The organism is Paenibacillus sp. CAU 1782 (genome assembly GCF_054551715.1).
Genome location: NZ_JBTOLL010000003.1, coordinates 57,672 through 115,342, shown reverse-complemented (window position 1 = coordinate 115,342; position 57,671 = coordinate 57,672). Strand labels below are relative to the sequence as shown.

The 57,671-nt window shown below is 50.9% G+C and carries 51 protein-coding genes and 1 other annotated feature (2 of these 52 cut by a window edge); of the genes, 15 read left to right on the top strand and 36 right to left on the bottom strand.

Annotation, left to right across the window (positions count from 1 at the left end; all coding sequences use genetic code 11):
- Positions 1-478, top strand: the 3' portion of a protein-coding gene (locus tag ACX93W_RS11250; RefSeq protein ID WP_459392466.1) for a hypothetical protein. 197 nt of this gene lie to the left of the window's left edge; only the last 478 of its 675 coding nucleotides appear in the window; its start codon lies off the left edge, out of view; the stop codon is at positions 476-478.
- A 20-nt stretch (positions 479-498) separates the two neighbouring features.
- Here the strand turns inward: ACX93W_RS11250 and ACX93W_RS11245 are convergent, their stop codons facing one another.
- Positions 499-1,614 (bottom strand): GGDEF domain-containing protein, encoded by a 1,116-nt coding sequence (locus tag ACX93W_RS11245; protein ID WP_459392465.1) that lies wholly within the window; start codon positions 1,612-1,614, stop codon positions 499-501.
- 205 nt (positions 1,615-1,819) lie between these two features.
- On the opposite strand from ACX93W_RS11245, the gene mobB reads away from it, so the two are divergent.
- Positions 1,820-2,404 carry a molybdopterin-guanine dinucleotide biosynthesis protein B gene (gene mobB / locus ACX93W_RS11240; protein WP_459392464.1) on the top strand — a complete coding sequence of 195 codons (585 nt, stop codon included), beginning with the start codon at positions 1,820-1,822 and terminating at the stop codon, positions 2,402-2,404.
- On the opposite strand, the gene ACX93W_RS11235 is transcribed toward mobB, so the two are convergent.
- From ACX93W_RS11235 to ACX93W_RS11210, 6 genes are all read right to left on the bottom strand, one after another.
- Positions 2,370-3,020, bottom strand: coding sequence for a response regulator transcription factor (locus tag ACX93W_RS11235; protein WP_459392463.1), 651 nt, complete (start codon positions 3,018-3,020; stop codon positions 2,370-2,372). The genes mobB and ACX93W_RS11235 overlap by 35 nt on opposite strands.
- Positions 3,021-3,052: 32 nt before the next feature.
- Entirely contained in the window at positions 3,053-4,066 is a 1,014-nt protein-coding gene (locus tag ACX93W_RS11230) for a sensor histidine kinase (RefSeq protein ID WP_459392462.1), read from the bottom strand.
- A gap of 135 nt (positions 4,067-4,201) precedes the next feature.
- Entirely contained in the window at positions 4,202-4,933 is a 732-nt protein-coding gene (locus ACX93W_RS11225) for a PspA/IM30 family protein (protein WP_459392461.1), read from the bottom strand.
- 1 nt (position 4,934) lies between these two features.
- Entirely contained in the window at positions 4,935-5,462 is a 528-nt protein-coding gene (locus ACX93W_RS11220) for a PspC domain-containing protein (RefSeq protein WP_459392460.1), read from the bottom strand.
- The gene (locus tag ACX93W_RS11215; protein ID WP_459392459.1) at positions 5,450-6,136 is read right to left on the bottom strand and encodes a PspA/IM30 family protein; all 687 of its coding nucleotides are present in this window, start codon (positions 6,134-6,136) and stop codon (positions 5,450-5,452) included. Before ACX93W_RS11215 ends, ACX93W_RS11220 begins: the two co-directional genes overlap by 13 nt.
- 18 nt (positions 6,137-6,154) lie before the next feature.
- On the bottom strand, positions 6,155-6,454 hold the full coding sequence (locus ACX93W_RS11210; RefSeq protein ID WP_459392458.1) for a LiaF transmembrane domain-containing protein: 300 nt from the start codon (positions 6,452-6,454) through the stop codon (positions 6,155-6,157).
- A gap of 259 nt (positions 6,455-6,713) precedes the next feature.
- Between ACX93W_RS11210 and ACX93W_RS11205 the strand changes: the two genes are divergently transcribed.
- Entirely contained in the window at positions 6,714-7,277 is a 564-nt protein-coding gene (locus ACX93W_RS11205; protein ID WP_459392457.1) for a C40 family peptidase, read from the top strand.
- 195 nt (positions 7,278-7,472) lie between these two features.
- Here the strand turns inward: ACX93W_RS11205 and ACX93W_RS11200 are convergent, their stop codons facing one another.
- The 6 genes from ACX93W_RS11200 to ACX93W_RS11175 all read right to left on the bottom strand — a co-directional run bounded on the left by ACX93W_RS11200 (position 7,473) and on the right by ACX93W_RS11175 (position 16,402).
- On the bottom strand, positions 7,473-9,020 hold the full coding sequence (locus ACX93W_RS11200) for an ABC transporter substrate-binding protein (RefSeq protein ID WP_459392456.1): 1,548 nt from the start codon (positions 9,018-9,020) through the stop codon (positions 7,473-7,475).
- Positions 9,021-9,208: 188 nt separating this feature from the next.
- Entirely contained in the window at positions 9,209-10,768 is a 1,560-nt protein-coding gene (locus ACX93W_RS11195; protein WP_459392455.1) for an ABC transporter substrate-binding protein, read from the bottom strand.
- 204 nt (positions 10,769-10,972) lie between these two features.
- Positions 10,973-11,911, bottom strand: coding sequence for a carbohydrate ABC transporter permease (locus tag ACX93W_RS11190; protein ID WP_459392454.1), 939 nt, complete (start codon positions 11,909-11,911; stop codon positions 10,973-10,975).
- Between the two features lie 24 nt (positions 11,912-11,935).
- The gene (locus ACX93W_RS11185; protein ID WP_459392453.1) at positions 11,936-12,910 is read right to left on the bottom strand and encodes an ABC transporter permease; all 975 of its coding nucleotides are present in this window, start codon (positions 12,908-12,910) and stop codon (positions 11,936-11,938) included.
- Positions 12,911-13,019: 109 nt separating this feature from the next.
- Positions 13,020-14,627 (bottom strand): helix-turn-helix domain-containing protein, encoded by a 1,608-nt coding sequence (locus ACX93W_RS11180; protein WP_459392452.1) that lies wholly within the window; start codon positions 14,625-14,627, stop codon positions 13,020-13,022.
- Between the two features lie 2 nt (positions 14,628-14,629).
- A complete protein-coding gene (locus ACX93W_RS11175) occupies positions 14,630-16,402 on the bottom strand; it encodes a sensor histidine kinase (RefSeq protein ID WP_459392451.1) in 1,773 nt (590 codons plus the stop codon).
- 165 nt (positions 16,403-16,567) lie between these two features.
- Between ACX93W_RS11175 and ACX93W_RS11170 the strand changes: the two genes are divergently transcribed.
- Positions 16,568-17,992 carry an alpha/beta hydrolase family protein gene (locus ACX93W_RS11170; RefSeq protein WP_459392450.1) on the top strand — a complete coding sequence of 475 codons (1,425 nt, stop codon included), beginning with the start codon at positions 16,568-16,570 and terminating at the stop codon, positions 17,990-17,992.
- Positions 17,993-17,994: 2 nt separating this feature from the next.
- The gene (locus ACX93W_RS11165) at positions 17,995-18,408 is read left to right on the top strand and encodes a MerR family transcriptional regulator (RefSeq protein WP_459392449.1); all 414 of its coding nucleotides are present in this window, start codon (positions 17,995-17,997) and stop codon (positions 18,406-18,408) included.
- A gap of 284 nt (positions 18,409-18,692) precedes the next feature.
- Here the strand turns inward: ACX93W_RS11165 and ACX93W_RS11160 are convergent, their stop codons facing one another.
- On the bottom strand, positions 18,693-19,562 hold the full coding sequence (locus tag ACX93W_RS11160; protein WP_459392448.1) for a helix-turn-helix domain-containing protein: 870 nt from the start codon (positions 19,560-19,562) through the stop codon (positions 18,693-18,695).
- Positions 19,563-19,721: 159 nt separating this feature from the next.
- On the opposite strand from ACX93W_RS11160, the gene ACX93W_RS11155 reads away from it, so the two are divergent.
- From ACX93W_RS11155 to ACX93W_RS11145, 3 genes are all read left to right on the top strand, one after another.
- Positions 19,722-20,558: an amidohydrolase family protein gene (locus ACX93W_RS11155; RefSeq protein WP_459392447.1), complete on the top strand. Its 837-nt coding sequence runs from the start codon at positions 19,722-19,724 to the stop codon at positions 20,556-20,558.
- A gap of 62 nt (positions 20,559-20,620) precedes the next feature.
- Positions 20,621-21,568, top strand: a complete 948-nt coding sequence (locus ACX93W_RS11150; RefSeq protein WP_459392446.1) for an aldo/keto reductase — start codon at positions 20,621-20,623, stop codon at positions 21,566-21,568.
- A gap of 26 nt (positions 21,569-21,594) precedes the next feature.
- Positions 21,595-22,614 carry a zinc-binding alcohol dehydrogenase family protein gene (locus ACX93W_RS11145; RefSeq protein WP_459392445.1) on the top strand — a complete coding sequence of 340 codons (1,020 nt, stop codon included), beginning with the start codon at positions 21,595-21,597 and terminating at the stop codon, positions 22,612-22,614.
- A gap of 215 nt (positions 22,615-22,829) precedes the next feature.
- On the opposite strand, the gene ACX93W_RS11140 is transcribed toward ACX93W_RS11145, so the two are convergent.
- The 7 genes from ACX93W_RS11140 to ACX93W_RS11110 form a co-directional block, all read right to left on the bottom strand.
- Positions 22,830-24,533 (bottom strand): glutamine--tRNA ligase/YqeY domain fusion protein, encoded by a 1,704-nt coding sequence (locus tag ACX93W_RS11140; protein ID WP_459392444.1) that lies wholly within the window; start codon positions 24,531-24,533, stop codon positions 22,830-22,832.
- 73 nt (positions 24,534-24,606) lie between these two features.
- Positions 24,607-24,921 (bottom strand) — a binding site (T-box leader).
- Positions 24,922-25,129: 208 nt separating this feature from the next.
- Complete coding sequence (locus ACX93W_RS11135) at positions 25,130-26,857, bottom strand: ABC transporter ATP-binding protein (RefSeq protein WP_459392661.1); 1,728 nt, start codon at positions 26,855-26,857, stop codon at positions 25,130-25,132.
- Between the two features lie 437 nt (positions 26,858-27,294).
- Entirely contained in the window at positions 27,295-27,960 is a 666-nt protein-coding gene (locus ACX93W_RS11130; RefSeq protein ID WP_459392443.1) for an SGNH/GDSL hydrolase family protein, read from the bottom strand.
- Positions 27,961-27,992: 32 nt separating this feature from the next.
- Positions 27,993-28,964, bottom strand: coding sequence for an ABC transporter permease (locus ACX93W_RS11125; RefSeq protein WP_459392442.1), 972 nt, complete (start codon positions 28,962-28,964; stop codon positions 27,993-27,995).
- Positions 28,957-29,871 carry an ABC transporter ATP-binding protein gene (locus tag ACX93W_RS11120; RefSeq protein WP_459392441.1) on the bottom strand — a complete coding sequence of 305 codons (915 nt, stop codon included), beginning with the start codon at positions 29,869-29,871 and terminating at the stop codon, positions 28,957-28,959. Before ACX93W_RS11120 ends, ACX93W_RS11125 begins: the two co-directional genes overlap by 8 nt.
- A complete protein-coding gene (locus tag ACX93W_RS11115) occupies positions 29,868-30,656 on the bottom strand; it encodes a GDSL-type esterase/lipase family protein (RefSeq protein WP_459392440.1) in 789 nt (262 codons plus the stop codon). Before ACX93W_RS11115 ends, ACX93W_RS11120 begins: the two co-directional genes overlap by 4 nt.
- A 220-nt stretch (positions 30,657-30,876) precedes the next feature.
- A complete protein-coding gene (locus ACX93W_RS11110; protein ID WP_459392439.1) occupies positions 30,877-33,318 on the bottom strand; it encodes a sensor domain-containing protein in 2,442 nt (813 codons plus the stop codon).
- 236 nt (positions 33,319-33,554) lie between these two features.
- Between ACX93W_RS11110 and ACX93W_RS11105 the strand changes: the two genes are divergently transcribed.
- From ACX93W_RS11105 to ACX93W_RS11080, 6 genes are all read left to right on the top strand, one after another.
- Positions 33,555-34,346, top strand: a complete 792-nt coding sequence (locus tag ACX93W_RS11105) for an SDR family NAD(P)-dependent oxidoreductase (RefSeq protein WP_459392438.1) — start codon at positions 33,555-33,557, stop codon at positions 34,344-34,346.
- 101 nt (positions 34,347-34,447) lie between these two features.
- The gene (locus ACX93W_RS11100; protein WP_459392437.1) at positions 34,448-35,233 is read left to right on the top strand and encodes an SDR family NAD(P)-dependent oxidoreductase; all 786 of its coding nucleotides are present in this window, start codon (positions 34,448-34,450) and stop codon (positions 35,231-35,233) included.
- A gap of 35 nt (positions 35,234-35,268) precedes the next feature.
- Entirely contained in the window at positions 35,269-36,654 is a 1,386-nt protein-coding gene (locus ACX93W_RS11095; protein ID WP_459392436.1) for a mandelate racemase/muconate lactonizing enzyme family protein, read from the top strand.
- A 227-nt stretch (positions 36,655-36,881) separates the two neighbouring features.
- A complete protein-coding gene (locus ACX93W_RS11090; RefSeq protein ID WP_459392435.1) occupies positions 36,882-37,304 on the top strand; it encodes a DMT family transporter in 423 nt (140 codons plus the stop codon).
- 271 nt (positions 37,305-37,575) lie between these two features.
- Positions 37,576-38,283: a Crp/Fnr family transcriptional regulator gene (locus ACX93W_RS11085; protein ID WP_459392434.1), complete on the top strand. Its 708-nt coding sequence runs from the start codon at positions 37,576-37,578 to the stop codon at positions 38,281-38,283.
- Positions 38,280-38,768: a DMT family transporter gene (locus tag ACX93W_RS11080; RefSeq protein WP_459392433.1), complete on the top strand. Its 489-nt coding sequence runs from the start codon at positions 38,280-38,282 to the stop codon at positions 38,766-38,768. Before ACX93W_RS11085 ends, ACX93W_RS11080 begins: the two co-directional genes overlap by 4 nt.
- A gap of 121 nt (positions 38,769-38,889) precedes the next feature.
- Here ACX93W_RS11080 and ACX93W_RS11075 read toward each other — a convergent pair whose 3' ends face one another.
- The 4 genes from ACX93W_RS11075 to ACX93W_RS11060 all read right to left on the bottom strand — a co-directional run bounded on the left by ACX93W_RS11075 (position 38,890) and on the right by ACX93W_RS11060 (position 43,074).
- Entirely contained in the window at positions 38,890-39,876 is a 987-nt protein-coding gene (locus ACX93W_RS11075) for a mannonate dehydratase (RefSeq protein ID WP_459392432.1), read from the bottom strand.
- Positions 39,877-39,902: 26 nt separating this feature from the next.
- On the bottom strand, positions 39,903-41,222 hold the full coding sequence (locus ACX93W_RS11070; protein ID WP_459392431.1) for an ABC transporter substrate-binding protein: 1,320 nt from the start codon (positions 41,220-41,222) through the stop codon (positions 39,903-39,905).
- A 134-nt stretch (positions 41,223-41,356) separates the two neighbouring features.
- Positions 41,357-42,187, bottom strand: coding sequence for a carbohydrate ABC transporter permease (locus ACX93W_RS11065; RefSeq protein WP_459392430.1), 831 nt, complete (start codon positions 42,185-42,187; stop codon positions 41,357-41,359).
- Complete coding sequence (locus ACX93W_RS11060; RefSeq protein WP_459392660.1) at positions 42,184-43,074, bottom strand: carbohydrate ABC transporter permease; 891 nt, start codon at positions 43,072-43,074, stop codon at positions 42,184-42,186. The genes ACX93W_RS11065 and ACX93W_RS11060 overlap by 4 nt, the downstream gene beginning before the upstream one ends.
- 439 nt (positions 43,075-43,513) lie before the next feature.
- Here ACX93W_RS11060 and ACX93W_RS11055 point away from each other — a divergent pair, with 439 nt between their 5' ends.
- The gene (locus ACX93W_RS11055) at positions 43,514-44,419 is read left to right on the top strand and encodes an RraA family protein (protein ID WP_459392659.1); all 906 of its coding nucleotides are present in this window, start codon (positions 43,514-43,516) and stop codon (positions 44,417-44,419) included.
- Between the two features lie 208 nt (positions 44,420-44,627).
- Here ACX93W_RS11055 and ACX93W_RS11050 read toward each other — a convergent pair whose 3' ends face one another.
- The 11 genes from ACX93W_RS11050 to iolD form a co-directional block, all read right to left on the bottom strand.
- The gene (locus ACX93W_RS11050; RefSeq protein ID WP_459392429.1) at positions 44,628-45,797 is read right to left on the bottom strand and encodes a helix-turn-helix domain-containing protein; all 1,170 of its coding nucleotides are present in this window, start codon (positions 45,795-45,797) and stop codon (positions 44,628-44,630) included.
- Between the two features lie 40 nt (positions 45,798-45,837).
- Positions 45,838-46,482: a GntR family transcriptional regulator gene (locus ACX93W_RS11045; RefSeq protein ID WP_459392428.1), complete on the bottom strand. Its 645-nt coding sequence runs from the start codon at positions 46,480-46,482 to the stop codon at positions 45,838-45,840.
- 192 nt (positions 46,483-46,674) lie between these two features.
- Positions 46,675-48,558, bottom strand: coding sequence for a stalk domain-containing protein (locus tag ACX93W_RS11040; RefSeq protein ID WP_459392427.1), 1,884 nt, complete (start codon positions 48,556-48,558; stop codon positions 46,675-46,677).
- 8 nt (positions 48,559-48,566) lie between these two features.
- Positions 48,567-49,001: a hypothetical protein gene (locus tag ACX93W_RS11035; RefSeq protein ID WP_459392426.1), complete on the bottom strand. Its 435-nt coding sequence runs from the start codon at positions 48,999-49,001 to the stop codon at positions 48,567-48,569.
- A 446-nt stretch (positions 49,002-49,447) separates the two neighbouring features.
- Positions 49,448-50,455: a LacI family DNA-binding transcriptional regulator gene (locus ACX93W_RS11030; RefSeq protein ID WP_459392425.1), complete on the bottom strand. Its 1,008-nt coding sequence runs from the start codon at positions 50,453-50,455 to the stop codon at positions 49,448-49,450.
- A 209-nt stretch (positions 50,456-50,664) separates the two neighbouring features.
- Positions 50,665-51,480: a 5-deoxy-glucuronate isomerase gene (gene iolB, locus ACX93W_RS11025; RefSeq protein ID WP_459392424.1), complete on the bottom strand. Its 816-nt coding sequence runs from the start codon at positions 51,478-51,480 to the stop codon at positions 50,665-50,667.
- A 243-nt stretch (positions 51,481-51,723) separates the two neighbouring features.
- Positions 51,724-52,761, bottom strand: coding sequence for an inositol 2-dehydrogenase (iolG, locus tag ACX93W_RS11020; RefSeq protein WP_459392423.1), 1,038 nt, complete (start codon positions 52,759-52,761; stop codon positions 51,724-51,726).
- An 81-nt stretch (positions 52,762-52,842) separates the two neighbouring features.
- Positions 52,843-54,300 carry a CoA-acylating methylmalonate-semialdehyde dehydrogenase gene (locus ACX93W_RS11015; RefSeq protein ID WP_459392422.1) on the bottom strand — a complete coding sequence of 486 codons (1,458 nt, stop codon included), beginning with the start codon at positions 54,298-54,300 and terminating at the stop codon, positions 52,843-52,845.
- Between the two features lie 18 nt (positions 54,301-54,318).
- Positions 54,319-55,317, bottom strand: coding sequence for a 5-dehydro-2-deoxygluconokinase (gene iolC / locus ACX93W_RS11010; protein WP_459392421.1), 999 nt, complete (start codon positions 55,315-55,317; stop codon positions 54,319-54,321).
- 548 nt (positions 55,318-55,865) lie between these two features.
- The gene (iolE, locus tag ACX93W_RS11005) at positions 55,866-56,771 is read right to left on the bottom strand and encodes a myo-inosose-2 dehydratase (RefSeq protein WP_459392420.1); all 906 of its coding nucleotides are present in this window, start codon (positions 56,769-56,771) and stop codon (positions 55,866-55,868) included.
- A 44-nt stretch (positions 56,772-56,815) separates the two neighbouring features.
- A protein-coding gene (iolD, locus tag ACX93W_RS11000; protein ID WP_459392419.1) for a 3D-(3,5/4)-trihydroxycyclohexane-1,2-dione acylhydrolase (decyclizing) crosses the window boundary here: on the bottom strand, positions 56,816-57,671 show its end. 1,010 nt of this gene lie beyond the right edge of the window; the window shows 856 of its 1,866 coding nt (coding positions 1,011-1,866); its start codon lies off the right edge, out of view; the stop codon is at positions 56,816-56,818.

Below are 57,671 nucleotides of genomic sequence, written 5' to 3'. Positions count from 1 at the left end.
AAGAGCCGTGAAGCAATTAACGGAAATGCAGCGCGACTTGGGTGGCAGAGAAGGCATCCAGCATCCCGGCGAGGTTGCTGGACAATTGCAGCGTTTATCGGCCAGCATCGCCGAATGGGAAAGCGCTTATGCAAGACAACGTACTTTTTTGCGGGAGGAAATATGGGAAGTCATGGAGCTTGCCCTTCGCCATCCGGCGGTAAAAAAACTGGGGCTGCACCATAGCGCGCGTTCTGGAGATTCTGCGGAACGAACCGAATTATTGTCCGATACAGAGGGGCTCAAGCGGCTGCTGCTGGGGGCGGACGGCCTTTTGAACGAGCTTAAAACCGCTTTATCCTACGCCGAGCAGCAATATCCGGTTGATCTGCTGAAGGTTCCGTTTCATGCCGCATATCCCTATGCCCTGTATTATGGAGCATCTCAATCCTATTGGCCGCTTCCGCTGCGGGGAGTCGTACTCAATAAATCTATTTAACATCAGGCGTCATACACGCCCTAGCTCAGATGATACGGCGTGGCCGTCTTGTTTTTCCCGGTTCGTTTGGCGGTATAAAGCAAGCTGTCGGCCGCTTCGAACAAGCTCTCCTTACTCTCATCCGGCGACCAGCTTTTTAAGCCGATGCTTACCGTTACAGCTTTGCCGCCAAGCTCCTTATGTTTCGTAAAAGACAGCTCTCGGCGCAGCCTCTCCATCTTGTCATACGCTTCCGTAAAGGTTTGATCAAATAGCAGAAGGGCAAATTCTTCTCCCCCGTAACGGGCCGGAATGTCGATGGGAGACATATGCGCGCGAATTAAATCGGACACTCTTGCCAACATCAGGTCGCCTGTCTGATGTCCAAAGGTGTCGTTGATCTGCTTGAAGTTATCGATATCGACAATCGCTAGATGGAAGGGCGTTTCCTGGCCGGCATATTGAATGGCATGTTCAAAAAACTCGTGGAAGGAAATATGATTAAACAGCTTTGTCAACGCATCCGTTTTGGAACGCTGCTGCATTATTGTGTTTTCAATCATCAGTGCTTGTTTGGCAAGCAGCATTTCGCGCAAATCACTGGCCAGCTCCCGCCCTCTCAAAATAATAAACAGAGAGATTATTGTAGCCATCATCAGAAATAACGGGTAGGCGATCAGGTCAAAATGGGTTGTATAGCTTCGGAAGCTGGCATTGCAATAATACAAACCAGCAAAAGCGGCTAACTGAAGGGCTGCCGTCATCAATGTAAGCTTGATACGGTAAAAAGTAGTCGAGGCCAAAATAGGAAGAAGCATAATTGCAACGATAATTCGAATATCCGTGTTTACATCGATAATAACGACCGACACCATCGTGCCGCATGAAAAAATGGCATAAAATCCCCATCGCCGGGATAATTTCATGACCAGATGCGAAGCTCCATTAATCGCAGCCATCAGAAGTGTCGGGTATGCCAATACGTGAAGGTAAAACTCCTTTGCCGATGCTTCGTACGGTAAAAACAGATAAGCTCCCAGCTGAGCCAAAAAATGAACCAGAATAACGAGCCAGTATATGCGCATGTACCAGTTCATCCACTTCGCTTGTCTCTGCTGCTCCTGCTCCGTCATTAACACGGAATGTTTCGATCTCAACAAGTTTCACCTCAGAATTATACGTATATACCGACACACATTATAGCATATCCTTGTCGAACCTTGACATACCCCCGCAAAAGTTAGGTTGCCGGTTAGGCAACAAGGTATCTTTCCTCCCTCCTTGCAGCATTCTCGCTCCCCCTATATAGTTAAGAAAAGAGCTGCGCAGGCAGCCGAACTTCTGTAGTGGAGGAACGCCGAAATGACGGATCGAGACATCATAATCCCATTGCATCAAACGGGCAGCCGGGGGCAAACACCCGCGGTTTTTCAGGTTGTCGGCTACAAAAAAACCGGCAAAACCACGATGGTCTGCCGGTTGACGGAATTATTAAAACAGGCCGGATTTACGGTTGGCACGATTAAACACGATGCCCATGAATTCGAGATGGACAAGCCAGCTACGGACACCTGGCTCCATCAATCCGCCGGGGCGGACATAACGGCTATCGTCTCTTCGACACGTACCGCCATTCTAAAACGAAACCCGGATTCCCTTGAATCGCTGCTGCAGAACATGCCAAATTGCGATTATGTGATACTTGAGGGCTTTAAACAAGCGGACTATCCCAAACTTATTATGCTGCGTCGCGAGGAGGACGCCTCATTACTCTTGTCCTCGTCAAATCCGCTAGCCTACATTATTTGGCCCGATATCCCTGTGGACGGCCCATTGGCAGAAGCTTTAAACACGTCTCGCCAATCGTCAGTACCAAGGTTTAACAGAGATGACCATCACGCCATTTTGGCATTTATTCAGCAATCCCTTGCTTGTGCGCATAAATAGCCGCCTGGGTGCGATCATCCACATGGAGCTTGTTAAAGATGTTGGTAATGTGGAACTTGACCGTTTTGACGCCAATAAACAATTCATCGGCTATTTCCTGATTGGATTTGCCCTGCGCCAAATGCTTCAGCACATCCATCTCGCGTTCCGTCAAATCGTCATGCAGCGGCGCTTGCGTCTGCTGCTTGGGCTGGCGGAAGCGATTCATCATTTTGGCGGCCACCTGGGATTCCAGCACCGACTGCCCCCGGGCCGCCGCACGGATTGCCTCTGCGATTTCATTGGCCCGCGATGTTTTCAACAAATAACTGAAGGCTCCCGCTTCGATAACGGGGTACAGTTTGCTGTCGTCTATATAGCTGGTCAGCACGATCACCTTGCAGTCGGGATGCTGCTGGAGCAGCTTGGCCGTTGTTTCCACGCCATCCATCCCGTCCATAACCAAATCCATGAGGACCACATCCGGCTTATAGGACAATGCAAGCCTGATGCCTTCGTGGCCGTTGCTTGCTTCTCCCACCACTTCGATTCCGTCCTCCGTATCCAGCACGGCCGCAAGGCCGATACGCACCATCTCATGATCATCCACAAGCAATACCTTAATTGGTTTCTCCACCGTTCTCCCCCTCTTTTCGCCTGTCTATCGGGCTAATGCGCTAAAGGCTCCACCGGCACCCACAAATGTATGGTTGTGCCTTCACCCAGCTGGGTAATGACCTGCAGTCCTCCGCCAAGCTCCGTAACCCGTTCCTCCATCGTCAGCAAGCCGTAAGAGGATTGCTTTTTCGCTTCCAGATCAAAACCGATACCGCTGTCCTGAAGCGTCATATGCACCTTATGATCGAGACGGAACAGCTTGATCGACATGCTCTCCGCCTTGGAATGCCTGAGCGTATTGGATAATGCCTCTTGCGCGATCCGGAACAAGTGGTCCTCCGAAGCTGCCGGCAAAACAATGGATTCGTCAACCTCCAACTGAATCGCCATGGGAACTTTTTGTTTTAGTTCCTCAACAAGCAAAGTCAGCGCTTGGCCCAAATTTTTCCCATCCAGATGAACCGGTCGCAAATGCAGCAGCAGCGCTCTCATTTCCGATTGAGCGACTGCGGCCATTTCCTCGATAAGCTGCACCTGGCGTTTTGCCCGCTCCCAGTCGCGCTCGATTGTGCGGCTGACAGCGGTAGCCGTCATCGAAATCGCGAACAGCTGCTGGCTGACCGCGTCATGAAGCTCGCGAGCCAGTCGCTGCCTCTCTTCGATAACAGCGGTAAACTTCACCTTCTCCGTCCATTCGGGGTCGCTTTGCAGACTTTGATCCGCCATATTTTCGCTTTCTTCGCCCGCTTCCAGCGTAACCGGATAATATCGTTTACGCTGCTGCTCCGTCAAACGTTTCAGTGACTGCTTCAGCTTGGAATTTTGCAGATACCCCTTAAGCGTAGCAGCAGCAAGCGCCATGCCTGCCAGAGCAAGGCCGGTCACGGCCCAGGTTCCCTTTAATGGTATCCAGTTTATAATATTCAGGCCTTGCAGCACAATAACGCTAATACTCACAATAAGAAAAAGCCATAAAAGAGTCTCCACCCTGTTGCGCGTGCTGGCTTCCTCTGCCGGGTTGCCTTCGTTCCGCTTTTCTTGCTTGTCCCGATCCTCCGCGCTCATGCATCCAGCTCCTTATGTATCCGGTCCGCATCAGACAAGCTGCGGACCGCTATCCTTCTCTGCAAATGAAAGAGCAGACCGGTAGCCGGTCCGCCACTTTCATTTCGTTTTTTTGTAGTGAAGGGAATGACGGTATTATTGTTCTTCCGAACCATCCTTGACTTCCGGCGCAGGGGCAGGGGACGTGCCGCCAAGCTTGCTTTTAAGCGCCTGCAATTGCTCGTCAACCTTCATACGCTTCTCCAGATCAGCCGTGCTGACGGGAGCTGCCGAACCGCTTCTGCCGTATCCGCCGTATGGCGTGCGGAGCACATCGGCTTCCGCTTCCAGCTGCATGATTTTTTCTTCCATGCGATTGAAGCCTCTTGCCGCAGTGCCGCTGTCAATCGTGTTCGTCGTGCTCAGCTGAGCCATTTGCTTTTGCGCCTTGGCTACTTGAGCACGGGATGCCAGCTCATTGCGCTTGTTGCGCAGCTGGTAGAATTCTTCCTTCATGCCGTGCAGCTGATTCATAAGCTCGCCGGCTTGATCCTTTGCACTAGCGTGAAGCTCCAGGTATTCCGTGATCTTTTGGTCAAAATAAAGCTTTTCCTCCAGCAGTTTGCGAGCCAGCTCTTCCTGGTCGGCGCGGATTGCCGCTTCCGCTTTGGATTCGCGGTCTGCCGAATTACGGACAGCATCGTCGAGGCGCTGCTTCAAGCGGCGCTCGTTGGCCATTTGCTTCGCGACCGTTACCTCAGCCTGATGAATTTCCGATTCCATATCGCGCAAATACTGATTAAGCATAACTACCGGATCTTCCAGTTTATCCAATACCTCGTTCACCGATGCCTTCGTCATGTCTTTCATTCTTTTAAAGATTCCCATATTATGATTCTCCCTTCTCGTATTTAGCCATTTTTGCTTTCAGTTCTTCAATTTCGCGTCTTAGCGCTTTTTTCTCAAGATCATCCATCATCGTATCGAAATCCGCATTTGCGGGAGGAGGCGTCTGAGGGTTAGGACGGGCAGTCCAGTTGCCGTTACCCGCAGATCCAGCAGGCGGCGGCGGTGCGCCAAAGCCTTGGCTGCGTGGGTCGAAGCCGCCGGGAGCGCCTCCTTGCCCGAATCCGCCCGGGTGGCCCGGGTTGCCGAAGCCGCCATGACCGCCGTGCCCTCCATAACCTCCGCCGTATCCTCCGGGGCCGTGTCCGCCGTAAATCGGCGGTTCCTTCGGCACAACCATGCCTGCAATCAAGTAAATGAGTATCACCGTTCCACTTGTCAGAACTGTTATGACGATCAGCAATATCCGAATGAGCGTAGCGTCTACATTCAACATTTGGCTTAAGCCGCCGCAAAGTCCTAATATTTTTTTGTCGCGTCTGGAACGATAGAGTGTTTTCAAGACGACCATCCTTCCTTCTCAAGCTTTCGCTTCAATTCCGTAAGCTCGCGTTCGATTACTGCCTTAACGGAATTTTCAGCTCCGCCGTTATATTCCTGCCCCATGCGCCGAACATCGCGCAGACTGCGCGCTTCATGCTCCAGATCCGAAATCCGGTCTTCCATCCGGCGGAACATGGAGCCGGGATTGCCTCCATTTTCGGAAAAGCTTCCCGCCGCTCTGTGATTCAAACGCTGCTGAAGACGAAGCGACTCCATTCTTGCCTGGTAATATTCACGCTTGTCATACACCATCTGGTATTCGCTGCGCATTTCCCTCAGCTGCTCTTCCAAATCCACTGTGTTCTGGCGGCTTTGTTCGTACAAGTCGCGGTATTGCGCGGAACGCTCCTCGAAGCTTGTTTTCTCGTGCAGAGCGATCCGGGCCAGGTTTTCTTCTCCCGCTTTGAGCGCCGTCATCGCTTGCTGCTCCCTGCGCTCCTTTTGCCCTTCGGCTTGCAGCCACTGGCTTCTGAGATGGTTGCTGTGTCCCGCATATTGCTGGTACAGCTTTTCTGCTTCTATAATATCTTCCCGGGTTGCCCACAGGAACTGATCGATCATGCGAACCGGGTCTTCCGCTTTTTCCAGCCGTTCATTTAATGTAGCTACTGTAATGTCTCGAATGCGACGCACGATACTCATCCCATCATCCTCCTTCTATCAATAACTTCTTCTGCTGCCGCTGCTTTTGAACAACGAGATGCCAATTACGATCAGGCCTACCGCAACGATCAGCATCAGCAGACCGCCAAGCTTGCCCAGCAACATAAATCCGCCGATCGCGGCCAAAGTGCCGCCGATCCATTTCTTGCCGTTCACCCAACCCAATATGCCAAAACCGATCAGAATAAAGGGAAGCAACAGGCCGAACACGGCTCCAAAATTAATGTTGAAGAACTTCAGCGCCGCCAACCCGCCAACCAGAACAAGCAGCGCGCCTAATGTCGTTTTTCCATTCATAGTCAATTTCCGCTCCTTTCTTCTATTAGAATTTATTCATTTTCACTCTCATGCAAGCTTTCGTGCCGCTTGCTTATGTACTTAGTATAGATCACTCAAACCGTTGGCAAAACGGACTTTCGGCGGTTTTTGAACTGGACTTAGGTCGAGCAGCGTACCAGTCTCCAGGGGCAGAGATGGCTTGGCACCCATATTTTACAGCTTAAAACGGCTCCAAAGCCTGTGTTAGGGTGTAGGTATCAACCAGGAGGTGCATACCATGAAATCCAGTCTGATCAAAAAAACGATAGCCGCAAGCGTCGTCGCGACCGCAGTGCTGACCTCAGGCGTTATCCCTCTTCCGGCGGGAATTGGCTCTCATATAGCTTCAGCAGCGTCATCTTCATCGAAAATCGAATCGGTGATTAGTCTCGGCGCCAAGTATAGAGGCACGCCTTATGAATTCGGCTCCAATCGCAGCACGACAACAACCTTCGACTGCTCTGATTTTGTGAAGCATATATTCAAAAAAGCGGCGGGCATTTCGATTCCGGGCTCGTCGGCCACACAGGCCTCATACGTTAAAAAGAATTCTACCGTAAAAACAAGCTGGTCAAGCCTAAAACGCGGCGATTTGGTTTTCTTTATGTCCTACAAAGGCTCAAGTAAATCCAGCTATGCCGCGTTGACTAAATCCAAGCAAAAGGTTACGCACGTTGCACTGTATCTCGGTGACGGCAAAATCCTGCACACGTATTCCAAAAAAAGCGGCGGCGTTCGCGTCGATTCCATCAAGGGAACCCAATGGGAATACCGCATGATTTTTGGCGGCAGCGTACTGTAGAAGGTTGCTTGCCGAAATTGCACTAATGGTCTGACGCTAAGAAATCAAACGCCCCGTCATATCCCGTTGGCACAACAGGCCGCTACGGATAGACGGGGCGTTTGCCGCTTGATGCGGTGCTCGGCAACATAATGCCGATTGCAATCAAAGGGATGATGCCAAAGCCCACGGCTAGAGCGGCGCAAATCTGACCTGTTACTGCCGCTGCTGCCGCTCGCCCCGCTCTCGCAGGAATTGGTCAAACTGCCTTTGCTTCTCTTTGATGATCACTTCGATTCCTGCCGCTTTTAACCTCTGAATATAATCCGGCAGCACGCTGTCGATATCCACCGACCCCGTATCCAGCGCGCTCAGGTATTGACGGTCGATATTGACGACGGCCGCCACCTCCGATTTGACCGGCGTGCTGTCAAACACAAAACCAAGTCCCGGCGACAACGTCGCATGTTCATTGAATTGGCGGAACCGTTCCCATTTATCCGGCGCTTCCGTATCCCAAACATCGTTCAGAAATTGATTGCCGAACATCCAGTTGGCTCCGGGATTGTAATCCGACGTTCCTTTTATTTGCTTGATCACGCCATCGCCAACCCGTTCATAATGGCGGCCTTCAATGCCGTAATTAAGCAGGTTGTTCAAGTAGGCGTCCGAATGCAGCAAATTGATCAGCTTCATGGCCAAAACGGGATTATCCGAGGTTGATGATATGCCCAGCATCGCTCCGGCCGTCTCGGATGTTGCGATCGTTTTGATATTAAGCTCCTTCTGGGCCAGCTTGCCAACCATCCCGATCTGAATGGCGATTTCTTCGGCTTTGCCCGGCTTTAGGGAGCTTGTAATCGCAAACACATTGCCCGCTCCAAGCGCATCCATGTTCATGGTCTGGTTGGTCGTCGCATCGGCATTAATATAACCGTTCAAAAAAAATCGCCTTGTAATATGCCAGGTTTCAAGATAGCGGTCGATTTCATAATTCGGGCGCACAACTGTATCTGTTCCATCCTTTAAAATAAAGCCGGGAATCGATGTATCCCCAAGCGCGTCGTAATTGCCAATATAATGAGCGTTAAAGGTTTCGCCCAGCTTCATATAAATAGGAAACATCTCGGGCTTTTTTTCCTTAACCGTTTTGAATATCTCTTCAAGATCCGCAACGCTATGCACGGCATCCATATTCAGGCCAAGTTCGTCGGCAACGTCTGCCCGATAAATAATTCCGCCTTGGGAAGCCATCTCCTTGTTGGTCGGAATCCCGTAGATTCCTCCGTCGATTCTGGAGCCCTCCAGCAGAACCGGATCCAGACTGTCCATTATGCCCGCGCCGTATTGCTGAAGCAGGTCCGATAGCTCCAGAAAAGCGCCTTTTCCGACATTAACGGCGTGTTTGCTCCATTGCGCCGTAAAAATAATGTCGACCTTTTCGCGCGAAGCGATCATCAAATTGGTGCGATCCTCCCATTGTCCCCAATCAATCGGGACCAAATCCAGACGGGCGCCTATTTTCTCCTCCAGGTATTCATTAATTTCGTCCTCCACCAGCTTTTCGTCATTTTGCGGCGGCCCCATAAAAACCAGCTTTAATGTGTAGTAGTCCTGAGGCGCTTTGGATGAAGCAGGAGAGTCCAGATGATCTCGAGAAGCGCTTTCATTGCTGTTTAATGAAAAACAGCCAGCAAGCATTAAAGGGATCAGGAGCAGCAGCAATCCGATGCAGGCCCGCTTTGCAGCAAGACTTGATTTCAAGTTCTACTCCTCCTGACCTTTGGATTTTTGGAAAATAAAGCGATATCTTATATTGTAAGCCATAGAGATTAAATTGCAATATGTTGCCTCCGTTTAATAAAAAAGCAAAAAACGCCTCCTGCAACGCTGCAACAGCGATACAGGAGGCGCCTGGCTGGTTGTTAGCCGAAGCTAACGGTCCAAATCAATTATTTTGATTTAAGAAACTCGTCGAATTGCTTTTGCTTCTCAGCGATAACTTTGGCAAGGCCAGCTTCGTCAAGCGCTTTGCGGTAGTCCTTAAGCCCTTGCTCCGGATCAACCGAACCGGTCTCAACAGCCTTCTGGAACTGCTTGATTACGTTTGCCAATGCGCCTACTTCGGATTTAACAGGCTCGCTGTCGAATACGAAGCCAAGACCTGGCGAGGAAATTGCGCCTTCGTTAAATGCTTTGAATTGCTCCCATTTGTCCGGAGCTTCCGTGTTCCATACATAGTTCAGGAACTGGCTGCCGAACATCCAGGCGGAACCTGGGGAGTAATCGCCGGATTTATCGGTTGGCGTAATGATTTCGCCATTGCGCGTGTAGTGAACATCTTCAATACCAAAGTTAAGCAGGTTGTTGATTTCTTTGTCTGTATGCAGCAGGTTGATCAGCATCATTGCGCGAGCAGGGTCTTTGGACGTCGAGGAAATGCCCAGCATGGAGCCGGCTGTTTCGGAAGTCGCAACCGTTTTTTCCGTCATGATGATTTGCTCCAGTTTGCCTGGAATACCGGCGGCATTGGCAATTTCATCAGCTTTGCCCGGTTTCATTGGCTCAACCGTGGAGAATACGATGCCTGCGTTCCATGCATCTTGCGGAGCAACCTGTGTAGTCGCCGCGTCTGCATTAATATAGCCCTTCGTGTAGAAATCGCGAGCCAGAGTCAGATAATTTTTGTAGCGGTCCAAATCTTCAACGGCTTGAACAGTCGTGCCGTCCGTATCCTTCGTAATTGCGCCTGGGATTGTGGAGTCGCCCAAGAAGTCATAGTTGCCGAAGTAGTGAGCATTGAATACCGCGCCGTTCGTGTACAGCGGCGTCAAGTCGGGACGTTTTTCTTTTACGATTGCGTATACGGCATCCAGATCTTCGGGACCCTTTACCTTGCTCATATCAATGCCGAGCTCGTCAGCTACGTCCTGGCGGTAAACCAGACCGCCTGCGGACGCAAGCTCTTTGTTTGTTGGCACGCCATAGTTTTTGCCGTTGATTTTTGCGCCTTCAAGGAAAGCGGGATCAAGGCTATCTTTAATTCCTTGGCCGTATTCGTCAAGCAAGTCGTTCAGAGCTATGAACGCGCCTTTTGCCACGTTGTTGGCATGGCCGTTCCATTGTGCCGTAAAGTAGATGTCTACTTCGTCGCGGCCGGCGATCATCAGGTTGATTTTGTCATCCCATGCGCCCCAGTCGATTGGCATCAGATCGATAGTTGCGTTGATTTTTTCAGTCAGCAGCTTGTTAAGCGCTTCCTCAACTACGGCTTCATCTGTTTGCGGAGAACCCGGATATACGAGCGTCAACTTGTGCGGCGCAAGTTCGCCGCTGCCGGAATCACCGTTATTGCTGCTTTCGCTTGGAGTGCTGGTGGCTCCTTTATTGCCTTCATTGCCCCCGTTTGTTTTACCGCTGTTTCCGCCGCTGGAGCAAGCGGACAACACAAGCGCCGTAGCCATAACCAGCGCAAGCACTCCATACCAACTGAGCTTACCTTTTTTCTTCATCCAAATAAACCTCCCCAAATTGTGATAACGCTTTCGTCTGTGCCTGTAAAAAACCCCTCATGTAATAAAGCATCTATGCTAGACCGGCTTAAACCGGTAATAGCCGAATACGGAAGGAAGCCGTCCTCCCGGCTTCCGCCTGTTGCGGTTTAACCGGGAGGACCCTTGTCATTTGCAAGCATTCTTGTTCAAGCACAGGGTGGATCAGCCTTTAACAGCGCCTACCGTAAGACCTTTGACAAAATATTTCTGGAAGAACGGATAAGCGAAGATAATTGGGCCAATGCCGACGATTACCATTGCCATGCGCACGGTTTCGCTAGGGAAGCGGAACGTTCCGCCCGCAGCTTGAATCGCTGCGGCAGCCGTGCTGTTGTTAGCCAGGAACTGAATGTTGAGCATCGTTTTGTACATGAGATATTGCACGGTGATATTGGCGTCCTTTGTAATAAACACCAGACTGAGGAACCAGTCGTTCCAATACGTCAACGTTTGGAACAAAGCGACGGTAGCCAATACCGGAAGCGACAGCGGCAATACGATTTTGATAAAAATCTTCATTTCGCCCGCGCCGTCGATTTTGGCAGATTCCAAAACCGCGTTGGGAATGGTTGTAATGAAGAACGTGCGCATAATGAGTACAAAAAACGCTGATATCATAAGTGGCAGTATAAGCGCCCAGATATTATCCTTAAGCCCCAGCATCTGCACGTAAACGAGATACCATGGAACAAGACCGCCGCCGAACAACATCGTAAAGAAGACGAAGAAGGTAAAAAACTTGGCATGCGGAAAATCTTTTCTGGATATCGGATAAGCGTACAAAGCCATAATAATAAGGCTTAGCAGCGTGCCGACTACCGTAACAAAAATCGAGATTCCATACGATCGAATAATCTGCGTTGGATCTTTGAACAGGAACTCGTAAGCTCCAAGATCGAAGCTGGAAGGCCAGAATTGATAACCTTCGCGAATAACCGCAGACTCGTCGCTGACGGAAACCATAATGATCAGAACCACGGGAATGATACAGATCAAGGAATAGATGATGAAGAAAGCCTGTATGCCAAACGCTGCCGGCTTGCTCAGCTTATTTTGCGGATTGGAGCCGCTTTGCACTGGCGCTTTCTCTATTGCTTCCATGAAGGCACCTCCATTCTATAGTCATTAGAACAATGCGTTTTCTTTGTTGATCCGCCGCACAACCCAGTTGGACAGGAATACTAATGAAAAACCAACCACGGATTGCAGCAGCCCCGCCGCCGATGACAAACCAATGTCGCCGACTGTCAGGAACGTACGGTATACATAGGTATCAATAACGTTTGTGACCGGGAACAATACGCCGGATTCACGCGGCACCTGGAAGAACAATCCGAAGTCCGCATTAAAGATACGCCCGATTTGCAAGAGGGTCAAAATCGTAACGACCGGCATAATGAGCGGAATCGTAATGCTGGTCATTTGTTTCCATTTTCCAGCGCCGTCAATCGTTGCCGCTTCGTAATACTCATCGTCAATGCCGATAATTGCCGCCATGTACATAACCGTGTAGTAGCCCACCCATTTCCAGGTATTGACCAACGGCAGCACGTACGGCCAAACTTCTTTGGTGAAGTACCATTGAACCGTTTCCATTCCAAGCATCGGCAAGAACGTTTTGTTCAGGAAGCCGTTTTGATCGCTCATGAACGCAAACGCAAGGTAGCTGATAACGACCATGGAAAGGAAATAAGGCAAAAACATAACGGTTTGATGGAGCTTGGCCATAAACCGGTTTTTCATTTCATTCAACATCATCGCAAACGCAAGCGGCACAATCAGGTTTAAGATGATAAAGCCCCCATTGTACAGCAACGTGTTGCGGGTAATGATCCAGGCATCCTTCGTTTTGAACAGGTATTCAAAATTCCGTAATCCCGACCAAGGGCTTCCCAAAATACCGTCAACATAGTTGATATTCTTGAATGCGATCAGGATTCCGAACATCGGAATGTAGTTGTTCACAATCAGAATGACGATGCCGGGCAGCATCATAACGTAGAACATCCAGTATTTGCGGAAGACGCTTTTTTCCAGTTTGCTCCGGAACGAAGTCTTCTTTAGCTCCATGTCGGCAGCTTTGGTTTCTGCAATTTCCATCGCCGTCCCTCCTTCTTCTCTCTTTTGCTTCCTTAAGTTTAAATAAAAAAAACGCCGGCATCTGTCGGCGCTGTGACCGCATTATCGGCGTTGTGACTTTCTTTATGGGCTATTGCAGATTTTGAAATTTTTTGCGGTATTCCTGGGGCGTAAGTCCCGTCATTCGTTTAAAAAGCTGCGAAAAATGCGAGAAATTGGAATAGCCGACCGCTTGCGCAATATCGCTGATCCGGTTGTTCGCACCCGCCAGCTCCTCGCGGGCTTTGGCAATGCGCAGCTCGACCAAATAATCAGTCAGCGACTTGCCGGTCTCCTTCCGGAACAGCCGGGACAAATAAGCCGGGTTGAGATAAACATATTCCGCCGCTTCTTCCCTGCTGAACTCCTCATGCATCCTCTCCCGCATATATTGCTGCACTTTCGCAACCGTTTGGGAAACCGTTCCCCCCTGATGCTGGGAGTACGAGGTGGCCAAATCGCACATGACATGACTCCACGTGCGCAGGCGGGCAATCGATTTCAACGCTTGGGCCCCTTCTTCCCATTCTCCGCCTGGAAATACTTTCTCCGCGCATAAGGAACGCTCGTGCATCCAATCAAAAATCATATTCATAAAGCCAAAATAAAAGGAGGCCAGCGCCGTATAACTCGCCTTCTGCTGCAGCATCCGGTCAAAACACTCGTCGATGCGGTAAGCAAGCTCCGTCCGCTTGCCCATCGTAAGCAGCAGGCTCCAGTCCGAAAAGGAAATGATTTGAAGGCCGCTTTCGCTCCGGCTGGCGTCAAAATCGTTGGCAAGCAGAACCGTCCCGCTTTTGCTGATGTTCCGTTTTTCCTGCTCCTGCAGCTGTTGGATACATCCCCTTGCCTCCTGCACAAGCAGCGGTTTCCCGATATAGCAGGACAAGCCGCAATGAAGCAGCGCCTTGCATTCGCTTATAAAGCGCCGGCAGCGTTCCGCCGTCTCCGCCTCGGATTCCGCGTAGGATTCATACCCGACGACATATAGAGTGCCGCCCGCTTCCTGCACGACCGTTCCTCCCCTGCCGCCTAACAACATTTCCTCCGCAGCGTTTTTTACGCCGTAGGTCATGATTTCCTCGTCCCGGGCGGACCACTCCTCGCGCCACTCCTCGATGCTGACCAGAATGACGGTGATAGAGTCGCATGCCTTAAGGGGAATATCGTAAGAAGCAAGCGCCGCATCCAGCAATCCCGGATTTGCCGACAGCCTGTAATGAAAGAGATCCTGCCAAAAGCGTTCCACCAGCACCGGACGCTGCTGCCGCCAAAGCTCGGAATAATGATCATACGTGCTGCGGATTTCCGTAAGTCTGCGCTGCTCTTCGACTTTTCCGATTGCTCCACCGATGCACTTTTTTAATTCATTATGGTCAATCGGCTTTAATAAATAATCGAAGCAGTCGAGTTGCACGGCTTGCTGGGCGTAGGTGAAATCCGCGTGGCCCGTCAGAAACAGCGTAACCGTCCCCGGCTTATGCTCGTTGGCCCAGCGCAGCAGCTCGATTCCGCTTACGCCGGGCATATCGATATCCGACAACAAAATGTCGATGGAGTGCTTGAGGAGTATTTCTTTAGCCTCGTCCGCATCATAGGCCGTAAAAATCTCGTTTATTTTCATGTCCGACCAGTCGATGCCATGCGTAATGCCCCTGATCGCGATATCCTCGTCGTCCACCACCAGCAGATTATACATGTTTAGCGTTCTCCTTCTCTTGTTTCGGGAATCGTAATCGTTACCTTCGCGCCGCTTTCGCCGTCTTCGCCCGTTTTATTCTCAAAATAAACCGACGCTGCCTGACCATATAAAAGAGTTAAGCGATCCATTACATTCATAATGCCAAGCCCCGTGGATGCGGAGCCGCTCTGGGATACATACTGCTTGCGCTGAAGCTGCTCCAGCACTTCTTCGTCGAAGCCCGTTCCGTTGTCGCTGACAACCGCTTTAAGAATATGACGCCCATCGGCCGTTTCCTCCGTGGAGGCGCTGATGGCAATCACGAACAGCTTGCGGCGGTTTTTAAACCCGTGAATAATTGCATTTTCAACAAAAGGCTGAATGGTTAGCGCCGCCACCGGGAAAGTGCGGAGTTTTTCCGAAACCTCGATTTTGCAGTCCAGCCGATCGGGGAACCTCATTTTTTGAATCGTAATGTAATTATCGATGTGCGTCAGCTCTTCGCCAAGCGTAATCGTGTCGCGGTTCACCCTCATAATGAAACGGAAATAATCCGCCAGGTGAAGCGACATTCGTTTGACGGATTCCGTGTCCTTCAACGCTGCCAAATTATAAATGATGTTTAAGCTGTTCATATAAAAATGGGGATTGATCTGAGCCTGCAATTGGCGCAGCTCCCCCTGCTTGACCCGAAGCTGCTCCTCGTAAACATCGATCTTTAACGTTTTAATCTGCTCCGCCATCATATTGAAGGTATCGCCCAGAAACTGAAACTCGATTGTTTTCCCACGCTTGAGCCGGACGTCCAGCATGCCAAGAGAGATTTTTTTCATCCCCAGAATCAGCTCGTGAAAAGGTTTAAACAACATGTTGCGGATTAACAGCATATACAAGGTTAATAGAAGAAACAGCCCGATAGGCGCAAACAAGGATACGTTGCGGAAAAAAATCAGTTCCTTCAACAGCGCCTGCTCCGGCACCATCACCTGGTAAGCGATATTGACCGCTCGGCTGGGCCGGCTCATGACCAGGTAGGATTGCCCCGTTTCCGCATCCGTCCCCTGAATATAGGGCTTGTTCGTGATCAATCTGCTTTCATCGCCAAGCTGCGGCAAATTCTCCGTCAGCAATTCCTTAAGAAGACTGTCTTCACGCAAAAGAATGCCCGTGTACCCGATATCCCCGTCGCTCCACTGCCGGGACAACATAGCGTTGATATCCTGAATGCGAATGATGGCGCCGGCGTAGAGTCCATCTCTTACTTCTACGCTGTTCATCAGGAAAAACGAACCCTCCATCCGCTGATCGTAGCGTACGTCCCACTGGCGATTTACGTCCGCAGGTTTTTCCACGCTGTTCAAGCGGTCGCGCATATGGGTCATAATAATATCCCGTGTCCGGTTATAATCGCTGTTGGTTCCCAGAATCGTATCGCCCTGGTGATAAAGAAAAACGCTGTCGATTACGTTGTAGACATCAACGTCGCGCTTCAGCTTTGTATCGATCCGGATTTTCGTAAGCGTATACATATCATTGTCCATCGGAAACGACATCAGCATGCCGACATCCACATCCATAATGGACATTTTAATCAGATAGTTCGTGATTTCCTCCAGATTGGTATCGGCTTGCCTAACAAAGATGTCCAGCGTGTTGCGATAGGTTTCCGTTACCTTCTCGCGCACGATGTCGCGGGCATAAAAATGGTTGACCAGCATAAACAGCAGCATCGGAACCATTACAGCCAAAAATCCGATAATCAATATGCTCCGTATGGAATAGTTTTTCCTCACTGTCCATCTTCCCATCGTCAGTTACTGAATGACTTAACCATACAAGAATAAGGCGCTTTTGTCTATGATATCCATGTTTGGCGGTGAGCCAATAATAGGCCTTGACCTTGAAGTTCACTTCAAGCTTTATGATGGATAAGACAAATATGAAGAGGAATGAACATCATGCGATTATTGGAATGGCTTATTATTTTATCAGGAATCGGTTGCGCCATCGGTTATTTTTGGGGAGCGCGCCTAAAACGCCCGGCGGCACTGCTTTTAACGCTGCTGCCGCTTGTGTTTTTAGCTTCCCATGCCCTGCTTGAGGGAATGCGCGTCTTTATGATCCCCGCCTATACGGGCGCCGTTCTGGCGATCCTGTTCCTTTGGAAAGCACGCAAAAGAAGGGTGCGCCTTGGCGCCTTGGCATTTTTGACGGCCATTGTTCTCCTGAACGGGGCGTCCCTGTATCTGGTTCATCTTCTGCCGGTGTTTAAGCTGCCGGAGCCAACAGGGAGCTACGCAATCGGAACCGTTCAACGCCAGCTGATCGATGAATCCCGGCTGGAGACGTTTGGCGGCGAGCCCGGAGAAAAACGGGAAGTACCTATTAATATCTGGTATCCCGTGGACAAAACATCAGTTCAGGGAAAACAGCGCGAGCATTATCCAAGCGAGCTAGCCGATGCTGTCAGCCTGGTATTTGACCTGCCCTCCTGGCTGCTGGGACATCTCTCGCTTGTATCCACCCATGTCGTTGAAGAGGCCGCCTTGTCGGATGCCGCAAGCCGTTATCCGGTTATTTTATTTTCGCCCGGCATTCGTTCCACCCGATTTCAAAGCATGACAATCATCGAAGAGCTGGTCAGCAACGGTTACATCGTCGTAGGCATGGACCATCCTTACACCTCGGCCAGAGTGAAGCTTCATAACGGGAGCGAGGCATTTTATGTTCCAGAATACCCGGAATGGACATCCACCGACATCTATGATCATAATGTGGTTGGGGTAGGCGCGCGCGCCCAAGACGCGATATTTGTGCTGGACTCATTGACAGAATGGAACAGTCAGGACCCTGATGGTCTGCTTGCAGGCAAGCTGGATTTGAATCACGTTGGCATTTTCGGCCACTCCTACGGAGGAGCCACGACAGCGGAAGCGTTGGCGCTGGACGAACGATTCAAGGCGGGCCTTAGCCTGGAGGGCGGCTTCTGGGGAACCGTATCCAGCACGTCGCTGCGGCAGCCATTTATGTATATGATGACGGAAAATACGATCAAAAGCCTTGATCCAACCAGCGGAGCCTCGGAAAAAGTGGTTTATGACGAATTCGACGCCGATATGCGTTATGTCATGAACCATAGTCTTAATGATACGTATTATCTGGAGATCGAAGGATTTTATCATCAAAGCTTTACCGATATCGCGCTGCTGTCGCCGTCTCTATTTTCCAAAGACATGGACCCCGTGCATACGGTGGATCTTTCAAGAACTTATGTGAAGGCTTTTTTTGACCAATATTTGCTAGGCGCGGAACAAGTGCTGCTGAAGGGGCCGTCCCCTGCTTACCCGGAGGTTGCTTTTCAAAAAGAGAGGTGGATGGATTAGTTATGACGGCACGAGGGCTAATGACGCGAGGTCAGCTTGCGCGACGGAGCGGAGTCAGCGCGGCAACAATCCGCTTCTACGAGGATAGCGGCGTTTTGCCTCCCCCCAAACGGGGGGAAAACGGCTACCGCCTGTATGGCGAGGATTATTTGATCAAGCTGAAATTTATTACGTACACACGTGCGCTTGGTTACCGCCTTAAAGAAATCAAGGAAATTCTGGATCAGCTTAGCCGAGCGGAGAGCGGAGTTGACTTGCGCAGACTGGTTGCAGAACGAATGAGGGCGATTGAGGAACATATCGCGCTGCTCCAAAATATGCATGCCATGCTGGGACAGCTGCTGTCCACGGACGAAGAAATGGTCCAGGCTTATATCGCTTCTTTCCGCCCCCGCGACTCCTCCTCTATTCATTAAAATGCAAGTTCAAAGGGGCTGTCCAAAAAGCCGATCCGCGTATCTGATTCAATTAAAAACGCTAATGGACATCCGTGTCCGTTAGCGCTTATTTTTTAGCTTTTTGCGTTTGTAACGGACATTGATGTCCGTTACAGTGAAAATTATCCAATAATTACCCATTTTGGGGCTCTAACGGACAAGGATGTCCGTTAGAATTTCAAAATCTTCGTTTTACGCGTCTAACGGACTTCCGTGTCCGTTAGAGCGTTTGACTTTTTGGACAGCCCCTTTGAACAACCTTTTCAGTGACCGCTGTTGCGGTATGCTTTTGGCGTTACGCCCGTAATGCTTTTAAACACCCGGTAAAAGTGGGTTGGCGTCTCAAACCCGCAGCGATCCCCGATGACATTCACATTTTCATCACTCTGCAGCAGCAGCTCCTTCGCTTTAATAATACGTTTCGCATTGACGTATCCCGTTAAGTTCATGGCTGTAAGCTGTCTGAACACCCTTGAAAAATGGGGCGGGGATACGTTGGCCTTTTGCGCCAGTCGGGCAAGACCAACCTCTTGTTCGGGATGCTCATCTATTTCGCGCAGCGCCTCCAGCATCCATTGAGGTCCGATACGGCTACCTCTCGCTTGTCCTCTCTCATGGCTGTTCTCGAGACAGCTGCGGTTAATCTCCAATAGCAGCCCGCATACAATCAGCTTTATCGCCTCGCGATACCCCGCCCTTTTCTCTCGCAGCTCTCCGGCGATTTCCTCCATTGCGTTTTCCGCGACTTGTCTCAACCCTTCGCCGGCAATCAGACGATAGCCTTTGCGTTTTTTAGCCCAATCATAGCAAAAAAGATGGGAATAACCCTCATCCAGCTGCCCTGCCGCTATCATGGACGGTGCAAAAAAGATGGCAGAAGAAATAATGGGATCATCCTGATCCGGCAATGCTCGGTGTATGGTATTCCCGGGAATGATGAAGAGATCCCCTTCTTTTTTTTCATACCAGGTCTGATCGATAAAAAATATCCCTTTCCCGCTATGCACATAGACCAGCTCATAATGGTCATGCAAATGATCCGGAAGCTCTATTTCCGGATTTTTAACGGTTTTGTACACTTGCTGAAACGAAAACAACGGGTCGCCAAAAAATGGTTTTCGGAACGGCTTCATTATTCATCTCCCATGCCATCACATCAAAATATGTTGCAAAAATGCAATTTGAAGCCATTATAATATCAAATGCGAATGATATACAATGGGTACGAAGCAGAGAATTTTGACCATAAAAATAATGATACGCCATACATCGCAAATAAGGATGTGATGAACATGCGCATCGACGCGCATCAGCATTATTGGAGCATCGACCGGGGGGATTACGGCTGGATTACGCCGGAGGTTCCCGTGTTGTACAGGGACTTTTTGCCCCGGCATTTGGAACCGCATCTGGAAAAACATCGCCTGGACGGAACTATTGTGGTCCAAGCCGCTCCAACGCTGGAGGAAACACAGTTTATTTTATCGCTGGCCGATCGGGAGTCTACTATTCTTGGCGTCGTTGGCTGGCTGGATTTGTTTGAAAGCGGCCACTGGCAAATCTATGAATCGTTGTGCTCCAATCCAAAGTTTGTTGGTTTTCGCGTCATGATTCAGGATATGCCGGATTCGGCGCGTATATTGGAAGACAAATTTGTGCAAGCCCTTTCGCAATACGCGGAAGCGGACGTGCCGGTTGATTTGTTAGTCACCTTCGCCCAGCTTCCTCATGTGGTGCAATTGCTGCAGAGAGTACCGGGCCTGCGCGGAGTTGTCGACCATATCGGCAAACCGCCGATAGCCGCGGGAGAGCTTGAGCCGTGGCTTCAAGCCATGAAAGAGATTGCCAGGTTTCCCGGCATCTATTGCAAGCTGTCCGGCATGGTTACGGAAGCCGACCATACCAACTGGCAGCCGGAGCAAATTCGTCCCTACATGGACGCCATTTTTCAATTATTCGGGCCTGACCGGATCATGTATGGCAGCGATTGGCCGGTTTGCCTGCTTGCAGCCTCCTACGACAGCGTAATAGATTTGGCGGAATCATCCCTTCCCGCCGATTGGGGCCAAGAGGAACGAAGCAAACTATTTGGCGGAAACGCAGCGGTCTTTTACAAGCTTGCGCGCTGAATGCTGCGGGGGTAGCGGCAACTTACATGAATAACTATCCGCAAAATCAGGGGGTTTCATAAATGAAATATCGGAAACTTGGCAATACAGGGCTGGATGTGTCCGCGCTCAGCTTTGGCGCTTCGTCGCTTGGCTCCGTGTTTCGTCCGACCGACGACAAGGAAAGCATCGCAACCGTGCATGCAGCGCTGGATAGCGGCATCAATCTTATCGATGTATCGCCTTATTACGGCTTGACCAAAGCTGAAACCGTGCTTGGACAAGCGATTCGTGACATTCCGCGCGACAAGTTCCTGCTCTCCACGAAGGCGGGACGTTACGGACCGGAGCTGTTTGATTTTTCGGCAAAACGCATCGTCTCCAGCCTGGAGGAAAGCTTGAACAGACTGCATACGGATTATGTCGACATGCTGTTCCTGCACGATATCGAGTTTGTGGATGCGGGTCCTATCCTTGAGGAAGCCGTTCCGGCTCTCCTTCGTCTGAAGGAACAAGGCAAGGCAAGGCATATCGGTATTAGCGGTTTGCCGCTGCAGCTTTTCAAGAAGCTCCTGCCTCAAATGGAGGCGGATGTTATTTTGTCCTACTGCCATTATTCCCTAAACGATACATCCTTGCTGGAGCTGCTGCCGCTGCTTGATGAGCGGGGCGTCGGACTGGTTAACGCTTCGCCGTTGTCTATGGGGCTGTTGTCCACCCGGGAACCGGCGGACTGGCATCCTGCAAGCAGCACCCTCAAGGAGCAGTGCCAAAAAGCAGCGCTGTTTTGCGCGGAGCAAGGGTACGATATCGCCAAGCTGGCCGTTCAGTTTTCGACTGCCAACGAAGACATTCCTACAACGCTGGTCAGCACCGCCAATCCGGCCAACATCGCCGCTAATGCAGCCTGGAGCGAAGAGCCGATCGATCGCGCGCTTTTGCAAGAGGTATTGAACATTTTGGCGCCCGTTCAGAATGAAACCTGGGTTAGCGGAAAAGCGGAATACAATGAAGGATTCTCTTCCCTTTAAAGGGATGGGCAGGAGGCGGGGTCAACATGAAAGGCATTGTTTGCAAGGAAGCCGGTTCTTTTGAGTGGCGGGAGGATATGCCTGAACCGCTGCGTCAACCGGAGGAAGCAATCGTGCGCATCCGCCGAATCGGCATCTGCGGCACGGATCTCCATGCGTATCAGGGTAATCAGCCCTTCTTCGCGTATCCGCGCGTGTTGGGTCATGAGCTGGCAGGAATCATTGAAGAAATCGGGCCGAACGAGGCTGGGTTAAAAGCCGGTGACCAGGTAGGCATCATCCCTTACCTGCATTGCGGAACCTGTCTAGCTTGCCGCAGCGGCAAAACGAATTGTTGCACTGAAATGAAGGTCATGGGCGTTCATGTGGACGGCGGCATGAGAGAAAAAATAGCTGTACCCGTCACTCATCTGATTGCGACTAACGACTTGACCTTGGATCAATCGGCCATGCTGGAGCCGCTTGCCATTGGGGCGCATGCCGTGCGCCGTTCCGGCCTGAAAGCTGGCGACACAGCGCTCGTAATCGGGGCTGGCCCGATTGGACTTGGCGTCATGGCCTTTGCCCGCTATGTCGGGGCACGAGTCATCGCAATGGATATCAATGACGAGCGCCTGCAATTTTGCCAGACGTGGGCCGGCGCGTCCGAGGTTGTGAATGCCCGCAAGGAACCGGAAGCCGCGATCGCCAAGCTCACAGAGGGCGATTATCCTGCTGTCGTATTTGACGCAACGGGCAATGCCCAGTCTATGACCCAGGCATTTAAGCTGGTTGCTCATGGCGGCACGCTGGTCTACGTCGGACTCGTGAAAAGCGATATTACATTCCACGATCCCGATTTCCACAAGCGCGAAATGACGCTTATGGGCAGTCGCAACGCTACTCGCAGCGATTTTGACCTTGTGCTTGAGGCCGTCTCAAAAGGTTTTGTTGATATTGACCGGTATATCACTCACCGATCAACGCTGGATGGCATGATCGAGCCGTTCCAACAATGGCTTAAGCCGGAAACGGGCGTTATTAAAGCATTGGTGGAGATTCCTTAGCTCAATTCACGATTGGGGATGTGGCAGCGGTCAAACAGTCTGGCGCTTAGGCAGAGGGCAGAATCCCTTTTGATATGCAAAATAGTGAATCGCAAAAAATAGCAAAACTAGCCAACAGAAAAAGTCGGCACAGCAAGGGGCCTTTCGAAAACCACTTTTAAGCGGTTCCAAAGGCCCCTTCACATACCGGAACGATGCCATACCCGTCTTTGCCGCTATTGCTCCTTCGCTTTCTTTCCCCAGCTGTCCTTTAATGGCACAATTCGGTTAAAGACCGGCTTCTCAATGGTGCTGTGCCTTGAATCCACGCAAAAGTAGCCCTGGCGAATAAATTGAAACTTTTGCTCTGGAGCTGCTCCTTTTGCAAATGGCTCGATTAACGCATCCACGATAACCGTTTTCGACGCCGGGTTTATTCTCGCTCTCCACTCATCAACGCCCGTTGTGTCTTCCGTTTCATCAAGCAAAAGCTTATCTAATAGATTCACGTCGGCTTTTATGGCATGACTGCCCGAAACCCAATGAATCGTCCCCTTCACCTTGCGGCCGCTAAAGCCCGTGCCGCTTTTTGTCAGGTGATCGTAGGTGCAGTGAAGCTCCGTCACTTCCCCTGTTGCCGGGTTCTTCACCATATTCTCGCATTTGATAAAATAAGCGCCTTTAAGCCTTACTTCGCTTCCCGGTGCGAGCCGATGAAAACCCTTGACCGGGTGCTCCATAAAATCATCCTTTTCGATAAACAGCGTTTTTGAAAAAGGCACCACCCTCTTGCCCAAGCTATCGTTTTCGCTATTGTTCTCAACGCTCAGCCATTCCTCCCCACCCTCAGGATAATTGGTAATGACGACCTTCAGCGGGTTTAAAACGGCCATTATACTTGTCGTCTTGTCTTTCAAATCCTGTCTGAGACAATGATCCAGAAGCGAAATATCCACCGTGCTTTCCGTTCGAATGTTGCCAACTGCTTCGATAAACCCAGTGATGCTTTCAGGCGTAAACCCTCTTCTTCTAAGTCCTCTAAGAGTTGGCAGCCTTGGATCATCCCAACCGTCGACATGCCCCTCCTCCACCATCAGCCTCAAAAAACGTTTGCTTGTTACAACTCCCGTAACATTCAGACGCCCGAATTCCCTTTGTCTCGGCGGTTGCGGAAAAGTAAGCTCGGACAATACCCATTCATACAACGGCCGGTGACTTTTGAATTCAATGGAACACAAGGAATACGTAATTCCTTCAATGGCATCCTGGATGGGATGGGCAAAATCGTACATCGGATAGATGCACCATTGTTTTCCGGTTCGATAATGCGGGGCATGGATAATACGATATATGACCGGATCGCGCAGAACGGGATTAGGCGAAGCCATGTCGATTTTTGCACGTAAAACCTTCCCCCCAGCGGGAAACTCTCCTTGTCTCATACGTTCAAAAAGTTCCAGGTTTTCTTCCGGCGACCGGCCTCTATAGGGGCTGTCCTTTCCCGGCGTAATTAAGGTTCCGCGATAGCGGACCACTTCCTCGGGGGACAAGTCGCATACATACGCCTTCCCCTCCTGTATTAATTTCATAGCGGCCTTATAGATTTCTGTGCTATAGTCTGAGCCGAAATAGATATGTTCGCCAGGGTCATACCCAAGCCATTTGATATCTTCGGCAATCGCATTGACGTACTCCATATCCTCCTTAAGCGGGTTCGTATCGTCAAACCGCAAATGAAAGATTCCGTTAAACTGCCGGGCGATTGCGTAATTGGTATGGATCGCATACGCGCTGCCAATATGCAAATAACCATTGGGCTCAGGCGGAAATCTCGTGCACATTTTTCGGTCAAAAGGATCGATTTGAAGTTCTTCGTTAATCAGTCTGTTGATGAAATGGCCGCTGCTGTTTTCGTTATCGTTTTCCTTGTTCGTAGACATGGGACTCCTCCTTATAATAACCTCTTATCATCGGATTTGGACAAACGAAAAAACTCACCTCCAAGACTATAGTCTTGGGGACGAGTTTTCGTGGTGCCACCCCAGCTTCATCAATATGTCGCCATATTGACCTCATCAAGTACGGCATTTATTAATGCGTATACTCCAGGACATGTGTGCAGACTCCGCATGGAAGCAGATAAGCTTTAACGGGTGTGCATACAAGCCCCAGCTCTGTAACGGGAGCGCCCGGCATGCCACCCCCAGATAATGGTTCCGGCATACGGCTCAGAGGCTTGCTTCGGACAACGGCTAATGACTCCTTTTCAGCAACCGGAGCTCTCTGTTCAAAAACCTGCCGCCTTACTCTTCTCATCATCGCTTTTTTAATATTCAGACTATATTATCAGAATATTCCCTCTTTTGTAAACCGTTATTACCGCATACCCCCTCTGTCATGTCGCAGCGGCATAGCTATTGTTACTGAGAGATGGACAAGCTGGAGCAATCCCCCATAGGAAACATGCCTTCTCCCCTTCATCAAGAAATGAAAAAAGGGAGCCAATTGGCTCCCTTACCGATAACAGTGTTGTGTATTATACGCCCGCGCCGATAGGGCTATGTCCGTAATGCAACCTGCTGTAAATGCCGTTTTGCTGAAGCAAGCTGTCGTGCGTGCCTTCCTCCGCAACGCTTTTATCCGAGATGACAAGAATGCGGTCCGCATTGCGAATCGTGGCAAGACGGTGGGCGATTACCAGCGTTGTTCTGCCTTGGGACAAATCGGCAAGCGCAAGCTGGATGGCTGCTTCGGTTTCGGTGTCCAGCGCCGATGTGGCTTCATCCAAAATCAGAATCGGCGGATTTTTCAGGAAGATGCGGGCAATGGACAAACGCTGCTTCTGTCCTCCCGACAGCTTGACGCCGCGCTCGCCGATCAAGGTGTTCAGTCCTTCCGGCATGGAGCGGATCAAATCGCCGAGTTGAGCGCGTTCCGCCGCCTCCCAAATTTGCTCCTCCGAAGCGCCGAGCTTGCCGTATTCAATATTTTCCCGTATTGTGCCGTCGAACAGGAACACGTCCTGCTGCACAATGCCGATCTGCTCGCGCAAACTGCGTAGGGTCATATGACGCACATCCATGCCGTCAATCGAAATATCCCCTTCAACCGGATCATAGAAGCGGGGCAACAAACTGCAAATCGTCGATTTGCCTCCGCCGGAAGGACCAACCAGCGCAACGGTTTGCCCTGCGGCGATGTTCAAGTTCAGACCGTTCAGAATCTTATTGTCCTCTTCATAACCGAAGCTGACATTGCGATACTGAATGTTTCCCTTCAACGGTCCGGCGTTGACCGCTTTTTTGTCCTCTTGCACATCCGGCTCCGTATCCAGCAGCTCCAGATAACGCTTGAAGCCGGCCAACCCTTTCGGAATGGTCTCGATCATGGAATTGATCGTTCTAATCGGACCAAAAAACACGTTGGACAACATGACGAAAGCGACAAAGCCGCCGTAGCTCATATCTCCCCTCAACACAAACCAGGAGCCGCACACAATGACAAACAGCGATACAAATTTCGTCATAATAAAGCTGATCGAGGAATGCCAAGCCATTACCTTGTATGTAATCAGCTTTGTTGTACGGAAACGCTCGTTGTTTTCCGCAAAACGCTGGATTTCATGATCTTCATTCGCAAAAGCCTGAACAACGCGCATGCCGCTGACATTATTTTCGACACGGGCATTGTAGTCCGCGATATCGCTGAACATTTTGGAAAAAGCCGCGTTCATTTTGCGGGAGAAATAAAGAGAAATCCAGATCATCAGCGGAACGATAATAAACGTCAGCACCGCCAGCTTCCAGTTGATGCTGAGCATAATGCCGAAGGTTCCCAGCAGCGTCATAATCGCAATAAACAGGTCTTCGGGAGCGTGATGCGCCACCTCGCCCATGTCCATTACGTCATTGGTCATTCTGGACACCAGATGGCCCGTCTTGTTATTATCAAAAAAGCGGAATGACAGCTTTTGTATGCGGTCAAAAAGTTTTTTGCGCATATCCGTCTCGATGTTGATGCCGAGCTTGTGACCATAATACGTAACAACATAATGCAGAAAAGAACTGAGTACATAGATGCCTAACAAAGCCAGACAAGCATAAAGGATCCAATTCCACTGCTTATTCGGCAAAAAATCGTCGATGACGAGATTAAGCGCCAGCGGAAACATCAGCTCCAGCAAGGCAGCCATAATGGCGCTGCCGAAATCCAGCAGAAACAGCCCCTTGTAGGGACGATAGTAGGCATAAAAGCGGTATAGAATGTTCAACGTAAGGCTCCTTCCACCGGGATCAATGATCTAATTGATATGATTATCATTCTCAATGATATACTGAATTCCGTTTTTAGTAAACCGTTACTCCAAATTTGTTTACAACCGCAGCCCTTTCGTTAACATGAAAAAAGGGGCTGTCCAAAAAGTCAAACGCTCTAACGGACACGGAAGTCCGTTAGACGCGTAAAACGCAGATTTTGAAATTCTAACGGACATCCTTGTCCGTTAGAGCCCTAAAATGGGTAATTATTGGATAATTTTCACTGTAACGGACATCAATGTCCGTTACAAACGCAAAAAGTTAAAAAATAAGCGCTAACGGACACGGATGTCCATTAGCGTTTTTAATTGAATCAGATACGCGGATCGGCTTTTTGGACAGCCCCTTTAGGCCGCTATTTCAATCATTGGAAGAGTACAAAAGATTATGTCGTAAAAAACAGATCAAGCTTGCTTCTGTTGACGGCCTTTAGCCACTCTTCCGCAATAATGTCATGTCCCGCCGCTGTAGGATGAACCCCGTCCCACAGCCAATATTCCGGCGCGGTCCGCTGTGCAGCCGTATCGAACGCCTCTTGCAGCGGGACAAAAACACCCCCGTATTCAGCGCATAACAATTGCACGATTTCGCTATAGCCATCCACCTTGCGCCGCCATTCTTTCCAGCGGTCCAGCGTTGCTCCCGCCGGCAGTATAAACGGCTCGCACAACACCAGCTTCGTATCGGGCAGTACCTCCAGCGTCTCGTCCAGCAAATGGCGATAAGCCCTCTCGAAGCGGTCCGTCACGCCTTCCGGCTGCCCGGCCATAATGCGCCAGGCGTCATTAACGCCAATCAGAATGCTGATCAGGTCCGGGTCCAGGCTTATGGCGTCTTCATTCCATCTCGCGTAAAGATCCGACACGCGGTTGCCGCTGATTCCTCGATTAATAAAAAGCGGATTATGCTCCGCATACAAGCTGCCGAGTTTGCTGGCAATCAGGTAGGGATAGCCATGTCCCAAAATATGATTCAGGTCGTTGTCCCTCCCCCGGTTCCCGTCCGTAATGGAGTCTCCCTGAAATAAGATTGTTGGCTGTTTCTTGCTCATTTTTAATAGCGCCTCCTAAATGAATATGGTGTTTAATACACATCTTTTTTCATAAATACGGCAAAAGCTGTGAAAAGTCCTCCAAGCGCCCAAACTAGCAAAACAAGCAGCGAGAAGGACAAGGTCATGCCTTCTACCGGAGGAGAGGAGCCTTCCAGGTATCCGATGACGCCCAGATTGACCATAAACAAATATTTGGCCGATTCCCATGAAGCTACCATATTGCTCAGGATTGCGCCCGAGATCAGGCACGCGATCATAACTCCCATGCCTGCGGCCGTGCTTCGAATAAGCACCGACAGCATAAAAGAGAGCGTGCCTACTACAAGCGATACGTACCACGCAAGCCCGAATTCATGAAGGATGTATTGCCATTGCGGAATCAGGCGCACCGCGCTGGCGTCAAGCTCACCGGCTTGGGAGGAGAAGCCCGTGAGAACGGGCGCCGTCCAGCCGTCGTTGCCAAACATAATGGCGGATATCGCAAACGTCAATATGCCATAAATCAGCATAATCATGGAGACGGACAGCACCAGCGTCAAATATTTGCTCAGCAGCACCCGGAACCGGCTGACCGGCCGGGTCAGCAGCAGCTTGATCGTACCAAGGCTTCGTTCGGAGGAAACCATATCCGCAGCTACCATCATGACCAGTAGCGGCAGAAACAGCTCCGTCGAGTTTTCCAGAAACCCGCGAATAAAGGTTGGCGCTCCCGGCTGCGACGGATTGACGTCATTGTCCAGGTAATATTGCAGCTGCTGCAGTCTGATTTGAAGCTGCTCGCGCCATGGGCCGGCATTGCTTAACCGGTTTTGTCCATCGATAATCTGCTGCTGCAGCTCCTGTCGCCAATCGCTAACGCCAATGCGTTCCCGTATGCTCTCCGCCAGCTTCGTCTGCGCGTACGCAAACAGGCACAGCAGCACGGCAATGATCAAGCCAACCATTATAAATTTGCGGCGGCCGATCAGCTTGGTCATTTCATTCTGGATCAGGCTATACATCCGCTCCACCACCCGTCAATTCCAGGAACAGGTCTTCCAGCGCGGGCAATCTGCGATTCATTTCCAGAACGCTGACTCCGCCCTCTACCAGACGTTTGTTCCAGGCTCCGATTTCATTTTCTAAGTAAGCTGTCGTAATGGTGCCTTCGCCTTCCGCAAGAATAGTCGTGTTTTCTTGCAAAATGACTCTGCCCTCATCAAGAGGCGCCAGTCTCCAAATCAAACGTTCCTGACGGGAGAGCAAACCTTGTACGGTATCGACCTGCACGATCTCCCCTCGCGAAATAATCGCTACCCGGTCGCACATCAACTGAATTTCATGCAGCAAATGGCTGGATACAAATACAGTCAGCCCTTCCTGCTCCGCCAATTGCCGGATAAAAGCTCTCATCTCACGTATGCCCAGCGGATCAAGGCCGTTGGTAGGCTCGTCCAATATGAGCACCTTCGGACTGCCAAGCAGCGCCTGCGCGATGCCGAGACGCTGCCGCATGCCCAATGAATAAGTGCTGACCTTATCATGAATGCGCTCTTGCATGGCTACCATCTCAACAACTTTGGCAATCCGTTTTTCGCCAACATCGGGAAGCATTGCGGCAAAATAGCGCAAATTGTCCCAGCCGCTCAAATAGGGGTACATCTCCGGATTTTCCACAATACAGCCGATATGCTTCATCGCCTGGGCAAAATCCGTTGCAACGTTATGGCCGCAAATCTCGATCACGCCGGAGGTTGGTTTGATCAAACCAACGAGCATTCGGATCGTTGTTGTTTTTCCCGAGCCGTTGGGGCCCAGAAAGCCGAATACTTCGCCTTCTTTCAATTCCAGATCCAGCCCTTTAATGATCTGCTTGCCCCGGATCATTTTTTTGAGGCCTGTAATTTTCAAGGTGGTTCCTGCGCTCATGACGGCAACCCTCCTTCCGGCACCATCAACGACAAGTAGCGTTTCGCGATTGCCTGATAACCCTTGTCGTTGGGATGAAAACCATCGCTGAACAAATAATCGGCGCCATACTGCTGAAATAAATCAAAGGTCGGAACAATGATAATGTCGGAGTATGCCGCAGCCGTGTCCCAAACCTCCTGGTTCCAGGACATAACAACCTCCGAAGCCAGATCGCCTTCCTTAAAATCCTGAAACGGATTGTACAAGCCCATCAGCATAATTGTCCCTTCGGCATTGAGGGATCGAATCTCCTTCAATATGCCGTCCAGATTGGAGATAAAGCCTTCGCCCAATCCATCCCCGTTGCCTTCCTCCAATTGCAGCAAAGCGCGGCCTCCCTGGAATAAATCATTGCCGCCAATGGTAAGCAAAATATAATCCGCTCCGCCCACCTGCCGTCTGATTTCAGGCTGCTTAAGCTGCTCGGCGAGCTCGGGCGCGGTATATCCTTTGATGCCCAAATTGCTAACAGTTACTTCCGGGTATTCCTCCTTGAGCCAATCGCTCAAATAACCGACGTACCCCTTGCCTTTGCTGTCGCCGGTTCCTCTGGTCAATGAGTCGCCAAGCGCAACGATAGACAACCCTTCCGTTTTTGCAGGGATTTCCGCTGGCACCGCAGTTTGGGGCGTTTCCCCGTCTCCGCTTGCTTGTCCCCATAACAGCCAGCCTAAACCAGTCAAACAAAGCAGACATGCCGCTGCCGACAGTACAATCATGATGCTTGCGCTCTTGTTCTTCAAATCCGCGTCTCCCCCTGTCCATTCCATGCTGACATCAAGTCTTCTCTCTGATTGTAAAACAAAATACCGTCCATATACAAAAGTCCCCAGGGGGCATTAAACGGCACCCCCGATTGTTAGACACGTTCTAACAGTTGGAGGTGCCGTTTAAAATAGAACCTAAGGACTTTTGAGGGGGGCGACCCCGTGCTCCCTGGAGCGGCCAAATGGCCGTTCCCCCTTACATTACATTTTTGTATCGCTGGATAAAAGCGCCGGCTTCCACCGTTGACAACGGCTCACTGAAGTAGTAGCCTTGCGCTTCATGACAGGTCAAATCCTTGAGAAAATCGACGTGGCTTTGGGATTCCACGCCTTCTGCCATAACGGCGATTTCCAGATTATTCGCCAGGTCAATAATGGTCTTTACAATCGCTTTGTTCCGCGGGCTTCCGCTGCTGAGAAAGGACTGGTCGATCTTCAGCTTGTCGATCGGGAATTGACTCAAGTAGCTTAACGAGCTGTAGCCCGTGCCGAAATCGTCCATGCTGACGTTAATGCCCAAACCCTTGATTCCTTTTAGCGTTCGCAGCGTATGATTGGCGTCCATTGCCATGCTCTCCGATATTTCCAGCTCCAGATGTTTGGCCGAAAGCCCCGTGGATTGCAAAATCCCGGTCAGCATGTCAATCAGATTGCTTTGCATGAATTGGCGAAGCGATATGTTAACCGCCATCGACAAATCGCGGTGCCCGGCCTTCTGCCATTCCATAGCCTGACGGCACGCCGTTTGAAATACCCACTCCCCAATGCGGACGATCAACCCCGTTTCTTCCGCGATAGGAATGAACTGTACGGGATGGATTGTGCCCAGCTCAGGATGCTGCCAGCGGATCAACGCCTCCATCCCGACGATTTGGCCCGTTTGCATGTTCATTTGCGGCTGGTAATAAAGAGCAAATTGCTCCTGCTCCAGCGCCTTGCGCAAATCGCTCTCCAGCCTGACCTTGTAGGCGACGGAATAGCTGAGTCCTTTTGTAAAAAATTGAAAATTGCTTTTCCCTTTGTCCTTGGCCAGATACATCGCCGCATCCGCGCTTTTCAACAGCGATTCTACGTCGCCGCCGTCGTCGGGGTACATGCATATGCCGATGCTTGGCGTTATGTAAGCCTCCAGATGGCCCAGCAAAACGGATTCCGACACCTTCTCGATAATCCGGTGGGCGATATCCGCCGCGCCTCTGCGCGTAATGCCCGGCATAAAGATGGCGAATTCGTCGCCGCCAAGCCTGGAGACGGAATCTCCGGGGCGCAAACATGACGCCAAACGTCGGGCTACGGCCTGAAGCAAGGCGTCGCCGGTTGAATGACCAAAGGTGTCATTAATATTTTTGAAGCGGTCCAGATCCACGAACATAATGGCGATCCGTTCCTTCTCGACTTTGGCCTTCTCCAGAACGCCCGACAGCTCCTGATAGAACAAGGTCCGGTTAGGCAAATTCGTCAAGGAATCATAATGAGCCAAATAACGAATCTGCTCCTCTGCCTTTTTCCTCTCGGTAATGTCCAGCATAGAGCCGACCACTTCCACAACTTTTTCGCCTTCAATAATGGGAGAAAGAGAGAAATAATAAAAACTTCCATCGTTTTCGATTTCGGCATTAACGGATTCGCCCGCAAACGCGCGCCGGCAATGGGCTGTCAACTGCTCCGCCGTTTCATTCTCAAACAAGTCGTGAGGCCGTTTGCCGAAAACCTGTTCCGTCGTAAGCTCCAGCTGTTCCGCAAGTTTTCCTTCGCAAAAAACAAACCGGATGTCCCCGTCGTCATGGGCCACGATTTTGAAAACGCCGTTTTGCATATGTTGAACGGTTCGGCGGAAATCGTTTCGCAAGGCGTCGGTTAAAGCCGTCTCTGCATCTACGCGTTGCGTAATGTCCGTGCGGATCGAAATATATTGATACGGTTTTCCTGTTTCATTCATAAAAGGCACTATCGTCGTATGCATCCAATAATCGCTGCCGTCCTTTGCCCGGTTTTTAACCTCGCCCCGCCAGATCCGTCCGCTGCTGATTGTTTCCCACATCTCCCTAAAAAAAGCTTTGGTGTGGAAGTGGGAATTAACTTTCCGATGCGTCCTGCCGATCAATTCGTCAGGGCTGTATTGGGAAATTTCACAAAATTTCCTGTTAACCGATGTTATGATGCCCCGCTGATCCGTAATGGCAACGATTGAAGACTCGTCCAATGCATTGCGAATATACAGCATTTCCTCAATCAGCTTGGCGTTAGCTTCCTCGACCGCCTTGCTGCCTGTTATTTCTGTGGAGACTACAACAAACCGGCTGGGCTCGCCTGCATTATCCCCAACCGGAACGATTGTGCTGCGAAGCCAATACTCGCTGCCATCGCCCGCCTGATGTCTGGTTTCTCCCCTCCAGACTTTACCCGATTTCAGTTCCGTACACATATGGTGAAAGCTCTTCTCCGAATGCTCTTCAGAGGGCTGGCAATAAAACGGCTGGCCGATTATATCGTTAAGCGTTAATTTGGATGTTAGGAAAAAATTAGAATTTGCATCAATGAAATGTCCGTTTTTATCCAGTACGGCTACAATGGAGGATTCCTCCAAAGCGGATAGTGCAAATCGGATATCCTTCATTTCTGTTAATACGCCCCGCATCCTTGTCCACCTCATCCTGCGCAATAGGTCTGAAGACCTTATTCTCATTATAGCATGTACCCTATCGTTGGTCTTACATTTTTTTCGTTAGCCGCTAATCTCTTATTAAATGGGTTATGTGGTCAAAAAAACAAACAAAATCATAACTTTACAGCATCGCCATTACACTTGCCGTAGAGATAAGATAAAACTGTACATCTGTGAAATCAGCTATGCCTTACGGATGGAGGGGATCTATGAGACTTCAGGACAAAGTAGTATGGATAACGGAAGCGGACAGCGACACGGGTCGCGGCATCATTGCGCGCTTTGCCCGGGAAGGCGCGCGTTTTTTGCTGAACAGCGCTTCCGGCGGGGCGAATATCCAAGAGGAGCTGGCTTTGCTTGACCGGGAAGGCTCGGTTTACGTGACCGTAAACTGCGATTTATTGAAGCGGGCCGAAACGGAAAAAATGCTAGCCGGCGCAGAATCGATTCTTGGGCCTCTTGGCGTATTGATTCACAATAACAGCACGGTAATCCGCGCCTCGGTTGAACATTGCCCGGAAGAATCCTTTTGGGAAAGCCTTGATGCAAATGCCAAAACAGCTTTTATCAGCACGCAAGCTGCGGGGCGAAGCATGAGAGAGAGAGAACAAGGCAAAATCATATACCTCTCCTCGATCCACGCGGAGAAGCCCACCGGGTCCGCATTTACTTACAGTATCGCCAAAGGCGCGGTCGGCATGCTGGCAAAGGAGGCTGCACTGGCGCTTGGACGATATGGCATCAGCGTCAATACCGTGCGAATCGGTCCCTTTGAGGGAGATGACGAGCTGTTCCACAGCGATTTTTCCACACTCTACAACGACTACAGATACAAAGTGCCAAACGCTGTGCTTGGAGACGGAGACGATTTGGCGGAGCTGGCGCTGTATCTGGCTTCCGACGAAGCCAGATATTTAAACGGCGCGGACATTGCTTTTGACGGCGGCTTTCTGCTGCACTATATGAATTTTAAAATGAAGAAACCAAAGCCGGCCCCCTAGGTCGTGTCAAAAAACTCACTCAAGGGCATCTATCACCGCCTTTTCGTCCCCTGCCGCACCACTTTTCCAGGGTTAACGATAAGGAGGAAAGGAGGTTTGGAATGGGGATTTCGGGAAAACGGGCATTGGTGACGGGGGCCGGCACCGGAATTGGCCAATGCGTCGCGGTTGAACTGGCGAGAAAAGGCGTCAAGGTCGCCATACACTATAACAGAAGCGACGCCGGCGCTCTGGAAACACAGCGGCAAATCCTGGAGTTCGGCGGAGAATGCTGCATTGTGCAAGCCGATGTTTCAAGCGGCGAACAGATTAAAGCCATGATGAAAAACGCGGCAGAGCAGCTTGGCGGGCTGGACATCCTGGTTAACAACGCGGCGCTTCAGTTGAATTACGACTTTTTTGATTATGACGAAACGTCCTTTGACCGGCTTATGGCCACCAATGTAAAAGGATATTGGCAATGCATGCAGTCCGCCTTGCCTCTCTTAAAGGAAAGCGGCAGCGGGCGCATCATCATTATGTCATCGGTTCATAGCAAACGCCCCACCGACTTTGATGCGGTTTATACCATGACCAAAGGCGCCATTCGCATGTTGGCGAGAGAAAGCGCTATTGAATTTGCGAAATACGGCATAACCGTCAATGTCATCGAGCCGGGCCATATCAATGTCGGCAAACAAAGCGCGCGGGAATCCAAAGCGATTATCCCGGACAGCGAACGCGCAAAGCTTCTGAAGGAAGCTCCGCCGGTTACAACAAGATTTCCGCTAGGGCGGGTCGGCTTGCCGACTGACGTCGCCAAGCTTGTGTGCTTTCTTGCCGATGACGAAAATGATTTTATGTCCGGGTCCGCCGTTCGGCTGGACGGAGCCAGCATGTTAATGTAGAGGCCGACAATATCAACAAACCGGGAGTGAATGCAATGACCAGTCAGCAAACGTTCGAGGATGCTTTAGCTAATGTCCGGACTCATTCCAGTCCATCGGATTTGCGAATTACGGATATCCGGTTTACGGATATAACCGGCGGTCCTTTTCACAGCAGCTTGATCAAGGTGTATACGAACCAGGGCATTACCGGCTTTGGAGAAGTGCGGGACGGCGCCGACAAAATTTATGCTCAAGTGCTCAAAAGCCGTCTTCTGGGCGAAAATCCATGCAACATCGACAAGCTGTTCCGCCGCATCAAGCAATTTGGAGGACATGCCCGTCAAGGCGGCGGCGTCAGCGGCCTGGAAATCGCGCTTTGGGATATTGCCGGCAAAGCTTACGGAATTCCGATTTATCAAATGTTAGGCGGCAAGTTCCGCGACAAAATCAGAATGTATTGCGATACTGATGTGGACGGCAAGGATACCGGAACCGCAATGGGCAATGCGCTCAAAGTACGTATGGAGCAAGGATTTACCTTCTTGAAAATGGACCTTGGCATCGGGCAGATTATTCATGAGCCAGGCACGTTAAGCGCCCCTATTGGTTTTCTGGAGGAAATGAGAAGCGCATCGCGCGGCTACTATCAAGGACTGAAAAACGGAGCTGCGGAGGACGAGCTGCGCAAACTACGCAATCAGCACTACGATATGTACAATATCGCCCACCCATTTACCGCGATCCATGTTACCGAAAAGGGACTGGACATGCTGGAGCAATACGTGGCGGAGGTTCGAGACGTAATTGGCTATGAGGTACCGCTTGCCATTGACCATTTTGGACATATCGGTCTGGAGGACTGCATCAAGCTTGGCCGCCGAATCGACAAATACAATCTGGCCTGGATGGAGGACATGCTGCCTTGGCAATATACCGATCAATACGCCAAGCTGGCACGCTCCGTAACGACGCCTGTTTGTACGGGCGAAGATATTTATCTGAAGGAAAATTTCAGACCGTTGCTGGAAGCCGGCGGCGTCTCTGTTATCCATCCCGACGTTCTGACAAGCGGCGGCATTCTGGAAACGAAAAAAATCGGCGACATGGCTCAGGATTACGGCGTAGCAATGGCGATTCATATGGCGGAAAGCCCCATTGCCTGTCTGGCGGCGGCCCATATTGCGGCAGCCACCGAAAACTTCCTTGCGCTGGAGTACCACTCCTGCGAGGTGCCGTGGTGGGATGATATCATCATTCGCAAAGAGCCAGGCAAGCTGGTGCAAAACGGCTTCATTGCATTAAGCGATGCGCCTGGTCTTGGCATTGAGGATTTGAATGATGAGGTATTGGCCCAGCATCTGCATCCTAAAGTGCCCGGGGTGTGGGCTTCGACAGATGAATGGAACCATTTCAACTCCAACGACAGACTTTGGAGTTAAGCAGCTGGCGATGTTGCCAGCAACCGTGTTTATTGAGGAAAAACTGAAGATGGCGGAGCAGGGGCAACCTCCCTTGCACCGCCTTTTTTGTTTTGCCGACGCAAGTGTTTGCCGGCTTTTTTGCAGATCAAAGCCAAATCCATTATTTTAGGACATATGTCCTTTACCTGATCCCAACTTGCCGTTACATTAATTAAGCAAGGTAGATAAAGGATGGAGGATTGGAAATGAAGGGAGTTATATACGCTTGTTTAGGCGGTGCTTTTCTAACGCTGCAAGGCGCAGCTAATGCGGCTATCGGCGCAAGCATCGGCTCTTGGCAAGCTGCCGCTCTTACACAGGGTACCGGATTTGTCGCCGCATTTATGATTGTTTGGCTGCTTCGCGATAAATCCTATAAAAAGTTAAACCAGGTAAAGCCGGTTTATCTGTTCGGCGGAGCCTTTGCGGCATTTATACTGTTTAGCAACATCACGGCGTTTCATATAAATGGAGCTGCTTTAACCGTATCCGCTGTTTTGATTTCCCAAATCGCGGTGACACTGATGCTGGAGAAAAGCGGTATTTTCGGCGCCTCTTCCCTTCGGCTTGGGATGCAGCAGTGGGCGGGATTGGGATTGATGGTTATTGGGATATTATGTTTGGCTTGACTGTAAAAGTCGAACAAAAGAGTTTAAGCAAGCATGGGCTGTCGCCGTGTGAAAAGTTCTTTCGATCGCTGTTGTTTCCAGATTCCCTTTAATTATTAGGTGTATTGTTGGAATCCGGGAACAAAGGCGAACGCTTGAAACGTTCTGGAAGAACGTTACTTCGTAAGCATATGCTTTTCTCAGGAATCTTTCACACTCTGCCTGCCTGTGCGCTTACCTTTAGTCTACTTATACAGTCCGCAAACATTTTGTTTTATGGAGGGGGCATGGCATGAAAAAGCTGGAGGAGACGGAGCGGATCACCCAATATCTCGCAGAATTTGGGCTAAATGCCGTTTTGCCCGGCGGATTGAAGGAACGGCTGGTTTTGTACCGTTTTGAACCGGAGGAAAACCTTTGCTTGCAAGGGGAAGAAGCTCAATATATTCATTTTATTGTACAAGGAAAGGTTAAAGTGTTCACAAACTCGGCGGAAGGCAAAACACTGCTGGTTAACTTCACCGTCCCGCTGGATGTGATCGGCGAAATTGAATGCTTGAGCGGTAAAGTGAACCTTAACACGGTAACGGCGGTATCGCGCGTAGAATCGCTCGCTCTTCATAAACGCTGGTTAAACCAAAGCGACGACGCCTCGTTTTTGCGATTTATTTTGCATTTGGTTACCCAAAAATTTTATTCCAAATCGGTTTCGCTTAGCAAAAATCTGCTGCATCCCGTCGAGGTCAGATTAGCCAGTTATTTACTGTCCCTGTCGGACGAAGACGCAGCGGGCGCAGACGGCAATATTAGCATGACGAATGTAAAGGATGCGGCTAATCTGATCGGAACGAGCTATCGTCACTTAAACCGGGTGCTGCAGCAATTTTGCCAGGCTGGACTGGTGGAGCGCAGCAAGAAAGTCCTTATTGTGAAGGATCGCAAGCGGTTAACCGACGTAGCCGGCGTCAATATTTATGAGAACGGAGATCGAAGAATATGATATGGGGCGTTTTGATGGCTTTGGCTGCAGGCTCTTTAGTAAGCGTGCAAACGATGTTTAACAACAAAGTGAATGAATCCGCAAGTCCGCATGTCACCACCATGCTTGTGTTGGGGATGGGATTTCTGGCTTCAGCCGCTATGGGCATCGTGTTTGAAGGCAGCAGCTTTTTTTCATTTAAGCCCATGCAGCCTTGGTTCTGGTTTAGCGGATTGCTGGGGATCGGCGTTGTCACTTGCGTAGTGAGAGGAGTCAGACTGCTGGGACCAAGCTATGCGATCTCCATCGTTATGGCTTCACAGATGTTATGCGCGTTATGGTGGGATTCCATGGGATGGTTTGGATTGGATAAGGTGGCGTTCACTCCGCAAAAAGCAATAGGCGCAGTTGTATTGATCTGCGGTTTGATTTTGTTCAAAGCAAAACCGCGCGCTGCGGAAACAACTCAAAAGCCGACGCAGTTAAGCCAGGAAAATGTCAGTTAAGCCTTACTTAAACAACAGCGTGCTCAACAACAAGAAAAGCCAGAAAAAACGGCCGGGCTGCCGTATCCCCTCCCATCAATGGAGGCGATACCGGCAATCCGACCGTTTATTCATTAGATCATTACCCTTGTTTGCCTTGCTCCTTCAGTCTGGCTTCCGCCGCTTCCATCAGCCCGGCCATATACCCGATGCCGTGCAGACGGCCAAGCAGTTCGTAACCAGGATTGCTGTTGTCTTCTCCTTCAAGCGTCGGAACATGATCGGGGCGGACCGGACCGCGGAAGCCTACCTCGTAGTACGTATGCATGGCTTCAAGCATATCCGTTTTGCCTGCATCATGGAAGGTTTCCTCGAACTTCTCCGGCGTTCCCAGCACATCACGGAAATGAACAAAAAAGATTTTGTCCTGCTTTGCAAAATGCCGGATTACGGATGGAATATGATCGCCAGCTGTCGCAAGCGTGCCTTGGCACAACGTAATGCCGTTAACCGGACTCGGCACCAGATCGATTGCCCGTTGCAGGGCGTTAGCGCTGCGTAAAATCCGGGATACACCGCGAATTGGCGTAATGGGAGGATCATCGGGGTGAAGCGCCAGCTTCACTCCCGCTTTCTCCGCAACCGGGACAATTTGTTCCATAAAATAATGGAGGTTTTCCCAAAGCTGATCCTCTGTCACAATCCCCGCTTCCGTCAAAGGCGCGCCTTGCATCAAACTATGGTCATAGCTGGATACTAGCGCTCCTCCCCGGGTGCGGGTTGTTGTGGAGGTGCGGAACCAGTTGAATTGCGCCATAAAGTTGTAGCACAGCACCTTGATGCCCGCCGAACCCATGTTGACGATAAACTGTTGGAACTGTTCGATTTCCCGATCTCTGCCCGCTGTGCCCAGCTTGATTTCGTTGCTTGGCGGCATGGATTCAATAACGGTCAAATCGATTCCGGCGTCGGCAAAACGCTGCTTCATCCGGATCAGGGGCATCAGATCCCAAGGTTTTTCTATTTTTTCATCCCACGCAAGTCCGGATACGGCATAATTGACGCCTAATTGCTTGGCAATTTTCCAAAGACGGTCGGGTTGAATCGTAAAAAATTCGGCCAACTGCATCGTTTACGGCACCTCCTGCTGCGTCTTTACTGAGCCCGCTTAGACAAATCCTGGCCCAGATTGTTCAAATTGTTATAAGCGGATTCAATAGACTGTTGACCGAAAATAACGGCATCGATCTCTTTTTTGAATGCATCGACATATTCAGTGAAGCCAGCCGCTACGGAGTAGAAAGGCATTGCTTTTTCAACGGATTGGTCATAGATGTCTTTGCCCAGCTTATCCTTTGGTTCCAATGTCGGCTCGATTGCCGCGTAGATTTCCGGATTGATTGGAATACCGCGAGTCAGGCCAAGAGCGGCTCCCGCTTCTTTGTCCGTGATGAACCATTTCACGAATTTTTTGGCTTCTTCTTTGTTTTTGGAATTGGCGCTTACGCTCAGGAAGATGGTGGATTGCGCCCATCCTGCGCCTGCAGGACCGCCCGGCATATTGACCACGCCCAGCTTGCCCGGCATCAGCTGCTCCAATGCGCCGACAGAGCCGGTCGTTGCGGATCTGACCATAACCGTACCGGTAGCTACAGGATCCGCTTGCGGGTCATTTTCCAGGAATGCCGCTGTTTTTTCGGCAGGCGGCACTACGCCTTCCTCACGCAGCTTCGCATACGTCTCAAACATCGTAGTGAACGTTTCTTTGTCCAGCGTAAACGTTTTGCCTCCATCCGCCATCATCGGCGGCTTGCCCATTGCGGTTTGATAGAAGTTGTAGCCGTCCCATGTGTTTACGTCGCCAATCGGATATTTGCCGTCGGGAAGTTTGGCGCTGGCATCTCTGGCCCATTGGAAGTATTCCTCATAGGTCCAGTTGGTTTGAGGAAGCGGAATGCCGTATTCCTCAAGCGCCTCTTTGTTGTAGGCCATGCCCTGCGAATTCAAGCTGAGCGGAATGCCGTACAACTTGCCGTCCATCTTCAAATTTTCGATTACGTTGGCGTCTACAATGCCGGTCAAGTCGATATCCGTTAAATCTTCAAGCTGTCCGCGTGTTACATACTCCTGGATGTAGGCGGCGTCCATCTGCAAAACATCGGTGATGGATTTGGATGCGGCCAGAGTCGGCAATTTTGTCCAATACGCGTCCCAAGCCATAAATTCAGGTTTGAATTTGATATTCGGGAATTGCGTCGAATAAATTTCAAGCGCTTTTTGCGTTGCTTCATGACGGGCGTCGGAGCCCCACCACATAATGCTTAACGTTGTTTCGCCGCCTGCGCTTCCGCCAGGAGTCGAGGATGCTCCGCCCGGGCTTGCGCTAGGAGCGGAGGAACCCCCGCCGCTGCAGGCACTAAGAGCTACTGTGGATGCAAGCAATAAAGCGGCACTGCTGTACGTTTTTTTCTTCATGTTTCAACATCCCCTTTATCTTTTTTTGAGGTTGTTCAAAAAGTCCACTTTCCATTACGCAGCATGCCTGACGGCATGATCAGCATCGAATATGGCACTGAAAAGCGAACTTTTTGAACTCACACTTTCTAGTGTTACCCCTTTAAGCCTGTTGTTGCTATTCCCTCGACAAAATGCTTCTGCGCAAAGAAGAAGATTATAGCCGATGGGATGACAGACAGCAGCGACATCGCAAGCAATTGTCCCCACTGGATATCAAACTGGTCAATAAACATCCGGAGCGCCAAACCGACGGTAAATTTGTCGATCGAGCTTAGGTAAAGCACTTGGGAGAAGAAATCATCCCAGCTCCAGATGAAAGTGAAGATACCGACGGTGACAAGAGCCGGTTTGAGCAGCGGCAGCACGATGCGCCAGAAAATGCCGTAAACGCTTGCTCCGTCGATGGTTGCCGCTTCATCCAGATCGCGCGGAATGCCGCGAATGAACTGGACCAGCAGGAAGATAAAAAACGCGCCGCCGCCAAAAAAATGCGGAAGGATCAGCGGGATGTAGCTGTCGACAAATCCAAAATTGTTAAACAGGATATATTGAGGAACAACCGTTACCTGTCCAGGCAGCATCATGGTGAGCAGCAGGATAGAAAACCATAGTCCTTGAAACTTGAAGTTCAGCCGACCAAAGCCGTAAGCGACGATTGCGGCAGTCGTAACGCCGCCTACTACATTCCACAGCTCCATCCAGAGCGTATTGGCGAAGAAGTGGGCAAACGTGTAGTCCGCGGAAAACATCCAGCCTTTGGTGTAGTTTTCCCACATTGGCACAGAAGGCCAGATTGTCGGCAAGCTAAGCTCCGATGTTTTTTTGAGCGAAGCGCCCACCCACCAGATGACGGGATAAAGCATCAGCAATGAAAATGCCGTCAAAAAGACGTGATTGGTTAGTCTCGAGCGCCATGTCATCATTTTGCCTTCCTCCCATCCGATTCATAGAATACCCAATATCGGGAGGCAAAAAAGTTAAGCGCCGTTAATGCGGCAACAATAACTAGCAGAATCCAGGCCAATGCCGAGGCGTAGCCCATTTGATAATGCTTAAACGCCTTTTCATACAGGAATAGCGCATAAACATAGGTGGCGTTGATCGGTCCGCCTTTTGTTACGATAAATGCGGCGGTAAAGGTCTGGAAGGAGTTGATAATGCCCAGCACCAGGTTGAAGAACATAACCGGCGAAAGCATCGGAAGCGTGATGCTCCAGAACTTTCTGATCTTGCCCGCTCCGTCAACGGAAGCCGCTTCATACATCTCCTGCGGAACCTGCTTCAAGCCTGCGAGAAAGATAACCATGGTGGAACCAAACTGCCAAACATTCAGCAGGATCAACGTGCCAAGAGCCGTATCGGGATTAACGATCCAGCCGGTGCCTTCAATTCCGAACCAGGAGAGCACCTGGTTGATGTAGCCGTCCGCTCCGAACATATTGCGCCACAATGCGGCAACCGCGATACTGCCCCCGATTAATGAAGGAAAATAAATCGCTGTCCGGTACAGATTCATGCCCCGCAAGTTTTTGTTCAGCGCCATCGCCACAAGCAAGGAGAAGAACAACTTTAGCGGTACGGAAAACAGGACGAACATAAAGGTAACAATAAGCGATTTGCGAAAGGTGGCGTCACTTGTGAAAATTCTGGTGTAGTTGTCCATTCCCGTCCAGACGGGATCGTCCAGCAAGGAATAGTTGGTGAAGGAAAGATAAAACGATTGTGCGATCGGCCATAATGTCAGCAGCAGAAATCCGATCAGCCAGGGCGATATAAACACATATCCTGCCAGGTTTATGGATGACCCCAGCTTTGATCTTAAACTTCTCTTCCCTGATCCGGCGAAATTCCCAGTAGTCGTTCGGATAACTGTCCCCTCCTTTGTATACCCGTTCGGTATAGCGCCTTTTCTTTAGATTGCCTATTTTGACAGCAATTCATGTTGTGCTTGTTCCCTTACTTTAAACGAAAGCGGTTACATTGAGGAAGCAGAAGAATTTACGAAAAGGTAGAATTTTATATAGTGTGATTTTTAAGCTTGCCTTACGTCGTGTTTGCAAACGCCCCAAGGTGGGAAAATTCATAGGAAGCCGGAAAAGCAATAAGAAACTCGCATGTACAAATGGGAGCGCTTCCTTGAGAATAGGGGTATAAACCGGCTTGACCGGTGGCAAAGGCATGTATGCATGCCTGCTTTAGAAGGCTGCATGTACGCCTTAACCAAATACCTGAAGGATGAGGTGCTCAACATGAAATTCGATAATCCCGAGGATATTATCCAGCTGACGCCGTTATGGAAGGGCGAACGTTTCCCGAATGGACGGCCGAAGGTGCCGGAGGACGTTTTAAGGCGCATGCGCAATATTACATTGGAAGAAGCCTGGGGTCCTCTGTGGAACCGGGGATACGCCTTTCAATTTGAAGGCGATTTCAAAATCACGCGTCCCGAGCAAATAATGGTAGGCCGCGCCGTCACTGCGGTTATGGTGCCCAAAAGGCCGGACCTTCATGAAACTTTGCTGAATTACGGCTTTGAGCAGGAAGGCCGGAAAGGCTTTTTTAATCAATGGGTGATCGATACGCTTGTTGAGGATGATGTCGTTGTTGTCGATATGTTTGACAAGGTTCATCTGGGCACGTATGTAGGCGGCAACCTGTCAACCGCCATATCAACCCGCACCAAACGAGGCGGCGCGGTGGTATGGGGCGGCATCCGCGACAATCAGCAGATCTCCGAAATCGACAATATCAACATTTATTACCGCGGCAGCGATCCAACGGCTATCGCCGACGTCACGATGGTTGGCATGAATACGCCGACGCGGATTGGCAAAGCGATCTGTTTGCCGGGCGATGTCGTATTGGGTACGCCGGCCGGCGTGATCTTCATCCCGCCGCATCTGGCGGAGCTGACTGTCGTGCAAGCGGAGAAGTCGCAGGTGCGAGATGTATTCGGGTTTGTACGCCTTAGAGACAGCGTTTATTCCACGGCGCAAATCGACGCCGCTTGGGATGTTGCGTTATGGGACGACTTCATGAATTGGTTCCATAATGACGAGGCTGCGGCCAAATACCGCCATCTGACATGGGACGAGGAGTTGGAGGAAGCGCGCAACCGCAATACGGAAGGCCCGCAATCTGACGTCAGGCTGTAATGGATTGCGGCAGCCTCCCCTTGGCGCCGGCAAACGCTGGCGCCAAGCTTCCTGGGGTCGCCGCCGCAGTGCAATGTCTAGACTCACATCATTCTGCATGCGAAAAAAAGCCGAAAGCGCAGTCCCCCCAGACTGAGCTTCCGGCATTACTTAACAAGGCCACGCCGCTATGGCCGCGTTTAAATCGCGGCACTTTAACCGCCACGCGTTAATTGCCAACGGATTCGCGGTATTCGCTTGGCGAAAGGCCTACTTTCTTTTTGAATATCTGACTGAAATAGCGGGAGTCCTGATATCCCACCTTCTCGGCCACCTCATAGTTTTTAAAATGCGTGCTTTTCAGCATGTCTTTGGCTTTTTCAATCCTTATGTCCGTCAGATGTTCGATAAACGTCTTCCCCGTATTCAACTTGAACAGCAGACTCAAATAAGTAGGCGTCATATAGACTTGTTGGGCAACGTTTTGCAGGGATGCCTGGCTGCATTCCTGCTCCATGTATTTGATCGTTTTTTTGATGATGCTGCAGTGGCTTTCCCTTTGACCCGGAGCGATCGCCCCTTTGAGACCGTTCAGAAAGCCGCCAACGTAATCCTGAATTTCCTGAAGCGTGCCAAGCCGAATAACGGACATGATCTGAAACTTTTCATACGCGCCAAACGTTCCGGATTCCGCAACAGCGCGCTTCTCAAGGCCGACCAGCAGCCGAACCGTCAGATCGTAAAGACTTGCTGGCTCCACTCTCCCGTTTTCCAGTGCGCTGGCGTAAAACCGCGCAACGGCCGCTCCGATATCCTCTTCATTTTCGGCTGCTACAAAATCATTGTAGAGCTCTTTTTCCTTATCCATCGGATATTGCTGAACCGTCTCGTAACGGAAAGGCGCGTTAAAATAAATAATTTCCCCCGCGCCATAATAAAACTTGTCGCGAAGCGCTTCTGCCGCCTGGTTGTAGGATTGGAATACATCCTTCAGATGATTGCACGGCTTGCCTACCGCGATGGCAATGCTTTGTCCGAAATGCCCGGACAACATATCCCTCACGTTCTCCAGCAAATCTTTTGATTTCCAGGAAAAAAGCAAGCCAAGCCGTTGTTCCTTATCCATGAATACAACGGTTCCCGTGCCTGCATGCTGACGCAAATAGTCACGTACCGATTCCACGAAAACCAGCTTTTCGCGTTCGTCCTGAAACCGTGCAACCGGCTCTGCCAGCGCAATGGCGGGAAACACAAAATACGGATTTAATTCAAGCATGGTCATTTGTTCTTTTACATTACTTCTCGTCTTTCCTCCGCCGGATACGAGTTCGCTCAAAAAGCGATCGCGCATCAAATCAAGAACAACCCTCTTCTCAAACAGCAATTCACCGTTCAGCATGCTCCATTCTCTCCTTTGTAGAAGATTAACGACATGGACTTTAATAATGAATGGTTTTATAAGAATGCATGTGTTCGACAAAAGCTTTGGCCGCAACTTCCGGATCGCCTGAACGAATAGAACGAATCAAAATCATATGCCATTCCGCCAGTTCATCCGTCGTAAAATAACGATTGGAAACCGCCATAAAACGCATCACCTTTTGTTTCATATGATTCCAAAGCTCAAAGATGGCCTGATTGTCGCATCGACTGTAAAAGAAACCGTGAAACTCCATATCCAGATCCAAAATCAATAAAATGTCATTTTGTTCGTGGGCATCCTGCATTTTGGCAATAAGGGACTCCAGATAAACAAAATCATTTTCCGTCAAGGTTTCCATCGTTTTTTTGACGGCAAAACCTTCGATGATCTCTCTCAAAGCAAAGATATCCCTGATTTCTTTGCTGGAAATAGCGGATACAACGGAGCCTTTATTGGGGACTCCCGTAATAAACCCTGATTGCTTCAGACGTTCCAGAGCTTCCCTTACGGGCGCCTGGCTGACATCAAATTGCTTGGCGATTTGAAGGACAAGCAGCCTTGTGCCGGGCTGCAGCTCGCCGGAAAGAATTTGCTTCTTCAGCCTGAGGAAAACTTGCTCGCTGATGGATTGAACAGGAGTTTCTGCCGTTATTCCCTGCATGGGCCCACATCCCTTTCCGCATTATCGATTATCGATAATCTTTACTTCTCCATTATAAGCGCTTACATTTTTGTTGGCAACCACTTTTTACAGAAAAAAGGAGCTCTGCCCAAAAGGGAAGCTCCTTTATTGAATGGATGGGTTTGCTGCAGCTCGCGAATATCTGCTAAGCGCAGCGGCGCAACCAATGCATCACTTTTTTAACGTGAGTACCGAGGCATCCTTAATATCGTACAGAACGCCGCCGGGATTGCTTTTAACCAATTGGTTAATCTGTTTGTTGACGTAGCCGCTTTTGGGAGCGATGGCATCAACTACAATCTTGTCTTCCTTCAGCATATCGGTTGTTATTTTAAGAGTAAAGTCAGACTTTGGGCGAGAATCATGGACGGGAGCATCGGTAACGAATATGATCCGTTTATCGTTGGCGCTGCCTAATTCCGAGAGTATATAAGCTGCCGTATGAATAGCTTCCAGGCCGGATTCCTCTTCATCTCCTCCGCCATAGGCCACCAATTTGTTTAAATAACCCTTCAGCTTATCTTTATCCTGGGTAAAATCAAAATCCTTCAAAGCAGGATAGCCATATTCGTAATAGTTAATGTCCCGATAGGCAACAACTGCAAAATTGGAGCCTGCAGGGACGGAATCCACGAAGCTTTTAACGGTTTCTTTGATATAGTGGATAACTTCCCCCATACTGCCCGTTACGTCTATAACAAATACAATATCGGTGGAAGCGGTAATGCCCTTCGATATGTTGTTTAATATAGGCGAAGTATTGGATGGCTCGGTTTCTGTCGGTTCTGTTACCCCGGCGGAAGGCTTCTCGCTTTCTGCCGGTTCTGTTGCTTCGGCAGAAGGCTGCTCGCTTTCAACGGATGTAGGAACGGATGGCTTGTTTTGAAAAACGACAACCGAACCGGTGTCCCCGCTCCACTCGACTTCTCCGCCGAATGCTTCACTGACGAACCGTACTGGCACCATGGTGAAGCCGTTAATTAGTTGAGGCGCAACGCTTAAGGCTACGGCGACTCCATTAATATAGGCGGTTTTAGAGCCAATCGTCAGCACGATGGTCCGCCCTCCTCTTGTTGCCGTGACCGTTTGAGTGGAGCTGTTCCATTTCACGGTGGCTCCCAACGACTCAAAGATTCCCCGCAGCGGAACGAGCACGTTCCCCTTGGAATTGACCGGAGGCTGCATGTAAACCTGCTTCACTCCTTCAATGTATACCTGGATATTTTTTGGTTCGTGGTTAACCGTAACAAATTGAGGGACTGAAGCGGACAAGCCTCCTGACTGACTGGCCGTCTTCAGATACCAATAATATCCGCCTGTCGGAAGTCCCAGTTTCTCAATCGGGTAGCTGGAAGTGCTGCCTGGTTCAATCCTGATTTGCCTCACAACCTGTCCGCTGGCGTTTTTAACGATCAAATAGGAGTAGTAGCCTGGGCTGGCGGCTGATGCAGACAAATTCACAGTGAACGTGCTTCCCGATCCGATAAAAATACTGCCTGGATAGGCTTCTCCCGTCGGAACTTGGGCTAGTGGCTCCGAAGGTTTACCCGGAGCCGGGCTTGCTGTTCCCGGTGAAGTCGTAGCAACCGGTGCGCTTGGTTTTGGCGTTGCGCTTGGTTTTGGCGTTGCGCTTGGTTTTGGCGTTGCACTTGGTTTTGGCGTTGCGCTTGGTTTTGGCGTTGCGGTTGGTTTTGGCGTTGCGCTTGGTTTTGGCGTTGCGCTTGGTTTTGGCGTTGCGCTTGGTTTTGGCGTTGCACTTGGTTTTGGCGTTGCGCTTGGTTTTGGCGTTGCGGTTGGTTTTGGCGTTGCAGTTGGTGTTCCGGCAGTCGGATTTCCTGCCCCTCCCGAAGCCGGATTCTCTGTCGATCCTCCGGAAGGCACAAGAGGACCGGTAATTGAGGCTTCTGGGATATAGAAATAGATTTTGGAACCGGAATACGGCGCTTGCTGTTTTTCGGATAGTGTTACGGTATTGGTTTTTGCATTAAACGTAAATCGCGATGAGGCTACCTTCGTTTCGTTAATGTACAGGCTGACGTTTTTGGTGGAACTCAACGCGTAGTTTAGAGGTACAGGAAACGTCCGCGTGGAGCCATCTCCCTCAGGCAAGGCAATACCGATATTTGAAGTGCCTGACTTGCCTTCAGTCCATTCAAAGCCGGGATAATGCCGTATTTAATATGAAGCTCAGCGCCGCTGTAAGGCGCATTATTTAAGGTAATGGTATAGTTGTCGTAATCCACAACATAATCCTTGGCATCCGCTTCCATTGCATTGATATACAGTCGCAGACTGGTATTGGAGGCGGTCAGTTTGTTGTTCGTCGAAAATCCGAAGACGCGGTTCTCCCCGTTCCCGTCCTTTAAAATATTTACGAGGTAATCATGCTCCCGGTATTCATGGGAATCAGCAGCTTGAACAACAGCAGCATGAAAGCCCGCGCTTCCAAAAATAAAGATAGAAATAAACGATAACAAGAACATTTTTCTAAACTTCATCTGCTTCACTCCATTTATGTAACATGAGGATATGTCAGCGGCTGCTTGTCCAAGGGATATACTCGCATGTCCAAGCTATCCACAATGTGGAAACAACCGCTACTTTATCACTCTATCACACACATGGGACTTAGGACATAGCTAACGAAAGTTTTTCTAATGGTCAATTATGACCATTACAGGTCATTTTCAAGGATTTTAATTTTGTAACGGACATTTCTGTCCATTACAACCAAAATAGATATGATTATTTGCGTTTTTCAGACTGTAACGGTCATAAATGGCCGTTAGAATTAAAGTCAGCTGCTTTTTCGTATCCGGTTGATGTATTAACGTAATGCCCACTAGTGTTTGAGGAGCAAGTTATAAGCGAAGCATACAAAAAGCTGGAGAGAATCGGAACCGCCACCGTTTCCTCCAGCTATTTTTGAGATTAGAATATATTGTTAGCTCGCAGGCGCTGCCGTGGAAGCCCGAACGATTAGCTCCGTGGGCAAGGAGATGCGCTGCGTCTGCACCTGGCGCTCCCGGAATTCGGCGAGAAGCAGCTCTACGGCGGCGGCTCCAAGCTTTTCGACCGGTTGAGCAACGGAGGTAAGCGGCGGATCGGTAACGGAAGCAAGAATGGTATTGTCAAAGCTGACGACGGATAGCTGCTGCGGGATAGGGATACCGGCCTCTTTGGCTGCTTGAAGCGCGCCTATTGCCAGCAGGTCATTGCAGCAAAACAGCGCCGTAGGCCGTTCATCCTGAGCCAGCAGCTCCCTTGCCTGCCGCCGCCCGTCCTCCACCCGATATTTGCACTGGCGCACCCTATCGTCACGCAGCTCAATGCCCTCCTCCGATAACCGCTCACGGAAACCGCGCAGCCGTTCCCTGCTGCTGCTGATATCCAGGCTTTCGGACAGAACGGCCAACCGCCGATGTCCCAGCTCCAGCAGATGCTCCGCCGCATCGCGGCCGCCCTGCCAGTCATCGGAAACGACCGTATGAGCCTTGGCGCCGGAATAAGCTTCTCGGCCAATCATAACGGTTGGCGTTTTCCAAGCGTTGTCCCGCAAGACGGAGGTATCGCCAACGCCTGTGCCGATGATAATGCCGTCGACCTGCTTTTGGCCCAGCACGGAAATGTATTGCTCGATCCGTTCATGCCGGTTGTCCGTGCCGCATATGATGACGCTGTAGCCAAGCTCATGTCCTCGCTGCTCCACTGCCCGGGCCACCTCCGCAAAAAACGGGTTGGCGATATCCGGAATCAGCAAACCCAACGTATACGTGTGTTTGCCGGTTAACGCAGAAGCGATGACGCTGGGCTGATAATTCATCCGGTCCATAATCGCTATGATTTCGCTGCGTTTCTCCTGGCTGATTTTGCCCTTGGCGTTGATGACTTTAGAGACAGTCGCTATCGAGACGCCGGCTTCTTTTGCAATATCATAAATGGTCGCTTTCATATCGATTTCCCCACTGCTTCCTATTTTCACACGGCAGATTTCCCGAAAATAAAGAGTTGCGCTCATCCGGAATCATTTACTCTATTATGATGGGGCGAGGCCGGTTTTGGCAATCCCAACCAGAAGGTATAAAAACGTTATCTGAGAGACGTTATCTGACGAAAACTGAAACGGTTGTTTCAAAGACCAATTTGCCCGGTGATTCAAGCCTACTTACGTTTTGGGAACAGCCACTCATGGTCGGGATCGTTATAAAATTTCCATGTCCGGGTCGGGCCAGCCATTACATTCAAATAATAGACCTCATATCCGGCCGGAGCCGCAACGGGATGATAGCCTCCCGGCACCAGCACCGCCTGTCCGTCCTTGACGGCAAGCGTTTCATCCAGACTTCGGTCATCGGTGTAGACCCTTTGAATCGCAAAGCCTTGCCCTGGATTAACATGAAAATAATACGTTTCCTCTAGCAGCGATTCCTCCGGCAATGCGTCCCTGTCATGCTTGTGCGGAGGATAGCTGGACCAATTTCCTTCCGGCGTAAAAACTTCAACAACCAGCAGGCTGTGAGCGGGATGGCTCTCCGGCAAAATGTTCTGCACCAGCCGTTCCATGCTGCCGCTGCCACGTACCTCAACGCCAACTTGTTCCGGCGATATAAGCCTTGCTTCATAATCGCCGCCGCCGGGCGCCGAGCATACCGCTAGCTCCAGCTCCGTTAAGGCAGAAACCTCGTACCGGTCATCGCCCGGCACATATATGGAATAAGGAGGTATTTTTTCAAAAACGCTCATCCGCTCGCCGATATCCCGCCATTCCGCCTTGCCAGTCGCTACGTTTGCTTTGCCGCTCAGCAGCACCAAACAAACCTCTCGATCTCCCGTTTCCGCACTAAAGCTTTGTCCTGCCTCCAGCTTTACGATTTTAAACCCGACATACGTCCAGCCGGCCGATTCCGGCGTAATATCCAGCGCAACACCGTCTACGCCGGGATTTTCAAGTTGGGGCACAATCAGTTTTGATGCCATTTGCCTCTCTCCTTTCGCTTGTGCTTGATGATCGCTGTTGTTCCCAGATATCTCTGAATGATAGGGTCTAATGTTAGAATCCGGGAAAAAAAGGGACCGCTTAAAACGTTCTGGAAGAATGTCGCTACAAACGTTCTGGAAAACCTCGCTACGTAAGCATCACTTTTCTCCAGAACCATTCACCCTCTGGCCTAACACTTGTTCCTATTAGTTCAACTTATATAGCCCCTGCCCGCTGTGCTTTTACGCTTGCTGACCAATGATCGATTTCGCGGCCTCCGTAAGCTTGACGGGCCGGCCCAGACGCAGCGATTGCTTGGCGGCAAGCGCCATCAACTCCGCTTGATAAGCATCTTTCCCGCTCACCGGCACCGCGGTGCCGTCTTTGATGCTGTTGATAAACTGCGCCGCTTCGTCGATATACGCGCCATTGTACCGCTCCAGGAAAAAATGCAGCGGCTTGTCGCGCCGAACGCCATCCGCCGTATGGACCTCGGCGCTGTTGGGGTAGTCATTAGTGACGGCAACGCTGCCGCCGGAGCCAAATACCTCTACGCGCTGGTCGTAGCCGTACACCGCTTTGCGGCTATTGTCGATTACGCCCAACGCGCCGCTGGCAAACGTGATGGTAACGACCGCTGTATCGACATCGCCATACTGGGCGAATACAGGGTCCACCAGCACCGCGCCGCTGGCGAATACCTCCACGGCTTCGCTTCCCGACAGGTAGCGGGCCATATCAAAATCATGGATCATCATGTCCATGAACAAGCCGCCGGAAACCTTGATATATTCCGCGCTGGGCGGCGCGGGGTCGCGCGATGTGATTTTGATCAGATGCGGATCGCCGATATCGCCATTCTGCACCAGCTCCCGCACTCTGCGGAAGTTATGGTCAAACCGCCGGTTAAAGCCGATTTGCAGGATAACGCCGCCCTTCTCCGCCGCCTCAAGCGCCTCCTTTGTTAGCGCCAGATTCATGCTCACCGGCTTTTCGCAAAAGATATGCTTGCCCGCAGCCGCCGCCTGCTTGATCAGCGGAACATGCGTATCGGTCGGCGAGCAGATAAAAATCGCCTCTATGCCGGGGGCGGCAAGCAGCTCGCCGCTATCCTGCGTTACAACCGGTATGCCTCGCTCCGCCGCCCATTCCCGCAGCTCGTCATTTCCATAAGGATCGCTAATTCCCGCAACCTGCGCATGAGGATGTCTCAACAGGTTTTCCGCATGAATTCTGCCGATGCGTCCCGCTCCGATAATGCCAATCTTCACCTTTGCCATAATGATAAACCCCATTTCATCTACAATGATTTCTCGTATCTCCACTTGATGCAAAAGAGTGAATTAGTTAAGGAGCGACAACTACCAGCGAGCCGTAACCATCTTTTTGCGGGTAAAAAACTCTACGCCGTCCGTGCCGTTGGCATGCAGATCGCCGTAAAACGACTTTTTCCAGCCCGAAAACGGGAAAAATGCCATTGGCGCCGGAACGCCCAGATTGATCCCCAGCATGCCCGCATCTATACTCTCGCGGAACTGGCGCACATAGCTGCCGTTTTGCGAAAACAAGCAAGCCCCGTTGGCGAATTCAGAACGGTTGGCCAGTTCAACGGCATCTTCCAGCGAATCCACGCGCACGATGGACAAGACGGGAGCGAAAATTTCATCCTTCCAAATCTTCATGTCGCTGCTGACCCCGTCAAAAATCGTTGGCCCGACAAAATATCCCTTCTCCTCCGTCGCCGCATCCTTGCGTCCGTCACGCAGGAGCAACGCTCCTTCCCCTTCGCCGGTTTCGATATATTTGAGCGTACGCTCCTTATGGGATTCCCGAATAACGGGACCCAGGAACACGCCTTCATCCATGCCATTGCCAATATTCAAGCCATCGGCGGCTTCCTTCAGCTTGGCGACAAGAGCATCGCCGATATCTCCGACCGCAACCACGACCGCGCAAGCCATGCAGCGCTCTCCGGCGGAGCCAAACGCCGCGCCGACGATTTGCTGCACCGCTCCATCCAAATCGGCGTCGGGCATAACGATGGAGTGGTTTTTGGCTCCTGCGAGCGCCTGCACTCTTTTGCCATGGGCGGTTCCGGTTGTGTAGACGTATTCCGCTACCGGCTGCGAGCCGACAAAGGAAATCGCCTTGATGTCCTTATGCTCCAGCAGGCCGTTTACCACATCATGCGCGCCGTGCACCACATTGAGCACGCCAGCCGGCAGCCCTGCTTCCGCAAACAGCTCCGCCAGACGGTTTGCGAGCAGCGGCGTCCGCTCGGAAGGCTTCAGCACAAACACGTTGCCGCATGCAATCGCCAGCGGAAACATCCAGCATGGAACCATCATCGGGAAGTTAAACGGCGTAATGCCTCCAACAATGCCGACGGGGTAGCGGTACATCGTGGACTCCACATTAGTGGCGATATCCGGCAGCACCTTGCCCATCATGAGCGACGGCGCTCCGGCTGCAAACTCAACGCATTCAATGCCGCGCAATACCTCTCCGTGGGCTTCCGTGTAGCTTTTGCCATTTTCCAGCGTGATGATTTTTGCCAGCTCTTCCCAATGCTCCACCAGGAGCTGCTGGTATTTGAACAAAATCCGCGCACGGCGGGGAACGGCGGTCCCGCTCCATCCAGGGAACGCATTACGCGCAGCCTGAACCGCCTCATCTACTTCGGCCGCACTGGACAACGGCACGTGCGCGATGATTTCTCCAGTTGCGGGATTATAAACCGGTTCGCTCCGTTCCGAACGAGAAGGCACCCATTGTCCTCCGATGAAGTTGCTAATGCTTTGAGCTTGATTGTTAGCCATTGTTGACTCTCCCCTTTCTTATGGTTGGATCCCTTGTTCCGCCTGCGCGATAAAATCATCCACTTGCTTGGCCGTCGGCATGGCGTCGGAGCAGCTATGGCTGGACACAACAATCGCGGCGGCCGCGCTTCCGTAACGCATGCTTTGCGAAACGCTCCATTGCTGCATCAAGCCGTACAGAAAGCCGGCCGCGTAGGAATCGCCCGCGCCAAACGTTTTGATGACCTTCGCCTGGAAGCTGTCCGCGCGATGGCTCTCCCCGTCCCTGGTATATGCGATGGAGCCTTCCTTGCCGTGTTTGATGACCACGATGCCTGCGCGGTAGCCGAACCATTTTGACGCGGTGACCTCATCGCTGCGTTCCGGATTTTCTCCAAACTGCTCCATCATGTCGAATTCCTCGCGCGTGCCGATGATAATATCGCATTTCTCCGCCGCCAGATTATAGAATACCGCCGTTTCCTCGTCCGACTTCCACGTATAAGGCCGATAATCCAGATCAAAAGCAATAACAACGCCATGTCTCCGGGCATATTCCAGACACTGGAACACCGCTTCCCGCGAAGGGCTTTGCGCCAGAGCCGTGCCAGATATGAGCAGCAGCCTCGTTCCCGCGATCAGCTCTTCGTTCACCTCGCTCGGCTCCAGCAGAAGATCCGCCACATTATCCCGGTACATCAAAATACTGCATTCGCTCGGGCTTTTGATTTCCGTAAACGCCAGACCTGTTACCGCTCCCGTCCGATCCGTCACGACGCCTCCCGTCTGGATACCGTTTTGCTCCAGATACCGAACGATAAACCGTCCCATCTGATCATCCGCCACCTTGCCGACAAAACCGGCGTTCAACCCCAGACGGGCCATTCCGATACATATGTTAGCCGGCGAACCTCCGACGTATTTCGTAAACGTAACCGTGTCCTCCATGGGCCGGTTGATTTCATTGGCGTTCAGATCGATGCATAAACGCCCGATCGCAACAAAATCGCTTTGCTTGCCGGTTGGAAACTGTATCATGCCGTCACCTTCCCTTTCTTAACCTTACGGTCACATCTGTCCGTTAGCCCCGCTATTACGCAACTTTCAATTTGTAACGGTCATTTTTGACCATTAGATCCATAAAATGAACGTTTTTTCGCTTCATTTAAGCTGTAATGGACAGATTTGACCGTTAAAAGCTGTCGGATTGACTGAAACGTGCTCTAAGGGCCATTTTTGTCCGTTACAATTCTGCGTCAGCACGAGTGCCCCGAATTCGTTATGATTTGTGTTATGATTTGTGTTTTCATTAGAGGTCAGCTAGCCTTTTCCGTCGCGCGGTTTACTGGCGAAATTACAAGCGTTCAGTGTTCTGCGTTCAGCATTCAACATTTCAGCACTTCACATTTTGCATTTCAGTATTTCGCATTTCGCTTTTCAGCATTTCACGTTACTGCGTTCTGCGTTCTGCGCTCAGCATTCAACATTTCAGCGCTTCACATTTCGCATTTCAGCGTTCTGCGTTCTGCGTTCTGCGTTCTGCGTTCTGCGTTCTGCGTTCTGCGTTCTGCGTTCAGCATCGAATATTACGCTTGAGCCGCCACCATTTTCAAATACCGCAACGCGCGTTCCGCGTATGGGTATGGCGGGTGAAGCGCCGGGTCCTGCTCGCCCTCCAGCATCGCCCAGCCGTCATATCCCCTTGCCTGAAGCTCCGCGATGATAGGGCCGAAATCCAGGCATCCGTCTCCCGGCACGGTAAACACTCCTCTTCGAATGCAGGATACGAAGTCGCACCCATCCCGCTGCGCCTCGTCGAGCGTCTCCTGCCTGACATCCTTCAAATGCACATAACCGATCCTGTCATAGTGTTTTCTCAGCAGGCTCAAGGGATCGCCGCCGCCGTAATAGGCATGGCCGGTATCGTACAGAAGCCAGACAAGCGACGGGTCCGTAAGCTCCATCAGCCTGTCGATTTCCTCCGGGCTCTCCACAACGGTGCCGCCGTGATGATGGTACGTCAGCTTCATGCCGTATTCCCGAGCGATTGCCCCGGCAGCGTTCAAGCCTTCCGCAAGGCTTCTCCAGCCCGCTTCGTCGAGTCGCAGCACTTCTTTTTCATTTGGCGTACGGCGGGGATCAAAATGAAGTGAACCCCCTACCTCAGCCGTGCTGATCACGGTGCTCCCCATTTCATGGAGAAATTCAACGTGACTGCGGTACGCCGCCAGTTCCCGGTCGCGCCAGGACGGATCGGAGAACAGGACCGACTTCCACTGGGAAACCAGTTGAAGCCCCCGCGACGCTAGCTCCGACTTCAGCATCGCAATGTCCTGCGGATACTTGCGTCCCATCTCCGTTCCCGTCAAGCCCAGCCTGCGGATATCATCAAGAATCGTTTCATACGTCGTATCCGTGCCATGCTCGCGCACATCCTCGCCGACCCAATTAATGGGATGCGCGCCTAATTTGAATGTAAACGGCTTGCTCATTTTTTCCCCTCCCGTTATTGCGCTCGCGCATGCTCGCTGCCCTCTTACAAGCTGCGAGCCTCGCCGCTTCTCTTAGACATCCGCTCATGAGCCGCTTCTACCTTGTTGCTTGCGGAAACCTCCGGCACGCCGACCCGCCACCAGGATTCGTATCCGCCGGAATTGGTGCCCGGCAGCACTTTGATGTCGATAAGCGTGCTGGTGCTTTCCTTGCTCGCTTGCTGCAGCGCCGACCGAAGCTCTTCCTCGGTCGTAGCCGTATATGCTTTTACCCCCATGCTGCGGGCATGGGCGGCAAAGTCGATTGGCAGATAAGCGCCGTCTAACCTGTCGCTGCCGTCACGGTAGCGGAATTCATTGCCGAAGCCGTCGCTGCCGTGCTCGCGCTGCAAATTATGGATGCATTGGAAGCCGTGATTATCAAACAGGAGAACGGTTATTTTGACCCCTTCCTGAAGGCTTGTGACCAGTTCGGAATGAAGCATCAGATAGCTGCCGTCGCCCACAAGCGCATAGACGTTGCGGTCCGCCAACGCGGCGCCGAAAGCCCCGCTAACCTCGTAGCCCATACAGGAAAATCCGTATTCCATATGGTAGGAGCGTGGCTCAGCCGCGCGCCATAACCTGTGAAGATCGCCCGGCAAGCTGCCTGCCGCGCAGACGACTACGTCGGATGGCTGCAAGCTTTCGTTAATGACGCCAAGCGCATGGGTTTGCGCCAATCCCTCCGCCGCTTCCAGAGCATAGAGACGGTTTACTTCCCGATCCCACTCCGACTTCAAGCCGGACAATTCGCCATCGCCGTAGCCGCTCCGATACGATGCCTCCGTCAATGCCGCCTTCAAGGCGTCGAGCCCCTCGCGCGCATCCGCCGTAATAAACAAGCCATCCAGCTTAAAG

Coding starts and splice junctions, on each gene's coding strand:
- mobB (WP_459392464.1), top strand. CDS start 1,820: ATGACGGATCGAGACATCATAATCCCATTGCATCAAACGGGCAGCCGG.
- ACX93W_RS11230 (WP_459392462.1), bottom strand. CDS start 4,066: ATGAGCGCGGAGGATCGGGACAAGCAAGAAAAGCGGAACGAAGGCAAC.
- ACX93W_RS11225 (WP_459392461.1), bottom strand. CDS start 4,933: ATGGGAATCTTTAAAAGAATGAAAGACATGACGAAGGCATCGGTGAAC.
- ACX93W_RS11220 (WP_459392460.1), bottom strand. CDS start 5,462: ATGGTCGTCTTGAAAACACTCTATCGTTCCAGACGCGACAAAAAAATA.
- ACX93W_RS11215 (WP_459392459.1), bottom strand. CDS start 6,136: ATGAGTATCGTGCGTCGCATTCGAGACATTACAGTAGCTACATTAAAT.
- ACX93W_RS11210 (WP_459392458.1), bottom strand. CDS start 6,454: ATGAATGGAAAAACGACATTAGGCGCGCTGCTTGTTCTGGTTGGCGGG.
- ACX93W_RS11205 (WP_459392457.1), top strand. CDS start 6,714: ATGAAATCCAGTCTGATCAAAAAAACGATAGCCGCAAGCGTCGTCGCG.
- ACX93W_RS11195 (WP_459392455.1), bottom strand. CDS start 10,768: ATGAAGAAAAAAGGTAAGCTCAGTTGGTATGGAGTGCTTGCGCTGGTT.
- ACX93W_RS11190 (WP_459392454.1), bottom strand. CDS start 11,911: ATGGAAGCAATAGAGAAAGCGCCAGTGCAAAGCGGCTCCAATCCGCAA.
- ACX93W_RS11185 (WP_459392453.1), bottom strand. CDS start 12,910: ATGGAAATTGCAGAAACCAAAGCTGCCGACATGGAGCTAAAGAAGACT.
- ACX93W_RS11180 (WP_459392452.1), bottom strand. CDS start 14,627: ATGTATAATCTGCTGGTGGTGGACGACGAGGATATCGCGATCAGGGGC.
- ACX93W_RS11170 (WP_459392450.1), top strand. CDS start 16,568: ATGCGATTATTGGAATGGCTTATTATTTTATCAGGAATCGGTTGCGCC.
- ACX93W_RS11165 (WP_459392449.1), top strand. CDS start 17,995: ATGACGGCACGAGGGCTAATGACGCGAGGTCAGCTTGCGCGACGGAGC.
- ACX93W_RS11160 (WP_459392448.1), bottom strand. CDS start 19,562: ATGAAGCCGTTCCGAAAACCATTTTTTGGCGACCCGTTGTTTTCGTTT.
- ACX93W_RS11155 (WP_459392447.1), top strand. CDS start 19,722: ATGCGCATCGACGCGCATCAGCATTATTGGAGCATCGACCGGGGGGAT.
- ACX93W_RS11150 (WP_459392446.1), top strand. CDS start 20,621: ATGAAATATCGGAAACTTGGCAATACAGGGCTGGATGTGTCCGCGCTC.
- ACX93W_RS11145 (WP_459392445.1), top strand. CDS start 21,595: ATGAAAGGCATTGTTTGCAAGGAAGCCGGTTCTTTTGAGTGGCGGGAG.
- ACX93W_RS11140 (WP_459392444.1), bottom strand. CDS start 24,533: ATGTCTACGAACAAGGAAAACGATAACGAAAACAGCAGCGGCCATTTC.
- ACX93W_RS11130 (WP_459392443.1), bottom strand. CDS start 27,960: ATGAGCAAGAAACAGCCAACAATCTTATTTCAGGGAGACTCCATTACG.
- ACX93W_RS11125 (WP_459392442.1), bottom strand. CDS start 28,964: ATGTATAGCCTGATCCAGAATGAAATGACCAAGCTGATCGGCCGCCGC.
- ACX93W_RS11120 (WP_459392441.1), bottom strand. CDS start 29,871: ATGAGCGCAGGAACCACCTTGAAAATTACAGGCCTCAAAAAAATGATC.
- ACX93W_RS11110 (WP_459392439.1), bottom strand. CDS start 33,318: ATGCGGGGCGTATTAACAGAAATGAAGGATATCCGATTTGCACTATCC.
- ACX93W_RS11105 (WP_459392438.1), top strand. CDS start 33,555: ATGAGACTTCAGGACAAAGTAGTATGGATAACGGAAGCGGACAGCGAC.
- ACX93W_RS11100 (WP_459392437.1), top strand. CDS start 34,448: ATGGGGATTTCGGGAAAACGGGCATTGGTGACGGGGGCCGGCACCGGA.
- ACX93W_RS11095 (WP_459392436.1), top strand. CDS start 35,269: ATGACCAGTCAGCAAACGTTCGAGGATGCTTTAGCTAATGTCCGGACT.
- ACX93W_RS11090 (WP_459392435.1), top strand. CDS start 36,882: ATGAAGGGAGTTATATACGCTTGTTTAGGCGGTGCTTTTCTAACGCTG.
- ACX93W_RS11085 (WP_459392434.1), top strand. CDS start 37,576: ATGAAAAAGCTGGAGGAGACGGAGCGGATCACCCAATATCTCGCAGAA.
- ACX93W_RS11080 (WP_459392433.1), top strand. CDS start 38,280: ATGATATGGGGCGTTTTGATGGCTTTGGCTGCAGGCTCTTTAGTAAGC.
- ACX93W_RS11075 (WP_459392432.1), bottom strand. CDS start 39,876: ATGCAGTTGGCCGAATTTTTTACGATTCAACCCGACCGTCTTTGGAAA.
- ACX93W_RS11070 (WP_459392431.1), bottom strand. CDS start 41,222: ATGAAGAAAAAAACGTACAGCAGTGCCGCTTTATTGCTTGCATCCACA.
- ACX93W_RS11065 (WP_459392430.1), bottom strand. CDS start 42,187: ATGATGACATGGCGCTCGAGACTAACCAATCACGTCTTTTTGACGGCA.
- ACX93W_RS11055 (WP_459392659.1), top strand. CDS start 43,514: ATGAAATTCGATAATCCCGAGGATATTATCCAGCTGACGCCGTTATGG.
- ACX93W_RS11050 (WP_459392429.1), bottom strand. CDS start 45,797: ATGCTGAACGGTGAATTGCTGTTTGAGAAGAGGGTTGTTCTTGATTTG.
- ACX93W_RS11045 (WP_459392428.1), bottom strand. CDS start 46,482: ATGCAGGGAATAACGGCAGAAACTCCTGTTCAATCCATCAGCGAGCAA.
- ACX93W_RS11035 (WP_459392426.1), bottom strand. CDS start 49,001: ATGAAGTTTAGAAAAATGTTCTTGTTATCGTTTATTTCTATCTTTATT.
- ACX93W_RS11030 (WP_459392425.1), bottom strand. CDS start 50,455: ATGAAAGCGACCATTTATGATATTGCAAAAGAAGCCGGCGTCTCGATA.
- iolB (WP_459392424.1), bottom strand. CDS start 51,480: ATGGCATCAAAACTGATTGTGCCCCAACTTGAAAATCCCGGCGTAGAC.
- iolG (WP_459392423.1), bottom strand. CDS start 52,761: ATGGCAAAGGTGAAGATTGGCATTATCGGAGCGGGACGCATCGGCAGA.
- ACX93W_RS11015 (WP_459392422.1), bottom strand. CDS start 54,300: ATGGCTAACAATCAAGCTCAAAGCATTAGCAACTTCATCGGAGGACAA.
- iolC (WP_459392421.1), bottom strand. CDS start 55,317: ATGATACAGTTTCCAACCGGCAAGCAAAGCGATTTTGTTGCGATCGGG.
- iolE (WP_459392420.1), bottom strand. CDS start 56,771: ATGAGCAAGCCGTTTACATTCAAATTAGGCGCGCATCCCATTAATTGG.